This is a genomic window from Pleomorphomonas koreensis DSM 23070, from assembly GCF_000425185.1.
Taxonomy (GTDB): domain Bacteria; phylum Pseudomonadota; class Alphaproteobacteria; order Rhizobiales; family Pleomorphomonadaceae; genus Pleomorphomonas; species Pleomorphomonas koreensis.
Genome location: NZ_AULH01000018.1, coordinates 1 through 53,198, shown reverse-complemented (window position 1 = coordinate 53,198; position 53,198 = coordinate 1). Strand labels below are relative to the sequence as shown.

At 65.6% G+C, this 53,198-nt stretch carries 70 protein-coding genes (1 of these 70 running past the window's edge); 60 read left to right on the top strand and 10 right to left on the bottom strand.

The features are described 5' to 3' along the window. Nucleotides 1–165 carry the 5' end (the start) of an MFS transporter gene (locus H512_RS0115735; RefSeq protein WP_026784257.1) on the bottom strand. Its footprint begins 1,248 nt before the window's first position, so only the first 165 of its 1,413 coding nucleotides appear in the window; its start codon is at nt 163–165; the stop codon falls past the left edge of the window. Between the two features lie 135 nt (nt 166–300). Here H512_RS0115735 and H512_RS0115730 point away from each other — a divergent pair, with 135 nt between their 5' ends. After that, a complete protein-coding gene (locus H512_RS0115730; RefSeq protein WP_026784256.1) occupies nt 301–594 on the top strand; it encodes an FAD assembly factor SdhE in 294 nt (97 codons plus the stop codon). Between the two features lie 7 nt (nt 595–601). Here the strand turns inward: H512_RS0115730 and H512_RS0115725 are convergent, their stop codons facing one another. Continuing rightward, nucleotides 602–1,804, bottom strand: coding sequence for a GGDEF domain-containing protein (locus tag H512_RS0115725; RefSeq protein WP_026784255.1), 1,203 nt, complete (start codon nt 1,802–1,804; stop codon nt 602–604). Between the two features lie 301 nt (nt 1,805–2,105). Here H512_RS0115725 and mfd point away from each other — a divergent pair, with 301 nt between their 5' ends. Next, entirely contained in the window at nt 2,106–5,741 is a 3,636-nt protein-coding gene (gene mfd, locus H512_RS24380) for a transcription-repair coupling factor (RefSeq protein WP_084798534.1), read from the top strand. A 131-nt stretch (nt 5,742–5,872) separates the two neighbouring features. Beyond that, entirely contained in the window at nt 5,873–7,093 is a 1,221-nt protein-coding gene (locus H512_RS0115715) for a GGDEF domain-containing protein (RefSeq protein ID WP_026784254.1), read from the top strand. A gap of 9 nt (nt 7,094–7,102) precedes the next feature. On the opposite strand, the gene H512_RS0115710 is transcribed toward H512_RS0115715, so the two are convergent. The 7 genes from H512_RS0115710 to H512_RS25905 all read right to left on the bottom strand — a co-directional run bounded on the left by H512_RS0115710 (nt 7,103) and on the right by H512_RS25905 (nt 13,737). Continuing rightward, nucleotides 7,103–8,170, bottom strand: a complete 1,068-nt coding sequence (locus H512_RS0115710; RefSeq protein WP_026784253.1) for a hypothetical protein — start codon at nt 8,168–8,170, stop codon at nt 7,103–7,105. A 67-nt stretch (nt 8,171–8,237) separates the two neighbouring features. Then, the gene (locus H512_RS0115705) at nt 8,238–8,588 is read right to left on the bottom strand and encodes a metal-sulfur cluster assembly factor (protein ID WP_026784252.1); all 351 of its coding nucleotides are present in this window, start codon (nt 8,586–8,588) and stop codon (nt 8,238–8,240) included. Nucleotides 8,589–8,592: 4 nt separating this feature from the next. Further along, nucleotides 8,593–8,841 carry a DUF2249 domain-containing protein gene (locus tag H512_RS0115700; protein ID WP_053239944.1) on the bottom strand — a complete coding sequence of 83 codons (249 nt, stop codon included), beginning with the start codon at nt 8,839–8,841 and terminating at the stop codon, nt 8,593–8,595. Nucleotides 8,842–8,992: 151 nt separating this feature from the next. Next, nucleotides 8,993–10,144, bottom strand: a complete 1,152-nt coding sequence (gene fucO / locus H512_RS0115695) for a lactaldehyde reductase (protein ID WP_026784250.1) — start codon at nt 10,142–10,144, stop codon at nt 8,993–8,995. Nucleotides 10,145–10,440: 296 nt separating this feature from the next. Then, nucleotides 10,441–11,745 carry an MFS transporter gene (locus H512_RS0115690; RefSeq protein ID WP_026784249.1) on the bottom strand — a complete coding sequence of 435 codons (1,305 nt, stop codon included), beginning with the start codon at nt 11,743–11,745 and terminating at the stop codon, nt 10,441–10,443. A 772-nt stretch (nt 11,746–12,517) separates the two neighbouring features. Beyond that, entirely contained in the window at nt 12,518–12,955 is a 438-nt protein-coding gene (locus H512_RS0115680; RefSeq protein ID WP_245585428.1) for a YbjQ family protein, read from the bottom strand. Nucleotides 12,956–13,056: 101 nt separating this feature from the next. Continuing rightward, complete coding sequence (locus tag H512_RS25905) at nt 13,057–13,737, bottom strand: XRE family transcriptional regulator (protein WP_084798533.1); 681 nt, start codon at nt 13,735–13,737, stop codon at nt 13,057–13,059. Between the two features lie 264 nt (nt 13,738–14,001). Here H512_RS25905 and H512_RS27900 point away from each other — a divergent pair, with 264 nt between their 5' ends. Genes H512_RS27900 through H512_RS0115655 form a run of 5 tightly spaced genes read left to right on the top strand, consistent with a single transcriptional unit; the run spans nt 14,002 to nt 15,509 of the window. Continuing rightward, nucleotides 14,002–14,334 (top strand): helix-turn-helix domain-containing protein, encoded by a 333-nt coding sequence (locus tag H512_RS27900; RefSeq protein ID WP_084798532.1) that lies wholly within the window; start codon nt 14,002–14,004, stop codon nt 14,332–14,334. Next, nucleotides 14,334–14,504: a hypothetical protein gene (locus tag H512_RS27060; protein WP_156899523.1), complete on the top strand. Its 171-nt coding sequence runs from the start codon at nt 14,334–14,336 to the stop codon at nt 14,502–14,504. The genes H512_RS27900 and H512_RS27060 overlap by 1 nt, the downstream gene beginning before the upstream one ends. 2 nt (nt 14,505–14,506) lie before the next feature. Beyond that, nucleotides 14,507–14,746, top strand: coding sequence for a hypothetical protein (locus H512_RS0115665; RefSeq protein ID WP_026784247.1), 240 nt, complete (start codon nt 14,507–14,509; stop codon nt 14,744–14,746). A gap of 14 nt (nt 14,747–14,760) precedes the next feature. After that, nucleotides 14,761–15,135: a hypothetical protein gene (locus H512_RS0115660; RefSeq protein WP_026784246.1), complete on the top strand. Its 375-nt coding sequence runs from the start codon at nt 14,761–14,763 to the stop codon at nt 15,133–15,135. A 59-nt stretch (nt 15,136–15,194) separates the two neighbouring features. Beyond that, nucleotides 15,195–15,509, top strand: coding sequence for a hypothetical protein (locus H512_RS0115655; RefSeq protein WP_026784245.1), 315 nt, complete (start codon nt 15,195–15,197; stop codon nt 15,507–15,509). Here H512_RS0115655 and H512_RS27055 read toward each other — a convergent pair. After that, nucleotides 15,496–15,663: a hypothetical protein gene (locus H512_RS27055; RefSeq protein ID WP_156899522.1), complete on the bottom strand. Its 168-nt coding sequence runs from the start codon at nt 15,661–15,663 to the stop codon at nt 15,496–15,498. The genes H512_RS0115655 and H512_RS27055 overlap by 14 nt on opposite strands. A gap of 152 nt (nt 15,664–15,815) precedes the next feature. Here H512_RS27055 and H512_RS24370 point away from each other — a divergent pair, with 152 nt between their 5' ends. The 52 genes from H512_RS24370 to H512_RS24325 all read left to right on the top strand — a co-directional run. Beyond that, on the top strand, nt 15,816–16,301 hold the full coding sequence (locus tag H512_RS24370; RefSeq protein ID WP_053239942.1) for a transglutaminase-like cysteine peptidase: 486 nt from the start codon (nt 15,816–15,818) through the stop codon (nt 16,299–16,301). 79 nt (nt 16,302–16,380) lie between these two features. Next, nucleotides 16,381–17,250, top strand: coding sequence for a ParB N-terminal domain-containing protein (locus tag H512_RS0115640; RefSeq protein WP_026784244.1), 870 nt, complete (start codon nt 16,381–16,383; stop codon nt 17,248–17,250). A gap of 2 nt (nt 17,251–17,252) precedes the next feature. Then, nucleotides 17,253–17,714: a hypothetical protein gene (locus tag H512_RS0115635; protein WP_026784243.1), complete on the top strand. Its 462-nt coding sequence runs from the start codon at nt 17,253–17,255 to the stop codon at nt 17,712–17,714. Continuing rightward, nucleotides 17,711–19,918: a DDE-type integrase/transposase/recombinase gene (locus tag H512_RS24365; protein ID WP_053239941.1), complete on the top strand. Its 2,208-nt coding sequence runs from the start codon at nt 17,711–17,713 to the stop codon at nt 19,916–19,918. The genes H512_RS0115635 and H512_RS24365 overlap by 4 nt, the downstream gene beginning before the upstream one ends. Beyond that, complete coding sequence (locus H512_RS0115625; protein ID WP_026784242.1) at nt 19,915–20,667, top strand: AAA family ATPase; 753 nt, start codon at nt 19,915–19,917, stop codon at nt 20,665–20,667. Before H512_RS24365 ends, H512_RS0115625 begins: the two co-directional genes overlap by 4 nt. 1 nt (nt 20,668) lies before the next feature. Further along, complete coding sequence (locus tag H512_RS0115620; RefSeq protein WP_026784241.1) at nt 20,669–21,247, top strand: hypothetical protein; 579 nt, start codon at nt 20,669–20,671, stop codon at nt 21,245–21,247. An 80-nt stretch (nt 21,248–21,327) separates the two neighbouring features. Beyond that, the gene (locus H512_RS0115615; RefSeq protein ID WP_053239939.1) at nt 21,328–21,645 is read left to right on the top strand and encodes a helix-turn-helix domain-containing protein; all 318 of its coding nucleotides are present in this window, start codon (nt 21,328–21,330) and stop codon (nt 21,643–21,645) included. Continuing rightward, entirely contained in the window at nt 21,642–21,890 is a 249-nt protein-coding gene (locus H512_RS0115610) for a hypothetical protein (RefSeq protein WP_026784239.1), read from the top strand. The genes H512_RS0115615 and H512_RS0115610 overlap by 4 nt, the downstream gene beginning before the upstream one ends. After that, the gene (locus H512_RS0115605) at nt 21,887–22,600 is read left to right on the top strand and encodes a helix-turn-helix domain-containing protein (RefSeq protein ID WP_026784238.1); all 714 of its coding nucleotides are present in this window, start codon (nt 21,887–21,889) and stop codon (nt 22,598–22,600) included. The genes H512_RS0115610 and H512_RS0115605 overlap by 4 nt, the downstream gene beginning before the upstream one ends. After that, a complete protein-coding gene (locus tag H512_RS0115600; protein WP_026784237.1) occupies nt 22,593–23,219 on the top strand; it encodes a DUF3164 family protein in 627 nt (208 codons plus the stop codon). Before H512_RS0115605 ends, H512_RS0115600 begins: the two co-directional genes overlap by 8 nt. Next, nucleotides 23,203–23,358 (top strand): hypothetical protein, encoded by a 156-nt coding sequence (locus H512_RS27050; protein WP_156899521.1) that lies wholly within the window; start codon nt 23,203–23,205, stop codon nt 23,356–23,358. Before H512_RS0115600 ends, H512_RS27050 begins: the two co-directional genes overlap by 17 nt. Continuing rightward, the gene (locus tag H512_RS27045) at nt 23,355–23,591 is read left to right on the top strand and encodes a hypothetical protein (RefSeq protein WP_156899520.1); all 237 of its coding nucleotides are present in this window, start codon (nt 23,355–23,357) and stop codon (nt 23,589–23,591) included. Before H512_RS27050 ends, H512_RS27045 begins: the two co-directional genes overlap by 4 nt. After that, nucleotides 23,588–23,785, top strand: a complete 198-nt coding sequence (locus H512_RS0115590; RefSeq protein ID WP_026784236.1) for a hypothetical protein — start codon at nt 23,588–23,590, stop codon at nt 23,783–23,785. Before H512_RS27045 ends, H512_RS0115590 begins: the two co-directional genes overlap by 4 nt. Next, complete coding sequence (locus tag H512_RS0115585) at nt 23,778–23,975, top strand: hypothetical protein (RefSeq protein ID WP_026784235.1); 198 nt, start codon at nt 23,778–23,780, stop codon at nt 23,973–23,975. Before H512_RS0115590 ends, H512_RS0115585 begins: the two co-directional genes overlap by 8 nt. Beyond that, nucleotides 23,972–24,325: a hypothetical protein gene (locus H512_RS0115580; protein ID WP_026784234.1), complete on the top strand. Its 354-nt coding sequence runs from the start codon at nt 23,972–23,974 to the stop codon at nt 24,323–24,325. The genes H512_RS0115585 and H512_RS0115580 overlap by 4 nt, the downstream gene beginning before the upstream one ends. Then, nucleotides 24,322–24,753, top strand: a complete 432-nt coding sequence (locus H512_RS0115575; protein ID WP_084798531.1) for a phage protein GemA/Gp16 family protein — start codon at nt 24,322–24,324, stop codon at nt 24,751–24,753. Before H512_RS0115580 ends, H512_RS0115575 begins: the two co-directional genes overlap by 4 nt. Nucleotides 24,754–24,755: 2 nt before the next feature. After that, nucleotides 24,756–24,959, top strand: coding sequence for a hypothetical protein (locus H512_RS0115570; protein ID WP_026784232.1), 204 nt, complete (start codon nt 24,756–24,758; stop codon nt 24,957–24,959). A gap of 2 nt (nt 24,960–24,961) precedes the next feature. Then, the gene (locus H512_RS0115565) at nt 24,962–25,783 is read left to right on the top strand and encodes a DUF6551 family protein (protein ID WP_026784231.1); all 822 of its coding nucleotides are present in this window, start codon (nt 24,962–24,964) and stop codon (nt 25,781–25,783) included. Continuing rightward, a complete protein-coding gene (locus tag H512_RS0115560; protein WP_026784230.1) occupies nt 25,776–26,150 on the top strand; it encodes a helix-turn-helix domain-containing protein in 375 nt (124 codons plus the stop codon). Before H512_RS0115565 ends, H512_RS0115560 begins: the two co-directional genes overlap by 8 nt. Beyond that, entirely contained in the window at nt 26,143–26,451 is a 309-nt protein-coding gene (locus H512_RS0115555; protein WP_156899519.1) for a hypothetical protein, read from the top strand. Before H512_RS0115560 ends, H512_RS0115555 begins: the two co-directional genes overlap by 8 nt. Further along, nucleotides 26,448–27,161 carry a hypothetical protein gene (locus H512_RS24360; protein ID WP_053239938.1) on the top strand — a complete coding sequence of 238 codons (714 nt, stop codon included), beginning with the start codon at nt 26,448–26,450 and terminating at the stop codon, nt 27,159–27,161. The genes H512_RS0115555 and H512_RS24360 overlap by 4 nt, the downstream gene beginning before the upstream one ends. Beyond that, a complete protein-coding gene (locus H512_RS0115545; protein WP_026784228.1) occupies nt 27,154–27,384 on the top strand; it encodes a hypothetical protein in 231 nt (76 codons plus the stop codon). The genes H512_RS24360 and H512_RS0115545 overlap by 8 nt, the downstream gene beginning before the upstream one ends. After that, entirely contained in the window at nt 27,377–27,619 is a 243-nt protein-coding gene (locus tag H512_RS0115540) for a hypothetical protein (RefSeq protein WP_026784227.1), read from the top strand. The genes H512_RS0115545 and H512_RS0115540 overlap by 8 nt, the downstream gene beginning before the upstream one ends. Before the next feature lie 41 nt (nt 27,620–27,660). Continuing rightward, nucleotides 27,661–27,993 carry a helix-turn-helix domain-containing protein gene (locus H512_RS0115535; protein ID WP_053239937.1) on the top strand — a complete coding sequence of 111 codons (333 nt, stop codon included), beginning with the start codon at nt 27,661–27,663 and terminating at the stop codon, nt 27,991–27,993. A 123-nt stretch (nt 27,994–28,116) separates the two neighbouring features. Continuing rightward, the gene (locus H512_RS0115530; RefSeq protein WP_026784225.1) at nt 28,117–28,833 is read left to right on the top strand and encodes an NlpC/P60 family protein; all 717 of its coding nucleotides are present in this window, start codon (nt 28,117–28,119) and stop codon (nt 28,831–28,833) included. Nucleotide 28,834: 1 nt separating this feature from the next. Further along, nucleotides 28,835–29,107 (top strand): NAD(P)+ transhydrogenase beta chain, encoded by a 273-nt coding sequence (locus H512_RS24355; RefSeq protein WP_210162712.1) that lies wholly within the window; start codon nt 28,835–28,837, stop codon nt 29,105–29,107. After that, nucleotides 29,104–29,469 carry a hypothetical protein gene (locus H512_RS0115520; protein WP_026784224.1) on the top strand — a complete coding sequence of 122 codons (366 nt, stop codon included), beginning with the start codon at nt 29,104–29,106 and terminating at the stop codon, nt 29,467–29,469. The genes H512_RS24355 and H512_RS0115520 overlap by 4 nt, the downstream gene beginning before the upstream one ends. After that, entirely contained in the window at nt 29,399–29,680 is a 282-nt protein-coding gene (locus H512_RS27040) for a hypothetical protein (RefSeq protein ID WP_156899518.1), read from the top strand. The genes H512_RS0115520 and H512_RS27040 overlap by 71 nt, the downstream gene beginning before the upstream one ends. Then, nucleotides 29,677–29,895 carry a TraR/DksA C4-type zinc finger protein gene (locus tag H512_RS24350; protein WP_036792092.1) on the top strand — a complete coding sequence of 73 codons (219 nt, stop codon included), beginning with the start codon at nt 29,677–29,679 and terminating at the stop codon, nt 29,893–29,895. The genes H512_RS27040 and H512_RS24350 overlap by 4 nt, the downstream gene beginning before the upstream one ends. Next, complete coding sequence (locus H512_RS0115510; protein ID WP_026784223.1) at nt 29,892–30,239, top strand: DUF2730 family protein; 348 nt, start codon at nt 29,892–29,894, stop codon at nt 30,237–30,239. Before H512_RS24350 ends, H512_RS0115510 begins: the two co-directional genes overlap by 4 nt. Nucleotides 30,240–30,249: 10 nt before the next feature. Further along, nucleotides 30,250–30,555 (top strand): VpaChn25_0724 family phage protein, encoded by a 306-nt coding sequence (locus H512_RS0115505; RefSeq protein WP_036792091.1) that lies wholly within the window; start codon nt 30,250–30,252, stop codon nt 30,553–30,555. 3 nt (nt 30,556–30,558) lie between these two features. Further along, a complete protein-coding gene (locus H512_RS0115500) occupies nt 30,559–31,161 on the top strand; it encodes a phage protein Gp27 family protein (RefSeq protein ID WP_026784221.1) in 603 nt (200 codons plus the stop codon). Then, nucleotides 31,161–32,867: a hypothetical protein gene (locus H512_RS24345; RefSeq protein WP_053239936.1), complete on the top strand. Its 1,707-nt coding sequence runs from the start codon at nt 31,161–31,163 to the stop codon at nt 32,865–32,867. The genes H512_RS0115500 and H512_RS24345 overlap by 1 nt, the downstream gene beginning before the upstream one ends. Beyond that, nucleotides 32,867–34,432: a DUF935 domain-containing protein gene (locus tag H512_RS0115490; protein WP_026784220.1), complete on the top strand. Its 1,566-nt coding sequence runs from the start codon at nt 32,867–32,869 to the stop codon at nt 34,430–34,432. Before H512_RS24345 ends, H512_RS0115490 begins: the two co-directional genes overlap by 1 nt. A 1-nt stretch (nt 34,433) precedes the next feature. Further along, nucleotides 34,434–35,708 (top strand): phage head morphogenesis protein, encoded by a 1,275-nt coding sequence (locus H512_RS25900; protein ID WP_053239935.1) that lies wholly within the window; start codon nt 34,434–34,436, stop codon nt 35,706–35,708. Between the two features lie 224 nt (nt 35,709–35,932). After that, entirely contained in the window at nt 35,933–37,000 is a 1,068-nt protein-coding gene (locus H512_RS0115480; protein WP_026784219.1) for a phage protease, read from the top strand. Further along, nucleotides 37,000–37,776 carry a hypothetical protein gene (locus H512_RS27465; RefSeq protein WP_210162711.1) on the top strand — a complete coding sequence of 259 codons (777 nt, stop codon included), beginning with the start codon at nt 37,000–37,002 and terminating at the stop codon, nt 37,774–37,776. Before H512_RS0115480 ends, H512_RS27465 begins: the two co-directional genes overlap by 1 nt. A gap of 46 nt (nt 37,777–37,822) precedes the next feature. Next, entirely contained in the window at nt 37,823–38,716 is an 894-nt protein-coding gene (locus tag H512_RS0115470; RefSeq protein ID WP_026784218.1) for a Mu-like prophage major head subunit gpT family protein, read from the top strand. A 103-nt stretch (nt 38,717–38,819) separates the two neighbouring features. After that, the gene (locus H512_RS0115465; protein WP_026784217.1) at nt 38,820–39,296 is read left to right on the top strand and encodes an HI1506-related protein; all 477 of its coding nucleotides are present in this window, start codon (nt 38,820–38,822) and stop codon (nt 39,294–39,296) included. Further along, nucleotides 39,296–39,727, top strand: a complete 432-nt coding sequence (locus H512_RS0115460; protein ID WP_026784216.1) for a gp436 family protein — start codon at nt 39,296–39,298, stop codon at nt 39,725–39,727. The genes H512_RS0115465 and H512_RS0115460 overlap by 1 nt, the downstream gene beginning before the upstream one ends. Next, a complete protein-coding gene (locus H512_RS24330; RefSeq protein WP_053239934.1) occupies nt 39,727–40,302 on the top strand; it encodes a phage virion morphogenesis protein in 576 nt (191 codons plus the stop codon). Before H512_RS0115460 ends, H512_RS24330 begins: the two co-directional genes overlap by 1 nt. Next, a complete protein-coding gene (locus H512_RS0115450) occupies nt 40,299–40,718 on the top strand; it encodes a phage tail terminator protein (RefSeq protein ID WP_026784215.1) in 420 nt (139 codons plus the stop codon). Before H512_RS24330 ends, H512_RS0115450 begins: the two co-directional genes overlap by 4 nt. Then, nucleotides 40,718–40,888 (top strand): hypothetical protein, encoded by a 171-nt coding sequence (locus tag H512_RS27035; RefSeq protein WP_156899517.1) that lies wholly within the window; start codon nt 40,718–40,720, stop codon nt 40,886–40,888. The genes H512_RS0115450 and H512_RS27035 overlap by 1 nt, the downstream gene beginning before the upstream one ends. Before the next feature lies 1 nt (nt 40,889). Further along, nucleotides 40,890–41,816, top strand: coding sequence for a phage tail tube protein (locus tag H512_RS0115440; protein WP_026784214.1), 927 nt, complete (start codon nt 40,890–40,892; stop codon nt 41,814–41,816). Between the two features lie 33 nt (nt 41,817–41,849). Continuing rightward, entirely contained in the window at nt 41,850–42,263 is a 414-nt protein-coding gene (locus H512_RS0115435; protein WP_026784213.1) for a phage tail assembly chaperone, read from the top strand. 8 nt (nt 42,264–42,271) lie between these two features. Further along, a complete protein-coding gene (locus H512_RS0115430) occupies nt 42,272–42,625 on the top strand; it encodes a DUF1799 domain-containing protein (RefSeq protein WP_026784212.1) in 354 nt (117 codons plus the stop codon). After that, a complete protein-coding gene (locus tag H512_RS0115425) occupies nt 42,625–46,122 on the top strand; it encodes a phage tail length tape measure family protein (protein WP_026784211.1) in 3,498 nt (1,165 codons plus the stop codon). Before H512_RS0115430 ends, H512_RS0115425 begins: the two co-directional genes overlap by 1 nt. Beyond that, a complete protein-coding gene (locus tag H512_RS0115420) occupies nt 46,119–46,541 on the top strand; it encodes a hypothetical protein (RefSeq protein ID WP_026784210.1) in 423 nt (140 codons plus the stop codon). Before H512_RS0115425 ends, H512_RS0115420 begins: the two co-directional genes overlap by 4 nt. After that, a complete protein-coding gene (locus tag H512_RS0115415; RefSeq protein ID WP_026784209.1) occupies nt 46,538–47,053 on the top strand; it encodes a DUF1833 family protein in 516 nt (171 codons plus the stop codon). Before H512_RS0115420 ends, H512_RS0115415 begins: the two co-directional genes overlap by 4 nt. After that, nucleotides 47,050–47,490 carry a C40 family peptidase gene (locus H512_RS0115410; protein ID WP_026784208.1) on the top strand — a complete coding sequence of 147 codons (441 nt, stop codon included), beginning with the start codon at nt 47,050–47,052 and terminating at the stop codon, nt 47,488–47,490. Before H512_RS0115415 ends, H512_RS0115410 begins: the two co-directional genes overlap by 4 nt. Next, the gene (locus tag H512_RS0115405) at nt 47,487–50,849 is read left to right on the top strand and encodes a TipJ family phage tail tip protein (RefSeq protein ID WP_210162710.1); all 3,363 of its coding nucleotides are present in this window, start codon (nt 47,487–47,489) and stop codon (nt 50,847–50,849) included. Before H512_RS0115410 ends, H512_RS0115405 begins: the two co-directional genes overlap by 4 nt. A gap of 4 nt (nt 50,850–50,853) precedes the next feature. Further along, nucleotides 50,854–53,198: hypothetical protein (locus H512_RS24325; protein ID WP_210162709.1), on the top strand; the 2,345-nt coding region annotated here is incomplete at its 3' end.

The window sequence follows — 53,198 nt, the reverse complement described above, 5'->3', positions numbered from 1 at the left end:
AATGTAGGCTTCGCCATGCAGTTCGCCCACCGCCGTCGGCATGGCCGTCGATACGAGGAAGGCATTGAAGGCGAAGATGGCGGCGGCCAGCATCAGCGTCAGCGATGCGGCGAGCCGCTCGGGCTCGACAAGCTCCGACCAGCGGCCGGAAGAAGCGGAAGTCATGATCAAAACGCCGGAACGACAATCGAAAGGGCTGTCCCTATAGCAGCCTTCGGACACCGCCGATACTGGCGGCATCTTACTTTCCGGCCGGGGATCGGCTAACAGACGTCATCCGTTCTCTTGGAGGAAATGCCGATGTCCGGGCTGAGCCGCACCTCCGACGATCTGTCGCCGCGTCGCCGCAAGATCCTCTATCACGCCTGGCATCGCGGCACGCGCGAGCTGGATCTGCTGCTCGGCCGCTTCGCCGACCACGCCATCGGCACGCTGACCGAGGCCGAGCTTGACGAATTCGAAGCGCTGCTCGAAGTCGACGACCGCGAGTTGTTCGGCTGGATTCTCGGCAAGGCGCCGGTGCCCGACAGCGCGCCGAAGGGGGTGTTCGCCAAGGTGATGGCCTTCGCCACCGCCCACCCGGCGGCCGGCTGAGGCGGAATCAGAAGGAAGCGACCGCCGCGAGTTGCAGGGGCGGCAGGTGCCGGCGATGCATGACGACGCGGTCGCGGCCTTCGCGCTTGGCCGCGTAGAGCGCGGTATCGGCGGCGCTGTGCAGCGACTCATAGTCCGATCCGATATCCGCCACGCCGGCCACGCCGCCGCTGACCGTGACGCGCAGGGCGCCGCTGGGGGTGCGCAACCGAAAGGCGCCGGTAAGCCGGCGGACCCCCTCGGCGAGGTCGGACGCCGTGGCGGCGTCGGCATCGGGAAAGAACAGCGCGAATTCCTCGCCGCCGACACGGGCGGCGATGGCCTGTCCGGAGGCCACGTTGGCGAGGATGCCGGCGAATTCGACCAGCGCCCGGTCGCCCATCAGGTGGCCGTGGCTGTCGTTGATGCGCTTGAAGTGATCGAGGTCGAACAGCACCAGCGCGCCGCGGCCGGGGCAGGCCGCAAGGCGCGTCAGCACGTCGTTCATGAAGCGCCGGCGGTTGGCGAGCCCGGTCAGCCCGTCGGTCTCGGCCGCGACGCGGAACCGCCGCTCCGAACGCTGGCCGACCAGTGCCAGTTGCAACAGTCCGAAGAAGACGATGAAGGCCGTCGAGCCGATCAGCGTCAGCCCGATCGGCAGGCCGGTCGGCAGGGTGTCGAAGGCCGGATCGATGGGAAACAGCTGCAGATAGATGATGCGCGTCACCAGCAGCACTTCCTGGACGCCGATCACCGCCACCGTCAGGAGAAACGCCGGCAGCGGTTCCTTGCGGCTATGAGCGAAAAGATCGAAGGCGATGGCCAGGAGATAGGCGAACTGGACCGCCGACACCACCTGCACCCTGAGATTGATGTCGGAAAACAGCTGCGGCGCGCCGGCGAAGGCGAACCAGGCGATCGCGCCGAGCAGGGTGAACAGGCGGTCGCCCCGGCCGGACTTGCCGATGAAGCGGCGATAGCCGAGCCAGACGAGACCGAAGGCCAGGAGCAACAGCGCGTTGCCGACGACGATCGACAGGAAGGCCGGAATCTGGCCGCGCAGCCCCACCATCGTCATGGCCAGCGTGGCGACACCGTAGGCGGTGCCCCAGAGGAGAACGGCGGCCTCGTTCCGGCCGGCTCGCCAGATCAGCAGATGACTGGCCGACACGCAACCGCCGGCCACCGCAGCCGCGATCAACAGGGACGGAACATGCAGCAACACGCTCACGACGGCATCCTTTTAGGTCTCGGCCGACACGCTTTGCTCGCCTGACGGGTAGGCGGTGGCAATACGTTATAGGGGCGGGGCGAAAAGGAATGCTGAATGAAACGGGAAAACGCGATCCATGCTGAAGAATGGGTGAACGGGAAGGGAGGGCGGCCCCGCTCGCCTCGATCCGGTCAAGCCTTCGACAAGAAATAGCCAAGCTATTGTATTTGATTGCTTTTTTGTTTCCGTTCGGGGTTTTCTTTTGATCCCGGATGCTTTAGAAGATCACACTTCCTCCCGCGCCGGATCGCCCTTCGCCATGCCGTCATCCTGGTCCAGCCTGTTGTCCGACTTTTCCGCCCTGACCGTCGCCGCCGTCCCGGACGGCGCCGAGGCGCTGGCGCTGGCCGAACTGGTACGGTCGGAGAAGCGGAAAGGGCTCGACGCCGTCTATGTCGCGCGCGACGGCCAGCGCCTGCAGCAACTCCAGCGGGCGCTTGCCTTCTTCGCGCCGGAGATCGGCGTTCTCGACTTCCCCGGCTGGGACTGCCTGCCCTACGACCGGGTGTCGCCGACGCCGGCCGTCGTCGCCAAGCGCATGACGACGCTGTCGGAACTGGCGGCGCACGCCGGCGACGTCAGGCCCTTCGTGCTGCTGACCACCGTCAACGCGCTGGTGCAGCGCGTCGTGCCGCCGTCGATGGTGGCGGGGCAGGCGATGACGCTTGCCCCCGGCAACATCGCCGACATGGGTAAGCTGACCGCCTGGCTGGAGGACGCCGGCTTCTCGCGCTCGTCGACCGTGCGCGACACCGGCGAATACGCGGTGCGCGGCGGCATTCTCGACCTCTACGCGCCGGGCACGGAAGCCCCGGTGCGGCTCGACTTCTTCGGCGACCAGCTCGAATCGATCCGCACCTTCGATCCCGAGAGCCAGCGTTCCACCGGCCAGTTGAAACGCCTCGACCTGGTGCCGATGAGCGAGGTGCAGATCACCCCGGCGTCGATCAAGCGCTTCCGTCAGGGCTACGTCGCCGCCTTCGGCGCCGCCACCTCCGGCGATCCGATGTACGAGGCGGTGAGCGAAGGCCGCCGCTACGCCGGCATCGAGCACTGGCTGCCGCTGTTCCATGAGCATCTCGGCACGTTGTTCGACTACACCGGCGACGCGGCGGTGATGATCGATCCGCTGGTCGACGAGGCGATCAACGAACGCCTGTCCACCGTCGCCGACCACTACGAGGCCCGGCTCGACGCGCTGAAGACCGGCGGCGCCGGCGCGCCCTACAAGCCGATGCCGCCGACCACGCTCTATCTGGCCGAAAGCGAACTCCAGGGCCTCTTGGCCCGCCGCGCCGTCGCCCGCCTGACGCCGTTCAACCGGCCCGAGCAGTCGGGCGTGAAGGTGGTCGACTTCGGCGGCAAGACCGGCCGCTCCTTCGCCGCCGAGCGGGCGGCCGGCGACGTCAACATCTTCGACGCGCTGGTGACTTACATCGGCTCGCTGCGGGCGGAGAAGCGCAAGGTGATCCTCGCCTGCTGGTCGGAGGGCTCACGCGATCGCCTGGCGCAGGTGATCCGCGACCACGGCGCCCAGGCGACCGAACTGGCGCCGCACCTCGACGCGGCGCTGAAGGCGCGCGACGGCGTGCTGCCGCTGGCCATCCTCGGCATCGAGACCGGCTTCGAGGTGCCCGGCTTCGTGGTGATCGCCGAGCAGGATGTCTTGGGCGACCGGCTGGTGCGTGGCGCCAAATCGCGCAAGAAGGCCGAGAACTTCATCAAGGAGGCGACCAGCCTCGCCGAGGGCGACCTCGTCGTCCACGTCGACCACGGCATCGGCCGCTTCGTCGGCCTGAAGACCATCGAGGCGGCCGGCGCGCCGCACGACTGCCTGGAGATCGTCTACGCCGGCGGCGACAAGCTGTTCCTGCCGGTCGAGAACATCGAACTGCTGTCGCGCTACGGTTCCGACGACGCCGAGGCGCAGCTCGACCGGCTGGGCGGCGGCGCCTGGCAGGCGCGCAAGGCGCGGATGAAGAAGCGCATCCGCGAGATCGCCGACGAACTGATCAAGACGGCCGCTGCCCGCTTGCTGAAGACGGCGCCGGTGCTGTCGCCGCCCGAGGGCCTCTACGACGACTTCGCCGCCCGCTTCCCCTATGACGAGACCGAGGACCAGCTCAACTCCATCGAGGCAGTGGCCGGCGACCTGTCGTCCGGCCGGCCGATGGATCGCCTCGTCTGCGGCGACGTCGGCTTCGGCAAGACCGAGGTGGCGCTGCGGGCCGCCTTCCTCGCGGCGATGAGCGGCAAGCAGGTGGCGGTCGTGGTGCCGACGACGCTGCTCTCCCGCCAGCATTTCCGCACCTTCCAGGAGCGCTTCAAGGGGCTGCCGATCAAGGTGCGTCAGGCTTCGCGCCTCGTGCCGTCCAAGGATCTGGCGGCTACCCGCGCCGGCCTCGCCGACGGCACGGTGGACGTGGTGGTCGGCACGCACGCGCTGCTCGCCAAGGGCATCGAGTTCAAGGATCTCGGCCTGCTGATCATCGACGAGGAGCAGCATTTCGGCGTCAAGCACAAGGAGCGGCTCAAAGAGCTGAAATCCGACGTCCACGTGCTGACGCTCAGCGCCACGCCGATCCCGCGCACGCTGCAACTCGCCTTGACCGGCGTGCGCGAACTGTCGCTGATCGCCACGCCGCCGGTCGATCGCCTCGCCGTGCGCACCTTCGTCACGCCCTTCGACCCGCTGATCGTCCGCGAGGCGATCCTGCGCGAGAAATACCGGGGAGGGCAGGTGTTCTACGTCTGCCCGCGCGTCGCCGACCTCGCCGGCCAGCGCGAGTTCCTGGAAAAGCACGTGCCCGAGGTCAAGGTGGCGACCGCCCACGGCCAGATGGCGGCGACCGAGCTGGAAGACATCATGAACGCCTTCTACGAAGGCCAGTACGATGTCCTTCTCTCGACCACCATCGTCGAGAGCGGGCTCGACATCCCCACCGCCAACACGCTGATCATCCACCGCGCCGACATGTTCGGCCTCGCCCAGCTCTATCAGCTCAAGGGCCGCGTCGGCCGCTCCAAGACGCGCGCCTACGCCATCTTCACGACGCCGCCGGAGCACCGCGTCAACCCGGTGGCCGAGCGGCGGCTGAAGGTGCTGCAATCGCTCGACACGCTCGGCGCCGGCTTCCAACTGGCCAGCCACGATCTCGACCTCAGGGGCGCCGGCAACCTCCTCGGCGAGCAACAGTCCGGCCACATCCGCGAAGTCGGCTACGAACTCTACCAGCAGATGCTGGAAGAGGCGGTCGCCCAGCTCAAGGCCGGCAACCTCGACGAGATCGCCGACGACCAGTGGTCGCCGCAGATCACGCTCGGCACGCCGGTGATGATCCCCGATCACTACGTGCCGGACCTGCAACTGCGCCTCGGCCTCTACCGCCGCCTCGCCGAGCTGGAGGACGGCGGCGCTATCGACGCCTTCGGCGCCGAGCTGATCGACCGCTTCGGCCCGCTGCCCGAGGAGGTCGAGCACCTTCTCAAGACCATCACCATCAAGAGTCTGTGCCGCAAGGCCAACATCGAGAAGATCGATGCCGGCCCCAAGGGGCTGGTGCTGTCCTTCCGCGACGGCAAGTTCGACAACCCGGCGGCGCTGGTCCGCTACATCGGCGAGCAGGGCTCGCTCGCCAAGATCCGGCCCGACCAGAAGATCGTGCTGTCGCGCGACTGGCCGGAGGCCGAGCAGCGCCTCAAGGGCACGGCGGCGGTGCTGCTGAAGCTGGTCCGCATGGTCGAGGAGGCGAAGGCCGGCGCGCCGACGGCGCTCGCCCCGATCGAGCCGCAGAAGCTGAAGCTCAAGCCGACGCCACCTCCGCCGCCACCTCCGCCGAAGCCCAAGGGACGCTATCCCTCGCTGACGTCGCTGAAGGGAAAAGGCCGCCGTTGATTTACCATGCCGAAATGATGGAAATTCTTTGGCACGCCCCCTTAAAACTACATCTTTCCGTCACAATCTAGTATTGTCATGTCACTTTGGAGATGAGTGACCCCAACGTTCTCTGAGGCGTGGAGGTCGTCATGGACGATCTGCTCAGCGTTTCGACATTGCTGGTGGTTGGCGTGCTCGGCGGCGCGGTGGCCGGCGCTGCCCTCGGCTTCCTGTGGCTGACCGAGCGGCGCGGCCCGGCGCTCGGCGTCTGGGCCGCCTCGCTGTGGTTTGGCGCACTCGCCTGCGCCTTTTACATCCTGCGGCCGGTGGTGCCGGATTGGACCTCGCTGCTGTTCGGCAACGCCACGCTGGCCTTGGCCTATGGCCTGATCTGGCTGGGGTTCCAGCTGTTCGAGGGCGGGCGTCCGCCGGTCTGGAAGACCGCCTGGAAGACGGCGGCCGGCGCCGTCGCCTGGCTGCCGTTCGCCGCCGTGCCCTTCCTGCGCCACGAGCCGGCGCTGCACGCCGCGCTGGCGGCGCTGGTGATGTCGGGCTATTCGCTGGCCATCGCATGGCGGCTCATCCAGCGCCGCCGCATCGAGCCGCTGCCGGCCCGCCTGCCGACCGCCGCGCTGTTCGCCGCTCACGGCACGCTCTATGCGCTGCGCGTGCCGCTGCTGCTGTTCTTCCCCGACTTCGGCTTCGGCGTTGCCTTCGACCAGTCGCCGCTGTTCATTGCCGGCCTCCTGGAAGCGCTGCTGTTCACGCTGTTCGTCGTTGTAGCCATGCTGACGCTGATCGCCGAGCGCGACGCCCGCCACCATCGCAAGGCGGCCGATACCGACGCGCTGACCGGCCTGCCCAATCGGCATGCCTTCTTCCGGGCCATGGAGACGCTGTTGCAGGGCGGCGGCGGACGCGGCGTGCTGATGCTGTTCGACCTCGATCACTTCCGCTTCGTCAACGACCGCTTCGGCCGCGATGAGGGCGATCGGGCGCTGAGAGCCGTCGCCGAGGTCCTGCACCGCGAGGTGCGGCTACCGGATATCGTCGCCCGCATCGGCGACGAGGAGTTCGCGCTGTTCATGCCGTCGATCCGGCTGGATGTCGGCCTGTCGGTCGCCGAGTATCTCTGCCGCCGCACCGAGGGGCTGAATCTCACCGACGCCAGCGGCGAGCGCATTCCGCTGACCACCAGCGTCGGCGTCGCCGCGGTGGCCGATGCCGGCGCCGGCGTCGAGGCGCTGATGATGGCCGCCGACGTGGCGCTGGCCGAGGCCAAGCGCATCGGCCGCAACCGGACGCGCGCCTATCGCGCCACCTCCAGACTGCACGGCAAGATGCTCGACGACTGGCTGAGGACCGGCTGAGCCGCCGCGTCAGGCCGTCGTCGGTTTCGCCCGGAAGGCCATGGTGCCGAGCAGCAGCCCGACATAGCCGGCGATGGCGACGATGGTCAGCCAGGCCGGGATGTAGAGGAGGTCGGTCGCCTCGATGGCGTCGAAGGCGATCCTGAGGCCGATCGACAGTTGCAGCAGCGCCGCCGGCAGGTAGAGGATCGGCACGTAGCGCACCGGCGCGCCGCTGATGGCCGGCAGGATGATCGGCGCATGCGCGAACACCATCGACAGGATGAAGCCGATGGCGATGGCGTGAATGGCCGCGTCGTGGCCGTGGACGGTTTCGCCCGGCGGCAGCAGCCAGAGGCTGGCGGCGGCGACGATCAGCCAGAGATAGCCGCAGATCAGCAGCAGGGCGGAGAAGCGGGCGAAACCGTGGGTGCGGACGGTGCGCAGCGCGATATCCTCGCGCAGCAGCCACAGCGCGATGCCGGCGAGCGACAGCGACAGCAGCGCCGAGCCTTCCCACGGCTGCCCCAGCCACAGCGCCAAAGCGAACAGGGCGGCCAGCACGACGAGCAGCGCCCGCGCGGCCAGCGTCGGCCGCATCAGGCGAGACAGCTCGATCCGTTCGGCGACGACGGTGAGGATCAGGAAGCCGAGCCAGACGTAGCCCACCTCCGCAAGCGTCCGGCCGGCCATCCAGAACGCCGTGCCGAGCGGCCACAGCGCCGCGGCGACGGTCATCAGCAGCGTGAACAGCTTCGGCAGCTTGAAGGCGGCGAGGCCGGTCAGCAGCGTCAGTCCGAGACCGGCGACGAGGAACAGCGGCGCCGTCGCCTCGGCGCAGCCGGCGAGCAGCAGCACGGCGCCGGCTGCCGACACGGCGGGCACCAGCAGCGCGGCAAGGCGACCGTCGGCCACGGCGCGTTCAAGCGAGATCAGCGTGCCGAAGAAGCCCGAGGCCATGATCGCTCCGTGCATGTCGGCCATGTCGCCGACCGGTGCCACGACCCCGAGGCGGGCGAGGCCGCCGGTCAGGCCCGCGACGAGCGACGCCGCCGCCGCGATGGCCAGGGCAATGCGGAGGAGGGGCGTGAGCTTCATCATGGACTCCGCGGGGTGTTCCCCGATTGCGGCACGGACGGGCGGCCGGCTTCAGATCAGGCCGCTCTCAGCGTCCGAACAGGCCGGCGGCGAACTTCGACACCGCCGCCTCGAAGCGCGACGGCTGCCGCTCGAAGCGCGAGCGGACGGCCGGATCGGCCAGTTCCGGCGACCAGACCGCCGCCTTGTCGATGGCGACTTTCACCGTCCAGTCCTTGCCGACGGCGCTTTCGACGGCGGCGCGGGCGTTCTCGCTGATCAGGCCGCCGAGCGGGCAGGTGGGCGTGGTCATCATCAGCTCGACGTCGACCGTCCGATCACCGATGTCGAGACGGCGGACCAGGCCGAGCGATACGATGTCGATGCCCAGCTCTGGATCGTCGACGGTGGCGAGGGCGGCGAGAACTTGCGGTTCCATGGCATCATCTCCGGGTCAGTCGGATGCGCCAGATCTCCGGTCCTTCTTCGAGATACTCCCAGCCGAAGCCGACCAGGGTCCGTTCCTCGAAATGCTGGCGCAGCGGCACCGGATCGAAGCTGTTGACGATCTCCAGCGATTGCCCCGGCGCGAGCGCGTCGAAGCTCTCGATGATGGTGGCGCGGCGCAGCTCGCAGGGCAAGCGGCGCACGTCGAGTATGCTTGCGGGTTCGATGCTGGCAAGGGAGGACATCGGCGGGTCTCCTTCGTTTGATGGCAGGAGACTAGCCTCGGATGCGCCACCGCTCGTTGTCGTGCCGCAAATTGTTGAGCAATAGATCGATGAAAAGCCGGCGGCGCCCTGTCGGATGCCGCCGGCCGGTTGCGGAAATGCCCGCAGTCGATCAGAGGATCGAGCGGTAGAGCGCCTCGATGTCGGCGAGGTTGGCGTCGCGCGGGTTGCCGCCGGTGCAGACGTCGGCGAGCGCCGCCCTGGCCAGATCCGCTATGTCCTCGGGCTTGACGCCGACCTCGCTGAGCCGCTTGGGAATGCCGACGTCGTCGGAGAGCTTCTGCACCGCTGCGACGGCCGCCTTGCGCACCTCGCCGATCGGCAGGGAACCGGCGCCCTCATGGCCCAGCGCGACGGCAACGGCGCGATACTTCTCGCCGGTGAAGTCGGCGTTGTAGGCCATGATGGTCGGCAGGAGCACCGCGTTGGCGACGCCGTGCGGTGTGCCGTAGAAGGCGCCGAGCGGATGGGCCATGCCGTGGACGAGGCCGAGACCGACGTTGGAGAAGCCCATGCCGGCCACATACTGGCCGAGCGCCATGTCCTCGACGCCCTTGGGGTCGCCCTTGCAGGAGGCGCGCAGCGAGCGGCCGATGATCTCGATCGCCTTGATGTGCAGCGCGTCGGTCAGTTCCCAGGCGCCTTTGGTGATGTAGCCCTCGATGGCGTGGGTCAGCGCGTCCATGCCGGTGGCCGCCTTCAGCGCCACGGGCATGGTGGCCATCAGCTCGCTGTCGATGATGGCGACGACCGGGATATCGTGCGGATCGACGCAGACGAACTTGCGGCGGTTCTCCTCGTCGGTGATGACGTAGTTGATGGTCACCTCGGCGGCGGTGCCGGCCGTGGTGGCCAGCGCGATGATCGGCACCGACGGCTTTTTGGTCGGCGCCACGCCCTCGAGGCTGCGCACGTCGGCGTTGTCGGGATTGTTGGTGATGATGCCGATCGCCTTGGCGGTGTCCTGCGGCGAGCCGCCGCCGATGGCCACGAGATAGTCGGCCTTGGCCTTGGCGAAGGCGGCGACGCCTTCCTGCACCACGCCGATGGTCGGGTTGGGCATCACCTTGTCGAACAGCTCGTAGGGCAGGCCGGCGGCGTCCAGGAGGTCGGTGACCTTGGCGACCGTTCCGGCCTTGACCAGCACCGCGTCGGTGACCACCAGCGCCTTCCTGTAGCCGCGACGCTGCACCTCGCCCACCAGCTCGGCGCGGGCGCCGGCACCGAAATAGGACGTCTCGTTGAGAATCATGCGATGGGACATGGTCTGTTCCTCCAGAGGCCGGCTTTCCGGCGTTTCGGCGACCGGCAGGCGCGCCGTCCGTCGCCGCGCAACCGCCGTCGCGGCAACCGTCCCGACACGCGGAGCCGTCTGCGGCTGAGCCAAGTTGAAAGCTATTGGCTTGCCGGATCGCTCACAACTTCGCACGAACCCCTAGATTTTGATCGAAAATGATCGAATTTGAGAATTGCGTGGCGAACTGGAGAGTACTGTTCAGCAAAAAGGCGGCCACCGGAAGGCGGCCGCCGCTTCAGGGCATGCTTGGAATGCGTAGGGTGTCAGTCGAGCGCCCGTTGCCGGGTCTCGGCGTCGATCAGCGCGGCGGCCACTGCGGCGGCGATCAGCAGCACGGCGAACAGTGCCACCGCCGCACCGAAGCTCCTGGCGATCAGCAGCGACAGCAGCGACGGCGCCAGAAGGCCGCCGAGCCGGGCCATGGCGCCGGCGGCGCCCATGCCGCTCGCCCGCGCCGCCGTCGGATAAAGCTCCGGCGTGTAGGCATAGAGGGCGCCCCAGGTGCCGAGCAGGGCAAAGCTCATCAACAGGATGGCGGTCGCCACCAGCGTCGCCTCGCCGGCCACCACGAACAGCGCGCAGCCGGCCGCCGACAGGATGAGGAAGCCGATCAGCGTCGGCTTGCGGCCGATCCGCTCGACGCCCCAGGCGGCCAGCGCATAGCCGGGCAGCTGGGCCAGCGCCACGATCACCAGGAAGCCGTAGCCGCGCACGAAGCCGAAGCCCTCGCCGGCAAGGCGCGCCGGCATCCAGGTGAAGATGCCGTAGTAGCTGAGCGACACCAGGAACCAGACGGCGAGCATCAAGAGTGTCCGCCGCTTGAGCGCCGGCGACAACAGGCGCACGGCTTCCAAGGCGGGGCTTGCCGCGAGCGGCGCATCGAGCGGCGCCTTGCCGTTGGCGACGAGCATGCGGTCGACGACGGCGCGCGCCTCGTCGGTACGGCCCTTGCGCAACAGGTAGAGCGGCGATTCCGGCACCATCAGTCGCAGCCAGAAGCCAACCAGCGCCGGCACGGCGGTGGCGAAGAAGATGTAGCGCCAGGCGTCGCCGAGGCCGGCCGAGGCGGCGGCCCAGGCGGCCAGCGCCACCACGACGGTACCGACCGCCCAGAAGGCTTCCAGCATCACCAGCCAGCGGCCGCGCCGGTCGGAGGGCAGGAACTCGGCCATCATCGCATAGTCGACCGGCAGCGTGCCGCCGACGGCGGCGCCGGTCAGGAAGCGGGCGGCGAGCAGCAGCCCGAAGTTGGGCGCGAACACCGAGGCGAGGCCGAACACGCCGTCGCAGGCGACGGTGACCAGCAGCACGCGCCGCCGGCCTATGCGGTCGGCGATGCGGCCGAACAGCGCCGCGCCGATCATCATGCCGAGAAAGAACAGCGTGCCGGTCTGCAGGGCTTCCGGCACCGAGAGGCCGAAGCTCGCGGCGATCGACGGGGCCGTGAAGCCGACGGCCAGCACCTGCATGGCGTCGGCCGCCCAGACGAGTCCGAAGATGCCGAGCAGGCGTCGCTGGAACGGACCGGTTCCGGCGGTGTCGAGGGCGGTTTCGATGGCGACCGGCATCAGGCTATCTCCGATTGCGGAAAGGACGTACCTCCATAGAACAAAGTTGCAGAAAGACAATCGGCCGACGGCAACTGGAACGGTTCATTGTTTCATAAAAATGCCGAAACGCTCGGTCTTGGCGGCTTCAGGCAACTTTCGAAGCCAGAATAGCCCTGTCCGCGGCTGAAATTGCTCCGGCAACCGCCCCCGATTCGCCTGGCATCGAGGCCGCAAAAGAGGGTGGTGCCCCTCGCGAATATGCGGTGATGACTAATACTAAAGTCGTATGCTATGATCATGTACAACACGAACGACGTGCAAGGCGAGAAAGGATCATCAGCGAAATGTCGAGCGATGCCATCAAGTGCCCGTTCCTTCGGTGCCGTCACCCGATTCCGCGCGCCTGGAGCGAGGGCTGCGCCACGAGCTGCTTTCTGCTGCGCAAGGAGCGCCGGCGGTTCACCGTCCACCACACCTACGATCTCTAGAGGACGCCACGCCGCTTCGGCACGGCGCGTCGTCTGGTGAATACAAGCTGTCCCGAAGACATGCTACGAAAGATCGGCGCCTTTGCCGGGAGCCGAGGCCTTGACCGGCCTTCCGGCGAGGGGCGCCTGTAACCCGCAAGATCACTTGGCACTTTCCGGGAATATCCGGGAAAAGGTGGGAAGTGGCGGGAAGCGGTTGAAATAACGATGGAAAGGTGGGTTTTGGCGGGGTGCCTGCAGATGGGCGGCGCGCAAGATCAAATGGCACCTGACGTCCACGTGGTGGGCGCCAGGCGTTGCGGTTAGTCGGCCAGGGAAACGGCGGTGCCGGTGGCTGAGACGAACAGAATGCCGCCGCCGGTGCCGGTTGCCACCGAGGCCTCACTGTAGGCTATTCGAACGGCGATGACAGCGTCGGCGCCGAGGCGGAAAGCCTCGCGCCTCAGCTCGACGAGGCATTGCGTCCGCGCGTCGCGCAAGGCGTTTTGAACCGTGTTTGAACGCCCCCCGAAGGTATCGCGCCAGGCGTTGGCTATATCTTTGAAAATATTCATACCAGTCGCAACCTCGGCGCCGACGATGTCGATTATTTTGCCGATCTCCCGCCCGGGTACGTCGAAGGCCGTTGTGAGTATGATCTCCGAGGCCGCCTTATCAACCGAAGCAATAGGAACATCGGTCGTTCGATCCTGGCTCAGCATCTGTCGATCGCGATCAATTGCTTCGTCGTCGAGCTGCATGGCGTCTATGTTGTTGCAATATATACACAAACCGCCCTGCATAACCTCAATCTGACGTGTCTGACCGCATTTAGGACAAACAGGCATTTCTACCTCACACTCTAGATACTGCGACCGAACCAGCGCACCTGGCCGACGATCTTCAGGTCAGCAGCCTGCGATGCCGGAATGACTTCAGGCGGGTAAATCGGATTATCGGACATGATTTGCAACGAGCCGTCGATCCTTGGGGCTATTCGCTTGAGCATCAGGCGATCATCCGCCCGAATGAGGTAAATCCCTTGCTCCTCGACATCGTCGACGGCGGAGTCGATCAGAAGACCGTCGCCGGCTACCAAAGTTGGTGCCATGGCGTCGCCTTTGACGACGAAAAATCGCGCGAAGATAGGCGAAACGCCTATACGGGTTAACCACTCACGACGGAAAGCCGCGATTTGCACGAGCTCTTCTTGCTCCGGTGAACCATCCGCGATGGCTGGGAGCACACCATCGATCCGCGTAATCGCGACGTAGTTCCCCTGTTCCGCCATGTTGACGACATAACCGCCGCCGTCGTCGCCTTCATGGAAGCCTATCGTGTCGCCGTTGACGAGCCAATCCAGGGAGACATTGGCGGCCCGCGCAATCTGGGCAGCGATCTCGAGAGACGGCAGCGTGCCCTTGCCCTTTGTGTAGCTGCGCAATGTCGAATCGCTAATCCCCGAGCGTCTCGCGAAATCAGCGATACTTCCGTCGCGAGTTATCGCGGTCCTGATGCGATCAAAAATGGCATTGGTCGACATAACTGTAACCCCAAGTGACACTTAGGGCGCGAAAGCGACATCGCCGGATTGATGCGAAGTATCATGTACTTACGCAATTAATCGCGAACTCGCACCCAATTCGTAACTGTTACCTCGCGAAAATCGTGAACTTTCGCTTGCTCGGATCGCGAAGTTGCGCGATAACTGCACTTAACGGGTGCCTATTCGTGCTACCAAACGTCCTAGGCGCCCACGGAAAAAGCGGACGGAAATTCCGACCGCTTCAGATGTTGAGGAGCAGCCATGACACGGGTTTGGACCCCGCACCAAATCAAGGCCGCGTTGGCCGACAGGGGCTATACCCTGGCCGCTGTCGACAAGCTTGGTGACCAGGAAGGCCCGTTCTACGAAGGGGCGGCGAGAAAGGCGATCCGTGGACTGCACTTTCGGGCAGCCGCCGTTATCGCTGGTCTTCTCGAGCAACCCTTCGCCGAGATCTTCCCCGGCATGTACCTTTCAGCCCGTGCCAACCGACCGGCTATCGATCGTTCAGCACTGAGTGATCCATCGCACAAATCGTCCGGTGAATCGAGGCAAACGCGTACAAGCGCTGTTGACAGAGTGAGGGCTGCGTAATGGCCCCACTGTCAGAAATCCGTATCCCCCATGACATGCTGCGCCGGCGCCTCGTCGACGTGGTGCCTTTCTGCCTTCGCGACGTGTGCGGCCTCCTCGCCACGGCGCTGCTCGGCGCCGGCATGGCAAGCTGGGCGATCGCGCTCACCAGCCAAAGCCTGGGAGGTTGACGATGGTCAATCCCCGAGGCCTCGAGGACATGGCGACCCGCTACCAGCGCGACGCGTATCTGGCGGCTGCCGAGGCAATGGACCTCCGCATCGCACTCGCCCGAATGGGGCGCCAGCCGAACGAGGACGACATCCTGATGTCGCGCCGGTACGACGCGGTTGCCAAAGCTGCCGCCGACCGCGCGCAAGCCGCCCTGCAGTTCCTTCTTTTCCAGCAGCCCGCCTTCGAGCGGGCGGCGTAGGCATGGAGACGACGATGCCCCAGAAAACCGAGAGGAGGACGATCACACCGGCAGAGTTCGCGGCGTATGCCCGCGAGAACAATGTCGATGTGATCTACCCCAGCGCGTACGACCCGCAACTGAAGGGGCGAGCCGAGCGCCAGACGATGAATGCGGAAAATCCGCTGCTACCCATCGTGAAAGAGTACGCGCGGGTGCTCGAATACCTCATCCGTGTGGACCGCATCAACGGCGACAGCGAGGGCGCGAACCTCAAGAGCTTCACCCTCGCCACCGTCAATGCCGCCATCGCCGACGCTGAAGGCAAAACCGTCCACAAGACGCATGCGCCGGCTTTGCTCGCCGGCCGTCGATATCGCCTCCAACGAGGCGAGAACGTCAGGCGCTGACCGCGCTGCAGACGGTTCCTGCCGGCGAACGTCTTCGCTAGCACCTACAGGAGAAGAAAATGTCGCTTTCCATGGAAGCAATCCGGGCCAGCAGGTCACTCAGTGCTTACGCCAAAACGATCGACGGCTATGTCGCCGACATCAACGACGCGCTGCAGGAAGCCATCCGCATCGAGTTGATGTGCCGCACCGGCCACCCGGAAGAGCAGGATGGTGAAGACATCAGGGCGCAAGCCGATGCCGGCCGCTATTGCCTGAAGCTTCTCGGCGCGGATGCCACGGCGATGCCGGATGACACCGCCGCGGTACTCTACTTTCAAATCACGACAATGATGCCGGAGGCTTTGGCCGCGGCCATCGTCACCTCAGAATAGGATTTTTGGGAACGAGGGCTTCGGCCGTCCTCTTGGCCGAAGCCGCCGCCCTTCGCGTACCGGAGGATGCCGTTTTCAGGGTGGCAACCTCCTTCTCCAGAGAGGCTACGCGGGCCTCCAGCTTCTCAAGTTTCTCAGTGCTCGTATCGCTCATTCCATTCTCCTCCAAACGAGAGTTGAGCAGCTCGATTGTAGGAGGGTCGCGTCACCTGCGGAAGTGGTGAGTTGCCGGGGCTCCGGCAGCATTCCTCCCAAGCCTGGCCGCCGGACCATCTCCGGTCTGGCGGCCCTTTTCAGGAGACAAACATGAGCGCTTCCTTGGCCCTGATCGCCGGTTTGACGGCGGCCATGTATACCGTCGCGCCGACCGGTTGGTACCGGCTCTGCAGCGATGATCCGGCGCAGTGTCGCCCTGTCACCGGCACGATGCCCGACCTGGGCGAAGTCGACGCCGTGAACCGCCTCATCAACGATCGCATGCGGCCCCAGGCCGAGGCCAATGGCGCCGACGTGTGGAAGGTGGGCGGCCTGAAGGGCGACTGCGAGGATTACGCGCTCGCCAAGCGCGATCTGCTTCTCCGCTACGGCGTCGGGTCGGCTTATGCGCGGATGGCGGTGGGGATGACGGCGGCAGGCGACAGCCACGCCGTTCTGATCGTGACCACGACAGCCGGGCTGTACGTGCTCGACAATCTCCAACAGCGCGTCGTGCCGCTCGCCCGTTCGACCATGCAGATCACGGCCATCCAGTCGCCCTTCGATCCTCGTCTCTGGATCAAGGACGCCCGCTGACGCTCTGGATTCCGACCTTGGCGTCTGCCACGGCCGGTCCCCCGAACGCCAGTTCGAAGCGTGTTTGAAGAGGGTGGAAATGCAAGTTCAAGCCATCAGGATCGCCGATATCGACCGCAGCAAGCGGCTCCGCGCGATCAATCCGGACTGGGCACAGGCGCTGGCCGACGAGGCGCGCGAAGCCGGGGGGGCGCAGTGGTCGCCGATCGAAGTGGTGGCCTTGGACAAGGGCTATCGGCTGATATCGGGCGGACATCGGACAGAGGCGGCCATGTTGGCCGGCCTCGTCGAGATCGAAGCCAAGGTTTTCGACCGAACCGAGTTCGCGGACGAGGCGGAAATCCGTCTGCGCGAGGTGCGCGAGAACCTCCTGCGCTACGAGCTGACGGCGCTCGATCGAGCCATCCACCTGGTGGCCTGGAAAGAAATCTATGAGGCGGCGAATGCCGTCGATCGGCGCGGCGGCGACCGGCGAAGCAAGACCAAATCCGCAGACGAAACCAATTCCGCAGATTTGCGGAATAGGTCGTTCGCCGAGCGTTTCAGCCTCGCCGCCAGCAAGGTTCTTGGTGTTTCCGAGGATTCGATCGGCCGCAGCCTGAAGATTGCCAAGGGCATTTCAGAGGCAGTGCGGCTCAAGATCTCCGCCCATCCGATCGCCGACAACGCCAGCGAGCTGCTCAAGCTCAGCGGTGAGACTGCCCAACGGCAAGAGAAGATCGTCGGCCTGTTGATGTCCGACCCGCCCAACGCGGCCAACGTCGACGAGGCGATCGCCATCATTGATCGCGTGCCGGCGCCCAAGCAGCTCGAGCTTTGGGAAAAGACCAGCGCCAGCCTGCTGAGAATGAGCGACACCCAACTCGACCGCGTGTTCGACGCCATGGCGCCGAAGATCATGGCCTGGATGGCGCGCCAGACTGACAAGCCGGGCAAGAAGGCCGCCTGACCATGCCGAAGCGCCGGCCCGCTCCGGGCACCCCGGATCTGTTCAGCGATTACAAGCCGGCGCCCGTCGTCGAGCGGTACGCCGAGGATTCGGTGCGCGCCTTCGATCTGGCCGGTCGACTGTCGAAAGCCGTGGCCCAAACCCTCGAAGACTGCGGCATGACACGCTCCCAGGTCGCCACGGCGATGAAAGACCTCCTGCAGGACGAGACGATGAGCAAGAACATGCTCGATGCCTACGCCAGCCAGGCCAAGGAGCACGTGATCAGCGCGCTCCGGCTGGCGGCCCTGGTGGCGGTGACCGGCGATCCACGGCCGCTCAACATGCTGCTCGAGACGGCGAAGCTGGTGGTGGTGCCTGCCAAGTATGAGCCACTGATCCGGCGCGAGGTCGCCAAGGATCGGCAGGCCGCCCTGCAGCGCGAGATCGATGCGGCGGACGCCGCCTGGAGGGCCGGGAAATGACCGCTCAACCGCGCCCACTCGCCCAGGAATGGTTCTCCGCCAGCGAACTGGCGAACATGCAGCTTCGCGATCTTCCAAGCACCCGCAAAGGCGTGATCGAGTATGCCGAACGGAACGGCTGGAATGACGATCCGTTCCGCTGCAGACGGCGCGCCGGTCGTGGTGGCGGGATGGAATACCATCTTGGGCTGATCCCGACCCTCGCTTGGGCCGATTACCACCGGCGCACCATGTCGGTCGGTTCGGTGGAACCCGTGCGGCCACGCCAGGAGTTGCCGATACCGGAGACGGATCGGGCCAGGACCGCCCAGGCGGCGCGCATGGCGATCCTGACGGCCTGCGAGCTTTACGCGGCCGGCATCAACCTGACGAAAAAGGGCGGCTATCGCTCATTCGAGTTCGCCTACAACTGCGGTCAGGTTCGTGTCGAAGATTGGGTGCGCGAAGAGGTGCCCAAGGTCAGTGCCCGAACGCTGTTTCGGTGGCTGGCGGATGCCCGCGAGGGCAAGGCGCTCGGCGTCGATCGCGGCCTCGCCCGCAAGGGCAAGGGCATTCTCGAAACGGCCAATGACGGGCGCGCCAAGGCCTTCATCCTGGGGCTGATCGCCCACCAGCCGGGCATCAAGGCCGAGCGCATCCAGACGCTGCTCTCCGACGAGCTGGGCGGGTCGCTGATCGCCGCCGACGGCACGGTGCGCGCCATCCCGCCAGTGCGGACCATTCAGAACCAGGTCAAGGTCTGGCGCACGACGGAAGCCGTGGCGCTTGCAAAGCTATCCGATCCCGATCGCTACCGGTCGACCATGGCACCAAGCGGTGTCGGCACTCTCCGGCACATCACCGCGCCGAACCAATTGTGGATGATCGACTCGTCGCCGCTCGACGCATTCGATACCGAGGTTTCCAGGCCGACCGTCTACGTCTGTATCGACGTCGGTCCGCGCCGCATGGTCATCTACGTGTCGACGACGCCGCGCGCTGCGGCCGTGGCGATGCTGTTGCGCAAGGCCTTGCTCGCCTGGGGCGTTCCCAAGGAGATCAAGACCGACAACGGCAGCGACTTCGCGGCCGAGGATACCAAACGGCTGGCCGCCGCGCTGGAGATCGAGCTCAAGTATTCCGACGCCTACAGCCCCGAGCAGAAGGGCCATGTGGAGCGCGCCATCGGCACCATGCAGGGAAGCTTTGCCGAGCTGCTCCCCGGTTACGCCGGCCACAACGTCGCCGAACGGAAGCGCCTGGAGGATCGGAAGAACTTCGCCCAGCGTCTGGGCATTGAAACGGCCGAGTTGTTCGGCGCTCGCTATACGATCGCCGACATTCAGAAGGCGGCCGACCGCTGGATAGAGGTGGTCTACGAGCAGACGCCGCATGCCGGACTGAAGGGCATGACGCCGGCCGAAGCCGCCCGCCAGTCCGGCGTAGTCATCCGGACGGTCGACGAGCGCGCCCTCGACGTGCTGCTGATGCCGGTCGCCTCCGGCGGCTATCGCAAGGTCACCAAGTTCGGCGTCCAGATCGGCGAGTTCTACTTCCAGACCATCAAGGCCTTCCCCGGCGACCGCGTGTTCGTGCGCCTCGATCCCAACGACCTCGGCGTCGTCTACCTGTTCGACGAGTCGACGGGCGCCTTCGTCGAGCTGGCGGTCTGCCCCGAGCTTCGCGGCATCGACCCGGCAGAATACACCCGGATGGTCAAGCAACAGCGCGCCGCGCTCTTGAAGGACAGGACCGATCCGATCCGCACCGAGGTGCGCCAGCTGACCTCCGGCGCCCCGATGATCGAGCGCTATCTCAACGAAAAGGAGCGCCAGCTCCGCGCCAAGGGCAGCGCCGATATCGTCCATCTGCCGACACGCACGGTGGAACACGTGACGCCGGAAATCGCCGCCGCGCTGACCGCCGCGACCGGCGAGGCGCCGGCGATGCCCGCCGACGAACCGCTCGCCGCGCTCCCGGAGCCGGCCGAGGTCATCGCCTTCACGCCGCGCCCGGTACCGGCCGGCACGCGCCCCGCCTTCAAGACCGACCAGGACATGGCGGCCTGGCTGCTCGCCAACCCTGGCGCCGTCACCGATCGCGATCGGAGCCTGATGGGCGAACGCATCCGGTCCTGGACTTTCCGCGAGCTTTGTTCCGTCGCCGGCGTCGACGTGGAGGCGCTCTCCACACTCATCAAGTCCAAGCAAGAGGCCCAATCGTGAAAAATACATTCGTGCGGCTGTCGAACGTGGCCGCCTTCATGACCGGATACGAAGTCGTCGAGCGGCGCGGTGCAGCCGAGAACTGTTTCGTCATCGTCGACGGCAAGCCCGGATACGGCAAGACCAGCACCGCCCAATGGTTCGCCATCTCCAATCAGTTGCCGTTCGTTCGCGCCAAGCGCGAATGGCGGCCGAGCTGGATGCTGCGCCAGCTGCTCGAAACCGTGCAGACGGCGCCGGCGCATTCCTACGAGAAGATCTTCCAGCAGACGATCGAGGCCATGGGCAAGCGCTCGGCCATCGCTGCGGCGGAGGAGAAGCCGTTCGCCATCATCGTCGATGAGGCCGACCACGTCGTGACCTCGTCCGCCCTGATGGAGACGCTGCGCGACATTTCCGACCTGGTGGAGGTGCCCATCCTGCTGATCGGCATGGGCCGCATCTCAGCCGGCGTGAAGCGATTTCCGCAGATCGCCAGCCGCGTCGAATCCCACGTCGAGTTCAAGCCGCTGACCTTGGCCGATACGCGCCTTCTGGTCGAACAGCGCGGCGAAGTTGCCGTCGATGCCGACCTGCTGCAGCTGCTGCACGACAAGGCAGAGGGCTACGCCCGCGAAGTGCTGACCGGCCTTGCCTCGATCGAGCGCGCGGGCAAGCGGCTCGACCATCCAGTGACGATCGCCGACATGGCCGGCCAGCAGCTGCTCGTGCAGCGCTCGACCAGCCACGCCTTCATCGTGCGAGGCTGAGATGGCCGAAAAGTCCCCACGCCAGATGCCGGTGGTGGAGGCGCTGAAAGGCGGCGCCTGCCTGACGACGGCCGCGCTGGCGGAACTGACGGGCCTCGAAGGCCGCGATATCGCCAAGGCCTGCTGCGCCCTTGTGTCGCGCGGCTGGATCGTGCGGCGCGAGCGCGGCTGCTTCGAGTTGTCGGAGGCCGGCCGAAAGGCCGACGCCGCCGGCGAGATCATCACCAGCGGACCGACCGGACCGCTGACGCAGGCGGAGCCGCGCCGGCCGCGCCGCCAGACGGTGCGTGACAGGATGTGGACGACCATGCGGACCCTCAACAAGGTCCGGATCGCCGACCTGGAGACGCTGGCCGGCGCCACGCGCGACAACGCGCAGCGCTATGTCGGCGCCCTGGAAAAGACCGGCTTTCTTGCGCGCCTCAGGGCCGAGGCCGGCAGCGCCCCGACGTCAAACGGCGTCTGCCGCTGGCTACTCGTCCGCAATAGCGGCCCGGCGGCGCCGGTCTACAAGGCCCGCGCTGGCGAGATTTACGATCGCAACACCGGCATCAGCTACCCGATCGGAGATCAATCATGAACCGCGGCCCCATTCCAGGCCGGTCGAAGACGGATTTTGTGGCCGCGCTTCGCGCTCGCGTCGCAGAACCGGAAGACTGGATGCTTGTGCTTGCCGAGGAGGCAAAGCGCGTCGGCCTCAATGCCTTGGCGCAGCGGATCGGGGTATCGGCCTCCACGCTCTCCCAGGTGCTGTCTGGCACCTACAACGCCAAGGTCGACCGGGTTCGCGAGGCGGTGCGTGGCGCCCTGATGGGCGTCACGGTGACCTGTCCCGCGCTGCATCAGGCTATCGGCCGCGAGGCCTGCATCAAGCACCAGCGGACGCCGCTCTCAACCGCCTCGCCATCGTCGGTGCGTCTCTATCACGCCTGCCGCAATGGCTGCCCGAACGCCACGACCGAAGGAGACCAGCCGTGATCGAGCACAAACTATCCGACTGCCTGCGCCAGGTGCGCGACCAGTTTGCGCCCTACAGCGAAACGGGCGTGGCGTTCACGCCTGATGGTGTCCGGCACCTCGTTTCGCTGCTCACTGTCTACGCGACGGCCGCCGAGCGCCTGGAAGGGGTGACCCTGCGCAAATCGGTGGGCGAGATCATCACCCTTCGCGCCGACGAGTACACGCGCACGGTACCGGTCGAGATCGTCGGAGGGGTGTCATGACCGCCCGGCTATCCGTCATGACCGTTGTCAAGACCGTGTCGGAAGTGACCGGCGTATCCACCGGCGACATTCTCGGCCGCCGCCGCGCGCCGGTCTACGCCAATGCGCGCAAGATCGCTTACTACCTCGCTCGCAAGCACTGCCCGGAGCAGAGCTTTCCGGTCATCGGCCGGATCATGGGCGGGCGGGACCATTCGACCGTCATGTGGGGCGAGGCCAGGATTCGCGCCGCGCTTGAGAAGGGAACCAAGATCCCCGAGCTGGTCCAGGCCGACCTGGCATTGATGGCTGCCAGGGATTCGTTGTCGCTGCTGGAGATGGACGACGCGCCCGACCACGACCCACTGGAGATCGCCGGCCGGGCCAAGACCAAGCGTGGCGCGTCGATGCTGACCATCGACGAGATCCAGGCGCTCGCGACATTCGCCGTCTACACGGTGGCCTTCGACCAACTGACGCACGATCCCGACATCGACGCCGCCGGCCTGCCGGTCAACGTCGGTCAGGCAATCCTCCGCGTCGTCGCCGCCAACCGGGCCGCGCAGGCCGCGCGGTTCGGCCAGGGCGAGGCTTCGACGTTCGCCGCCCTCAACTCCGCCGTCGCCAACCTCGAAGCCGCTTACCGGGCCGAAGTGGAGGACGGGGCACGAGTTCAATCCGCCTTCAAATACGTTTCCAACGCCCCTCGAAAGGAGGCCAACCATGCTTGATATTCCCACCGGATACCGCCGGAACGCGGCCGGCAACCTGGTCGCCGAGGTCAACATCAAGCCCGAGCACAAGCTCGAAGATGAGTTGGTGACCCGGCTGGCGGCCCGCGCCGCCGAACTGAGCCTGGAACTGGCGAAATTCCGGGCGCAGGCCCTGTCGGAGATCTACGCCTATCGTGACCTGATCGCCGCCGAGTACGGCGCCAAGAGCAGCGCCGGCGGCAACATGACACTGACGGCCTTCGACGGCTCATTGCAGGTGCAGGTAGCCGTCGCCAAGTCGATCACGTTCGGGCCGGAGCTGCAGGCCGCTAAGGCGCTGATCGACCAGTGCGTGACGCGGTGGAGCGAGGGCGCCAACGACAATCTGCGCACGCTCGTGTTCGACGCCTTCCAAACCGACCGGCAGGGCAAAATCAGCACCGACAAGGTGCTCGGCCTGCGCCGCCTCGCCATCCAGGATGAGGACTGGACCAAGGCGATGGAGGCGATCTCCAACGCCGTCCGTGTGACCGGAAGCAAGACCTACGTGCGCTTCTATCGGCGGAACGGCGACGCGCTGGACCCGATCTCGCTCGACCTCGCCAACGTGGGAGGCTCCGATGCAGCTACCTCCTGACGTCGAGCCCATCGACCGGCCGCTTCGCGGCGACGGCGCCGGCATCATCCTCGCCCTGTTTGCCGCGCTCAGCGGCGGTTTCGTCATCGGCTTCATCGCCTTCGGGCTCGGAGTCATGGTCGGCAAGGGGGCGCTATGAGCACCTGCGAAACCTGCGCTTTCTGGCAGCGCGAAGATCCGCTGCAGAGCAAGCGGAAAGAAGCCAGCCGCGCCGTGTTTGGCGAATGTCGACGCCACGCGCCACGCCTCAAGTTCGAACGCTACGACGGTGGCGACCGGGAGTCGGCCTGGCCGCCGACTGGCCAAGGCGACTGGTGCGGAGAGTTTCGACCCACCGATATGAAGCTGCCGCTCGAAGGACCGGGCTCATGAGCTTCGCCTCTCGTTCACTCCCACCCGAATCCGAGGATCCGCCGCCCTCGCGGCGGGACCTCCTCCAGATGGAGCGCGAGGCACTTATCCCGCTGGTCCGTCCACGCATGCGCACCGAACGACAGCTGCGCATCCGCCGACGGATTGCCCTGCTCACCGAGCAGCTGATGCAAGAGGAGACTGGCAATGGCTGACACGGCAACCTGCAACATCGACGCCCATTTCTACGAAGATGACACGTACGTGAGCGCGTATTTCCGCTTTGAACGAACGGAGGATGCCGAGCGCTTTTTCGAAGTCTTCTGCAAAGCGGTCGAAGAAGGCATGATCCGCGTAGGATCGGTCGAATTTCCGCCCGTTAACGTCATTCGCGAGGTGGAATGATGGGCGCGCCAAAGATCACGCTCGGTTATGAGAGCCGCACCGCCGCCATTGCCGCTCTACGTGCGAACGGCCTATCGACGGCCGTGATCGCCGACCGTATCGGCATCGAGCCGAAGACAGTTACTGCTCTCGAGGCTTCTGCGGCGCGCGCAAGGCGTCCGTCTCACGCGCAAAGCACCGTCCCGACGCTTGGCCGTCCCGTTCTCGTGCCTTTCCAGGATTATGCGGCGCTGCGGTCCCATGCTGCGCGCCGCGCCGTCACCGTCGATCGGCTCATCCGCGACATTATCGAAGTTGTCGCCCGTGATGACATGGTCAACGCCGTGCTCGACGACGGAGCCGCGTCATGACTGCGCTCGCGACCTCCCAGCAGATCCGCGCCCTTCAGACTGCTAGGCGTGCCGCTGGCATCAGCGACGATGCCTGGCATGATCGGCTCTCAGCCCGCCATAGCGTGACCAGCACCAAGTTGCTCACCGCCGAGCAGGCCGATGCCGAGCTGATTGAGATCAATGGCGGATCGTCCCGCGCCTTCAAGAAGTCGGACAAGCCCTATGTCCGCAAGGTCTACGCGCTGTGGACCGATGCCGGCCGGCGCGGCGCCATCAAAGACAGATCGAAGAACGCGCTGCGCGCCTTCATTGGCCGCCAGCTGCAAGCCTCGGCCGGTGAAGATCCGGCCAAGGTAGCACGTGACCCGGAGTTCCTGACGCCCGCCGAAGCCAACAAGGTGAGCGAAGGGCTGAAGGCGATGATCAATCGGACGAAGGGAGCCTGACCATGCAGACCGACGACAAGATCATGATCGCCCTGAAGGCCGCCGCCGGCGTGCTGGAGGCCATCCGTCCGTATTGCCTTCTGGAGCTTTCCACCAAGTACACGGTGTCGCACGAGGGCCGCCGCATCGGCACCTTCACGATCGACGAAGCGCTCGACCTCTCCGACGCGGCGTTGGGCGTGCAAAGCGACGAGAAGGGAGCCTGACCATGCCGCTCCGCCAAATCAAAGCGATAACGCTACCCGATCTCACACCGGCCGCAATTTCTGATCCGTTGCCGGAGATCAGGTGGGTTCACCCGAACACTCTCTGGATCGATGAGAAGTACCAGCGGAACCTGTCCGAGCGGAGCATCACGCTCATTCGTCGGATCGTGGCGGAGTGGGATTGGGCGGCATTCACCCCCCCCAAGGCGGCGGAGGTGGACGGCCGGCTGCACGTAACCGATGGCCAGCATACGGCAATCGCGGCCGCGTCTCACCCTACCATCGAGCTAATTCCGGTTCTGGTCGCATCCGCTGCAGAAGAACAGCACCGGGCAATGGATTTCGTGCGCCACAACCGAGACCGCGTGCAGGTAACACCCACCCAGTTGCACCTTGCCATGGTGGCGGCTGGCGATCCGGACGCGGTGACGGTGGCTCAAGTATGTGACCGGGCCGGCGTCACCATCCTCAAGGCGGTTCCAGCCAATGGAGCCTTCAAGGAAGGCCAGACCATGGCCGTGGCCGCCCTGCGCAAGCTGGTGAGTCATCGCTATGCGATCGGCGCCCGCAAGGTGCTCGATGTCTGCGTAGCCGCCAAGCTCGTTCCGATCAGCGCCGAAGCCATCAAAGCCGTCGAGTTGATCCTCTACGGCGAGGAATATGTCGGACACGTGGAAAGCGACGCGCTGGTGGCTGCTATCCGCAGAATGGGACCGGAAGCCGAGAAGGAGGCGGTCGTTTTCGCGGCTGCACACAAGGTTCAGCGTTGGAAGGCCCTGGCCATCGTCTGGTTCCGCAACACCAGGAAAAAGCGCAATGGATGACGATTTCGCCGACATGCTGCGGGAGGAAAACGATCGGCTACGTGAGCAGATCGCGTTCCTAGAGCGCGCGCTGGGACTGGAGTTTATGCCGCCCGTCGAGTGGCGGCTGACACCATCGGAAGCACGAGTGTTTGGGGCACTCTGTACCCGGGAGTTGATGACCCGCGACGTGGCAATGGCCGTCCTCTATCGCGACCTCGCGAAGGAGGAGGCGTACGAAAAGATCGTCGATGTTTACATCTGCAAAATGCGCAAAAAGCTCAGACCGTTCGGCATCGAGATCCTAAACCGGTGGGGAGTCGGCTACGAGCTGACGCCAGAAAGCCGGGCAATCATCGCAGAACGCTTGGAGGCCCACCATGGCTGACTTCCGCGCACCCAAGCCCACCGTGTCGCTCCAAACTCGGCGAGGTCATGTGAACTTCATGGCCAACATGCTGACACGCGTGAACAACGACCGGGTCGCGCGCCGCCTGATGAAGGCCGAGGAAGCGACGCTGATGGAGACCTATTCGGCGGCAGTGATCGGCACCTTCAACTGGTTGATGGACAACGAGGCTGATATCGCCGCGTTCATCGCTTTGCCGGAGGAAGATCGCAAGGCCATCCTGGCGGCGCCGGCGGCAGCAGCGGAAGCGGCCAAGAGGGCGGCGGAGACGGCAGTATGATCAATCGCGCCGTCGTCAACTCCCGCCTTCCGAGCTCCGGTGATTTGGAGTTTTGGCCGACGCCGCCTTGGGCGACCAGGGCGCTTTGCGCGTTCCTTAAACAGCGCGGGTTGGCCCACTCCTCCTGCTGGGAGCCATGCTGTGGCGAAGGGCATATGGTCCACGCCTTGAACGACTATTTCCAGCACGTCACCGGTTCCGATGTGTTCGATTACGGCAAGGGCTTTCCGGTGGTGGATGCACTCGATCCCGCCGTGGAGGTGCCGGCGGTCGATTGGGTTATCACCAACCCGGCCTTCACTTTGGCCGAGCAGCTCGCGAAGAAGGTACTCGACGCTCCCACTCGTCCGAGCTTAGCCCTACTCAACCGATCGAACTGGTCGGAGGGCGGCACTCGATACTACGAGATTTTCGAGAAGCGCCGGCCGACGTGGACAATCCAGTTTTCCGAGCGCGTTCCCATGATCCAAGGTGCGTGGGACCCGGAGGCCAGCAGCGCCACGGCCTATGCTTGGTTCGTGTGGGTAGCCCCCCCATTTGACCAGACCATCCACGAGTGGTTTCCGCCCACGCAGGAGACGCAGTTCACGCGCCTCAGCGATCGAGCCTTCGCCATGCCCGGCGAAGCCGCCCGCCGGCGCGCCGCCAAGGCTGCGGAGGGAGCGGAATCGAGACCCGCAGATCTTTTCGAGGAGAGAGCAGATGGCTGAGGTTGAGCGACTGAAGGCGCCGTGGATCGTGGCGGAACATCCCGAGAGCTTTGTCGTCGAGGACGCTTCGGGCCAGCACCTGGCCTACGTCTACTTCGAAGACGAGCCCGGCCGGAGACGTGCGACGAAACGTATTTCGAAGGAGATGGCCCGGCGATTGGCCAATCGAATTGCTCGCATTCCCGACCTCGACACGAACAAGGAGGAAGGCAGCAATGGGTAAGCGTCGGCCAAAATCCTATCGCGTCAACCTGACCTGGGAGGCGATGCAGGGCATAGCCCAGCAACTGATCGCCGGCGACGGCCTGATGGAAGCGGCAATCGGCACCGGTGAACTCTGCCGCTCGTCGTCTCTTCATCGCACCAAGACGACTGGCCGTTACACGGCCCACCTTGTCTATCGCCAAGGCGATCAGTCGACGGCCATTACCATCCGAAACATCGAGGTCGCGCCGTGACTGGTGATCGCATCCGGCCTCCAGCTCACGCGGAGCCCTGGGTGGATGTCCTGGGCGAGCAAGGGGCGGTCGACGTGTTCCTTGCCCTCGGTGGTTCGGAAGTCGAAATTTCCTATACGCCACACTCTTCGCGGCTTGTTGAGGTTGTCGGTGTCGACAAGGCAGCGGCGCTCGGCCGGCGTTTTGGCAGAGGCCAAACCAAGGTGCCACTCGCGAAGGCTTATGTTTCACAGGTGTTGTGGCAACAGGGCGTCAACCAGCAGGAAATTGCCCGCCGTCTGCATGTCGATGTAGCCACCGTCGCAAGGCACCTCAAAGCGACGCCTGGCGGCAGACGAAGAAAGCCTGACGACAGGCAGATCGAGCTTTTCTAACCCACCGTCACCGCCTCTCAAGCACGTACCCCTCACCCCCGTGGGTGCATGGAACTCGTGGATTGAGGGAAATTTGATCCCGATGAAAGCGCCATTCGCGGCGGATTTCAAGAGGGATCGAAAATGCCTGCCCAGACCTTCGACGCGTGGCTGATCGAGCGCCTGACGGCGCATGGCGTCTACAAGGGCGCCGCCGACGACAGCCACGGTCGCGGCGTGATCGCGGCGCTGAAGGCATTCCAGGTAAAGCGGCACCTGGCCGTCACCGGCAAGGCCGACACGGCCACGGTGCTGGCGCTGCGCACCATTGACAGCGATCCGGTAACGCCGCCGTCGGAGCCGGTGTGGCTGCGCGAGGCCCGGCGGTTCATGGGGCTCAAGGAGATCGCCGGCGCCGCGTCGAACCCGACGATTATCGGCTGGGCTAAGGCACTCGGCGGCTGGATCGCCGGATACTTCAACAACGACGATATTCCCTGGTGTGGCCTGTTCATGGCCCACATCATGGGCGAGACGCTGCCCGACGAGCTGCTGCCCGCCAACCCGCTTTCGGCCAAGGCCTGGGCGACGTTCGGCCGGCGGCTCAACGTGCCGAGCATCGGCTGCGTGCTGGTGTTCAGCCGCGAGGGCGGCGGGCACGTGGGCCTCTATGTCGGCGAGACGATGACGGCCTATCGCGTGCTGGGCGGCAACCAGAGCAACTCGGTTTCGCTGACGTGGATCGACAAGGAGCGCCTGGTCGAAGGCGGCATGCGCTGGCCGTCGACCGTGACGCCGCCGCTGGCCATCCGCGTCATGCTGCAGCCCGACGGCTCGCCCCTCTCTCAGAACGAGGCCTGACATGCAGCGCCCGGCGTACTCGACCACCAAGCGCGCGATCTGGCTGAACTGTTTCCTGGCCTGGGCCGTGATCGTGCTGCTGGCCTTCGGCGCCGTCTGGGGCTCCGACCAGGCCGTCGCCTTCGCGCAGATCGCCCTGCCATCCATGGTGCTGCTGATCGGCGGCACGCTAGGCATCCATCGCCACTACGGCTCCAAGGATTTCGCGGCCAGCCATGAGCGCGGCGAACCGCCCCCTTACCAGGCAAGAGACCAGCCGGGAGGTGGGGCATGATTGCGTGGGCGACCGGCAAAGCCATGCCGTATCTCATCGCAGCCGCCGTGGCGCTCGCGGCGGCGGCCCTTTTCACCCTCGGCATCGCCAAGCTCAACGGCATGATCGAGACGGCGCGCCAGGAGGCCAAGACGGCCCGCGACGCCTACTGGCAAGGCCAGATCTCCGAAGCCAATGCCAAGGTGTCGGCCGCCGCAGCCTCATTGGCTCGGATGGCGATGCAGAAGGACGCGGAACTGGCCGAAGCCGATCGCAAGTTCAGAGACCAACAAGCAGAAACGGAGGCCCAGAATGCGGCTCTACCTGGCGCTGACGATTGCGGCCTTAGCCGCGATCGCGTCCGCCTGCTCAACCGTCCCTGAGCTTCCCAAGGTGGAGGCCAAGGCGACCGTGACGGTGACCGCGCCGGCGCAGTCGCGCATCCCGTGCGAGGCGACGCCCTTGCCGGATCGCGACATAAGCCAAGCCGAGGCAACAGATTTCTGGTCTCGCGATCGGGGCATCATCCGCACCTGCGATAGGCGAAGGTCGGCAGCGATCGGCGCGATCGACGCGGCAGGAGGTGTCCCTTGAACGCCGAGGAAAAACTGCGCCTGGCCGAGGAACGTGTGGAAGCCGATCGCCAAAGGCGGATCGACGCCGCCATTGCGGCCGTGGCTGCGCCGGGCACCGACAGCTGCATCGACTGCGGCGACGCCATCCCCGAGGAGCGCCGCATCGCCGCGCCCTGGGCAAAGCGCTGCATCGAATGCCAGGAGTTCTACGAGGCGGAGAGGCTATCGAAATGACGCCAGCGGAAATCTCACAGTACGCGGCGCTCGCGCTCGCTTTCATTGCCTTGGCAGGCCACCTCAAGAACTGGCTGTCGTCGGGCGAGAAGGACCTCGAAAAGACGGTCGCGTCGCTCGCCGTCGACACCGAGGCGACGGAAAAAAAGGTGATCGAGCATGACCGGCGCATCCAGACGCTGGAGGGCGAGGTCAAGCATCTGCCCAACAAGGATGCCGTCCATAATCTGCAGCTCGACCTCACAGAGTTGAAGGGGCACGTCGCCACCATGGCGAAGTCGGCCGAGGCCACGGAACGGACGACGCGCCGGGTCGAGGAATTCCTGCTCAATCGGGCGAACTGAGGAACCGACCATGGAAGACTACAAGCGCTGGGTGGATGAAAACATCCGCCTGATCATCCTGAAGGATCTGGCCGACCCGAAGCTTGAAGGGTCGACCAATACGTTCCTGCTCCAGAAGCGCCTGGAGTGCTTCAACTATCGCAAATCACGCGACTACATCCGCAATCAGCTGCTTTGGCTGGAGCGCGAGGTCGGCGCGGTGCAGACGCGCGACGAAGGCACCGAGACCAGCGCGATCATCACCCGCGCCGGCCGCGACCACGTCGAGCGCCGCTGCTACCTGACGGGCGTGCAGCACCCCGGCGATCCGGAGTAAGCCATGGCCCCGCACACGCGCCCGCGTCCGTCGTCGATCGACCTCCTGCCCGAGGAGTGCGAAGGCATTGTCGCTTGGGCGGCCCAGGAGCTGGCCAACACGCCGCGCAGCCAGACCGAGATTTACGCGGAGTTCGTGCTGAAGCTGCAGCAGCTGCAGGCCGAGCATCGCGGCGAGCTGGAGTTCGCCATTCCGGCGTTTTCGTCGTTCAATCGACACGCGCTACGCCTCGCCAAGCTGATGGCCCGCCAGCGCCGGGCGCAGCAGATCGCCGACGCGGTGAACAAGGACACCGCCGGAGAAAGCGCCGATAGCCTGACCCAGGCGGCGACGCGGATGATCAAGGTGTTGATCGTCGAAATGGCGGAAAACGCCAACGACAAGAATTTCACGCCGAAGGAGGCCCTCGCGGCCGCCGGCGCGTTGCGGCAGTTGGTCCAGGCCGAGGGCTTCTCCACAGTGCGGCGGCAGAAGCTTGCCAGAGAGCTGAGCGACAAGCTCGAAAAGGCAGGAGCCGCGATCGAGAAGTCCGGCGGAAAGACCGGCATGTCCAAGGACATCGTCAAGCGCTTCAGGGCTGAACTCGGCATCGACAAGGAGATGTGATGAGCGCGCTTCCCGATGGCGAGGATTTCAAGGTCGGCCGGGCTATCACCGAGGAGGAGTGGGTCGAGCTGCGGCGGCAATCGCTTTACGGCCTGCCGCCCGAGCTGGCGATGCTGCCCGTCATGGACGTGCTGCTTCCCTACCAGAAGCAGTCGATCAAGACGCGCCTCAAGTACTCCGTTACCTTCATCGAAAAATCGCGACGCACCGGGCTCACCTGGGCGTTCGCGCTTGACGCCGCCCTCGTCGCCGGGGCCGAAGCCAAGGCCGGCGGCATGGACGTCTGGTACATCGGCTACAACCTCGAAATGGCGCGGGAGTTCATCGACGTCGTCGGCATGTGGGCAAAGCTCGTTGCCGAGGTGGCGATCGAGGCCGGCGAATGGCTGTTCGAGGATTACGATCCGGCGACCAAGGAAACCCGCCAGATCAAGGCCTTTCGCATCCGGTTTGCATCCGGGTTTGAAGTGGTCGCGCTCCCGTCGTCGCCGCGCTCGCTGCGCGGCAAGGCCGGCTATGTCATCATCGACGAGGCGGCCTTCCACGACGATCTCGAAGAGCTGATGAAGGCGGCGATCGCGCTGACCATCTGGGGCGGAATGGTCGTCGTCATCTCCACTCACGACGGCCAGGCCAACCCGTTCAACCGCAAGATCGAGGACATCCGTGCCGGCCGGTTACCCTACGGCCTGGTCCGCATCGACTTCGACGACGCGCTCGAGGGTGGCCTCTATCAGCGCATCTGTCAGCGCAAGGGCGAAGAGTGGACCGTCGAAAAGGAGGCCGAATGGCGCGCCGGCGTCATCGGCGACTATGACGAGGCGGCCGACGAAGAGCTGTTCTGCATTCCGTCGGAAGGCTCCGGCTCGTGGATCCTGCCTGGTGTTATCTCCAACTGCATGCGGCAGGACGTTCCGGTCATCCGTTGGGAGATGCCGACCGAGTTTGCCGCTCGGCCCGAGGAATATCGCCGAGCTGCGGCCATCGAGTTCCTCGAGCGCGAAGTCGCGCCGCTGATGGATCGGCTCAACCCGAAACTGCGCACTGCCTATGGCATGGACTTCGCCCGCGTCGCCGATCTCAGCGTATTCTGGCCTGTGCAGATCGAGGACACGCTGTTCAAGCGCACCCCGTTCGTTTTGGAGATGCGCAATATCCCCTTCGACCAGCAGGAACAGGTGATGTTCTGGCTCTGTCGGCGCCTGCCGCGCCTGGTCAAGGGAGCCATGGACGCCGGCGGCAACGGTGCTTCACTGGCGGAGAAGACGGCCCAAAAGTTCGGCCTTAGCCGGATCGAGCAGATCAAATTCAGCGTCGACTGGTATCGGATCAACATGCCGCCGCTCAAGCGGACCCTGGAAGCGGTCGGCATGTCGTTGCCACGGCATGCGGACATCCAAGGCGACTTTGGCACCGTCAAGATGGTCGACGGTGTGGCGCGCGTTTCGGCGATCAGGACCACCGAACGTGGCGAAGGGGCGGTCAGCGCCAAGAAGCGGAAGCGCCATGGCGACGCGGCGATTGCGGCGGCGCTGGCACACTATGCGTCAGAGCGGCCGTGGCAGGAATTTTCCTACCAGCGCACCGAGACCAAGCAATCGAAGTTCGACGAGCAGCGGGACAGTGCCAGCCTCGACGATACGGCCGATTCACGTTCCGGCCGCCAGCGCCTTTCCCGCTATCGCCGTTCGAAAGGAACATTCTGATGCCGCTGCTCGATCAGTACGGCCGCCCGATCGACACGGCGGCACTCAAGAAGGAACAGGGCGGACCTACGGTCGCCAGCGTGCGCCGGCCTCGCGCCTATGACCAGGCAGCCGGTTTGACGCCAGGTCGTCTCGGTCGCCTGACAAAGCAGGCGGTGCTCGGCGATCCGGAAGGCTATCTGGCGCTGGCCGAGGACATGGAAGAGCGCGATCTTCACTACGCGGGCGTATTGTCGATCCGCAAGCGCCAGGTGGCGAGCCTGGAAACGACCGTCGTGCCGGGCAGCGAGGACGCGCCGGGTCTCAAGCATGCCGACTTCATTCGTCAATTGGTCGAGCGGGATGAGTTCGAGACCGAGCAGATCGATATGCTGGACGCGCTGGGCAAGGGGTTCTCCGGGACGGAAATCATCTATGACACGTCTGAAGGGCAATGGACTGTCGACGCGCTGAAATGGCGCGACCCTACCTGGTTCACGTTCGACCTGGTCGACGGCGAGACGCCCTATTTGCGCGACAGTGCGATGAACTTGCCTCTGCAGCCTTACAAATGGATCTTTCACACCGCAAAGGTGAAGTCCGGCCTACCGATCCGGGGCGGCATCGCCCGCGCCGTGGCCTGGACCTACCTGTTCAAGGCGTTCACGGCGAAGGACTGGGCGATCTTCTGCGAGGCATACGGCCAGCCGCTGCGGCTCGGCAAGTATGGCGAGGGCACGTCGGACGCGGACAAGGACATCCTGCTCGAGGCCGTGACCAACATCGGCACCGACTATTCGGCCATCGTGCCCGAGTCGATGCTGATCGAGTTCATCAAGGCCGATGTGCAGGGCAGCCACGAGCTTTACGAGAAGCGAGCCGATTGGCTCGATCGCCAGGTGAGCAAGCTGGTGCTTGGCCAGACTGGCACCACCGACGCGATCGCCGGCGGCTACGCCGTTGGCAAGGTTCACGACGGCGTGCGTGACGACATCGAGCGATCGGATGCCAAGCAGCTGGCGGCTACGCTCAACCGCGACCTGGTGCGCCCGCTGATCGACCTCAACTTCGGGCCGCAGAAGCGCTACCCGAAAATCCACATCGGTCGGCCGGACGAGGTCGACGTCGACAAGCTGACCGCCAACATCGCCAGGATGGTGCCGCTCGGCCTTCGGGTTGGAGTCTCGACGCTTTATGGCAAGCTCGGCATCACCGAGCCGAAGCCGGAGGAGGAAATTCTGCGGGTAGCGTCGCCGCCGCCGACCACGGATAACAACACAGAGCAACCGCCGGTACCGCCGGCCGCCAAGGCGTCGGCGCAGCGGGCCAGCGCGCCACCCACCGACGCGATCGACGACGCGGTGACCGCGAGCGTCGATGACGGCTGGGAGGAAATGGTGTCGCCGATGATCGACGGCCTGGAGGCGAAGATCGCCGCCGCCGGATCGCCCGAGGAGGCGCGGCAGATCCTGGCCGATCATTTCCGTGGCATGGGTACCGAAGCGATGACCGAGCTGCTGGCGCGGCTGATGTTCGCCGCGCGCCTCGCCGGAGAAGCCGATCAGCGCCTGAGCGACGAGGCCTGACATGGCGGTCGTGCTCAAGCCCCTGACGCCGGCCGAGGCGATCGCCGCCTATCGCCGGCGGGGGCAGAACCCGGTCGAGAGCTTTTCCTGGCAGGACCTGTTCGAGAAGGACCATGCCAACGCCTTCAGCGTCGCCAAGTCGGCCGGCTTCGACATTCTCACCGACATCGACAAGGCGATGACGGCCGCGCTGGCCGAGGGAAAGACGCTGGACGAGTTCTCGCGGACGCTGCGGCCGGTGCTGACCGACAAGGGGTGGTGGGGCCGCAAACTGGCCGTCGACCCGCTGACCGGCGAGGAGCGCGTCGTCCAGCTCGGCAGCCTGAAGCGGCTTAAAACAATCTTCGAAACCAATTTGAGGGTGTCCTACGCCGCCTGCCATTGGTCCTCTTTCGAGCGCAACAAGGCCAGCCGGCCATTCCTGCGCTATGTCGCCATCCTGGATGAGCGGACCCGGCCGGCGCACCGCGCCCGGCACAACCTGGTGCTGCCCGTCGACCATCCCTACTGGGATACCTGGGCGCCGCCGTGCGGCTGGGGGTGCCGCTGCACGCTGCAGAGCCTCAGCCAGCGCGACGTCGATCGTCTGAAGCGCGAAGGCGAGATCCTGAAGTTCGAGCCGCCGCAGGACACTTTCCGCGACTATGTCAACACGCGCACCGGCGAAGTGACCCGAGTGCCGGACGGCATCGACCCCGGTTGGGCCTACAACCCCGGCAAGGCGGCAATCGAGGCCATGCTGCGCCGGGCGGAAAAGCTGGTGACCGCGCCGCCCAGACTGGCGGCAGCCCATGCCGATGCCACCGACGCCGAGGCATTCCGGACCTGGTTCCAATCCGCCGATCGGCGTCGGCCTGGCGTGGTGGTCGCCGGCGCCGTGTCGGACACAGTGCTCGACGACCTCGGCCGGCGCGGCAAGGCGCCGGCCAGCGCTGCCGTGATCATCACCCGCCAGACGGCGACAAGCATGGCGAAAGCGTCGGCAGCCGAGGCCGATCCGCAGGCAGTCGCCGAGCTGCTGTCCGGCCTGCCGTCGCTTCTGACCCGCCCGACGGCCGTCATGCTCGATCGCCGGGACGGGTCGCTGGTCTACGTGCTGGCGTCAAGCCGGCTCGGCACCGGCCGGCTGCTGGCGGTCCGGGTGGTCTACGCCCGCAAGGCCGTGAAGGGCGGCCAGCCGATCCAGGCATTCTCGGTGCGCTCCTACCAGCTGGTCGATCGCGTTTCGCTGCTCGATCTTTCGACGTTCGCACCCATCGAGGGCGCGGTACCATGACCGCCGGAGCCACATTGGCGAAATTCGCCTCAGGACGGCATTGCAAGGTTCGGGGGTAGCGGTGTAGCCTCCAGACGCAGGACGAGGCTCCACGGACGAATTTTCCCGTTTGAAACTCGTTTTAATCCAGAAGCGATGAGCGATCGCCCCGGCTGACGCAGCCGGTGACCCCTCACGCATGTGCGTGGGTGTTTCGGCCGTGCCCGATTTGGGATGGTCGGCCCATGCTGAACATCGCCTCAACCCGCTCCAAGCTGCTCGCGTCCGCTTTCGTCGTCGAACTCGGCGACAGCGCGCAGCCGTGGGTGCAGATGATGCCGGCCGGAACCTTTACCGGTCGCGACGGTCGCGGTCCGTTCATCGCCGGCAACAAGGCACGCATCGAGAGGATCGCCGAGGCGACCCGCCGCTACCACGGCGCCACCGAGATGGTCATCGACTACGAACACCAGACGCTGAAGGCGGCCGAAAGCGGCAAGCCGGCACCGGCTGCCGGCTGGGTGAAGGAGATCGAGGCGCGCGACGACGGGCTCTATGGCCGCGTCGAATGGACGGCCAACGCCGCCGCCGCGATCGCCGCCAAGGAGTACCGCTATCTGTCGCCGGTGCTGTTCCACACGGCCGACGGCCACGTGCTGGGCCTGAACATGGCCAGCCTGACCAACGTTCCCAACCTGCAGATGGCCGAGGTGTCGGCCCACGCGGCGGAAATCTTTCAACCCGCAGAGGATCAAGATCCCATGCTTGCGAAGCTGAAGAAGCTCCTCGGTCTGCCCGAGGACGCCACCGACGACGCCGTCTTCACGGCCGCCCATTCTCTCGCGACCGGCGTGTCGGCGATGGCTGTTCTGGTCGGCAAGCCCGAGGGCACGCCGATCGGCGACATCACCGCCGCGATGACGTCGGCCATGGCGGCTGCAAAGCCGACGGAGCCCGACCCGACGAAGTTCGTGCCGGTCGCCCAGGTGTCCGCCCTGCAGGCCGACCTCAACACGCTGAAGGCCAACATCGCCAAGTCGGCTGCCGAGACTGACGTCGACGAGGCCATCAAGGCCGGCAAGATCGTGCCGGCGCTGCGCGACTGGGCAATCTCGCTGCACACCGCCGACACCAGCGCCTTCAAGGCGTTCGTGTCCAATGCGCCGGTGCTGACCTCGGCACAGGTGAGGGGCAACAAGCCCACCGGTGGCGAGCCCGACCTCAGCGACAGCGACGTCACCGCCATGCGGGCGCTCGGCCTCAGCAAGGAAGAGTTCCTGAAGGCCAAGGCCAGCGAGAAGGAGCAAGGCTGATGACCGCCCTCACCAAGGATCGCAACACGCCGCGCGCCGCCGGCGAAATCAAGAGCATGCTGCTCGCCGCCTCAGCGCTGATCTTTGCCGGCGGCATCGTCATGCGCAACGCATCGGGCTACGCGGTGAAGGGCCAGGCGGCCCTCGGCCTGCGCGCCGCCGGCGTCGCCATGGCCCGCGTCGACAACTCCGACGGCGACGCCGGCGACCTTCGCGTCAACGTTCGCGAGGGGTGCTACCGGTTCGCCAACTCGGCCTCCACCGACGAGATCACGATCGCCGACATCGGCAATCTCGCCTACGTCGTCGATGACCAAACGGTCGCCAAGACCTCGGGCGGTTTCACCCGTTCGCTGGCCGGCTTCATCCGGGACGTCGATGACCAGGGCGTCCTGGTCGAGTTCTGCGAGGACGATATCGGCGCCGTCATCAAGAACGGCAAGGTCTACGTCACCACCCGCGTCGCTACCCTGGTCGGGACCAACGTCTACCGGGTTGTTGCCCCGGTGGCCGGCCGCATCACCAAGATCTGGTCGGTGATCGAAGGTGCCCTGACGACGGGCGACGCCACGCTGACGGCCAAGATCGGCGCGACGGCTGTGACCGACGGCGTCATCACCATCACGCAGGCAGGCTCGGCCGCCGGCGACGTCGACAGCGCCACGCCCTCGGCCGCCAACGTGGTCGCCGCCGGCGACGGCCTGTCCGTCACCGTGGGCGGCACCAACGCCACGGCCTCGGCCGCCGTCGTCACCTTCGAGATCTCCATCATCTGACGGCGCCGCCGGCGCCGCCTCACCCAACCACGCCCAGGGGATTCCCATGGAAGTCAATGCCGCCAATCTCAACAGCCTGCGCGTCGGCTATTCGGCCGCCTACCAGCGTGGTCTCGGCCAGGCCCCGTCGCAGTATCCGCGCGTCTCAACCATCGTGCCTGCCAGCCAGAAGGAACAGAAGTACGGCTGGCTCGGCAAGATCGCGAAGGTTAGGGAATGGATCGGGCCCCGCCTCGTCCGCTCAATGGAACAGCACGACTACTCCATCAAGGAGAAGAAGTGGGAACTGACCCAGGCCGTCGATCGTGACGACATCGAGACCGACAACCTTGGCATCTACGGGCCGATGTTCGAGGAAATGGGCATGTCGACCCAGTCGCTTCCCGACGAGCTGGTGTTTGGCCTGCTGAAGGATGGCTTCTCGACCGTCTGTTATGACGGGCAGAACTTCTTCGACACCGATCACCCGGTACTGGACAAGGACGGTAACGAGACCTCGGTGGCCAACACAGATGGAGGTTCCAGCACGCCCTGGTTCCTGCTTTGCACCAATCGGCCACTCAAGCCGATCATCCTGCAGCGGCGCAAGGACTTCCAGTTCGTCGCCAAGGACAATCCGGACGACGACAACGTCTTCAACAACAACGAATTCGTCTACGGCGCCGACGCCCGTATGAACGTCGGCTTCGGCTTCTGGCAGTTTGCCTGGGGTTCCAAGCAGACGTTGGACGCCACGCACTACGAGACCGCGCGTGGTGCCATCAGCGGCATGAAGGGCGACCATGGGCGGCCTCTCGGCCTGATGCCCAACCTTCTCGTTGTTCCGCCCAGCCTGGAAGGCGCCGGCCGCGCCCTGCTGCAGTCCCAACTGGTCAACGGCGGCGAAAGCAACAAGTGGGCCGGCACCGCCGAGCTGCTGGTTGTTCCCTGGCTCGCCTGACGACGGGTGGGCCCCGTCGTCACTTCCTCCGTCCCGGCCCTGTGCCGGGGCGGAGTTTCCCAAGCCGGCGTCAGCGCCGGCCCGGCAAACTCCGAGAGGCACCATGGCCAAGAGCGTCACCACTTCCACCGCCAAGCGGGCGGCCTCAAAGAAGGCGCCTGCCGTCATCACCGAAATTCCAGGGGGGCTCCCGTCGGCGACAGCCACAGCCCCGCAGCACGCAGAGCCGGAGCCCAAGCCCGTTGAGGGGGGCGCGGCGTCGTCGAGCACGGAGGCTTCGATCGCCGCCGCGCAGGCGACGGGAACCGGCGAGGCCGTCGGCCAGGTCGTGACGGGCGACCTGCCGGCGACCGACGCAACGAACCAGGCGACCGGAGCCGAGGCGGCGCGCAAGCGGGTCTCCGAGGCGTTCGACGAATTCGGAACCAGGACGATCCGGATCACGTCCAGGATCGAGGGTTTCCGTCGGGCGGGCATGCGGCACAGCAAGACACCCACCGACCATTCCTTCTATGCCTTCACCGCCGAGCAGCTCGATCAGCTCGACGACGAGCCCAACCTCAAGGTTGAGTATCTCTGATGGCCTACGCCACGCTCCAGGATCTGATCGACCGCTTCGGCCGCACCGAGCTGGTGCAGCTGACCGACCGGACGAACAAGCCGGCGTCGACAATCGACGAGAGCGTGGTCGCGCGTGCCCTGACGGATGCCGAGGCGTCGATCAACGGCTATGTCGCCCGGCGCTACCAGCTGCCGCTTTCCAACGTGCCGGAGGCGCTTACCAAGAAGGCCTGCGATATCGCCCGCTACTACCTGCACGGCAAGGCGGCCGACAAGGATAGCCAGGTCTATCTCGCCCACAAGGAAGCCATCGACTGGCTGAAGAGCGTGGCGGGCGGCCTGGTCGTCATCGAGGCCGAGGGTATCGCTCCGGCCGCCGCCGGCGGCGGCGTGATCCGCGCCAATCCTTCCGGCCGGGTGTTCACCCGCCAGAGCCTGAGGGACATGTGATGGCCGGCGCCAGCATCATCGTCGACGACGCCGTCGTCCTGGAAGCGATCGACGATTACGCCAACAGGTCGGACAACCGCCGGCCGCTGATGGGGTCGATCGGCGCCTATCTGGTCACTGCGTCCCAACGGCGCATCGAGCGCGAGACGGGGCCCGGCGGCGTCAAGTGGGGCCGCCTCAGCCCCCGCACGGCCAACCAGCGGGTGAACGGCCGCGCACGCGGCTATGACCACATGCTGCGGGTGAGCGGCCGGCTCTATGGCTCGCTCACGTCGGCGTCGGACAACGACAGCGCCGAGGCCGGCACCAACGTGATCTACGCCGGGCCGCATCAGTTCGGCGCCGATATCGTCCAGCATGCCCGCAGCCAGCGCATCTACCGCTTCTACGACAAGAAGTCCGACCGGATCGACTACCGGTTCCGCTCGCGCTCGCGCAGCAACTTCGAGAGCTGGGTGACGATCGGCGAGCACAAGGTGACCGTGCCGGCCAGGCCGTTCCTCGGCTTCGACGACGCCGATCGAGACGAGGTCATCCAGATTGTCGCCGACTACTACACCGAGGGTGCGCCATGATCGCCGAGATCCGCCAACGCCTCCTCGTGACCGGTACGCCCTTCGCCCTGGTGGAGGGCGCTGTCGCCCTGGCGCAACTCACGGACAGGCCGCCGCAGCTGCCCGCCTCCTACGTGTTCATGGTGCGGGAGGCCTCCGAGCCGAATGACCGCATGAACGGCCCGGTGCTGCAGCGCACAGCCGCCGATATTGCCGTGGTCATTGTCTTCGAGCAGCTCGCCGAACCGTTGGGAGAACCTGCCGCCGACGAACTCGAAACCATGCTCGCCTGGGAGCGCGGCCGCCTTATCGGCTTCGGCGGCACGACCTTCGAGCCGCTCGAGCACGTTTCCGGCGAGCTGGTCCAGGCCAAGGGCGGCGCGGTCTGGTGGCAGGACACCTACGGCACCGCCTACTACCAGGAGGAACAGTCCTGATGAACCGCATTCCCGGCGGCGGCTCCTACAGCCGCGACCCGAAGACCGGCGCGCTGACGCGCCGCACCGAACCCGCCACCGAGGTGGAAATCATCGTTCCGTCCGAGGCGAAGGTCACGGTCAATGTGACACCCGCCGCTGCCACCAAGCCCGCCAAGAGGAGCAACTGACATGGCCAAGAAGTGGCGAAACAGGGCGATCCTCGCCAAGATCGAGACCACCGCCGGCACCGATGCCACCCCGACGGGGTCGGCCAATGCCATGCAGATGACCAACGTCAGCCTGGAGCCGCTGCTCGGAAACGATCTGAGCCGCGACCTTGTGCTGCCCTACCTCGGCCATCAGGGCATCATCCTGGATGGCAACTATGCCCGCCTGACCGGCGAGGTGGAGATCGCCGGCGCCGGCGCCGCCGGCACCGCGCCCGCCTATGGCCCGCTGCTTCGGGCCTGCGGTCTCGCCGAGGTGGTGACTGAGGACGTCGACGTCGTCTACTCGCCCGTCAGCTCCGGCCAGGAGACGGCGACGATCTACATGAACAACGACGGCGTGAACCAGGCACTGGTCTATGCGCGCGGCACCGTAACGATGGACGTCAAGCCCGGCGCCATCCCTCGGTTCCGTTTCGTCATGACCGGCCTGCTGGGCACCATCGCCGACGCCGCTTTGCCGACCGTTGATCTAGCCACCTTCATCAAGCCGGTGCCGGTCAACAAGGCCAACACGACCTTCTCGCTGCACGGTGCCAGTCGCATCGCCGAGGGCATTACCTTCGACCTCGGCAACCAGGTGGAGACGCGCTTCCTGATCGGCGCCGAGACGGTGGAGATTGTCGACCGGCAGATGACCGGTTCGGTCATCCTGGAAATGGTGGCCTTGGCCACGAAGAACTGGCTGGCGACGGCCCTGGCGCACACCACCGGCCCGCTGGCGATGGCCCACGGCGTGACGGCCGGCAACATTGTCGAGTTTGGCGCAGGCAAGGTGCAAATCGGCCGGCCGACCATCGGCGAAACGCAGCGCATCCTCAACAACACGCTGCCGCTGATGGTCTTGCCGGACACCGGCAACGACGAGTTCACCATCACCGTCAAGTGACGCCTGCGGGCGGTTTCGAAGGGCGTTCCAACCATGTTCAAAGTCGTTTCCAACCTGACGTTCTGGTGGCCGGTGAAGGTGCTGGAGCCCGATCCGGACCGGCCGGGCAAGCTCCAGGAACAGGAGTTCGAAGCCGAGTTTCGGCTGATCGATCGCGCCGAGACCAAGGCGTCGGCGGAAGCGAGGCGCCAAATCATGGCGCGGGTGTCTCCCGACCTCGACGAAGCAACGCTGAAGGCGGTCGCCGACGAGTTGGAAGCACACGACAAGGCGGCGGTACGGCGGGTGCTGGTCGGCTGGCGCAACGTGGTCGACGACAAGGGCAACCCGATTGCCTTCGACGAGAAGACATTCGCCGCGCTCTACGACATGGACCGCGTGCGCGCGGCGTTCAACCGGGCCTATGGCGAGGCGATCGCCGAGGACAAGGCCCGCCTGGGAAACTGACGGAGGCGGTGGAGGCCTGGGCCGCCGCCTACCTGGGACAGACGCCAAGGGACAAGCCGACCACCGTCGACGACGACCTGGCCGGCCAGTTCAAGAAGATGGGCGTCACGATCACGGCGACGCCCGCCGACGAAGCGACGATCGAGATCCATCCGGCCAACGAGCCAGCCATCGCGGCCTGGCTGGAGTGCGAGACGAGCTGGCGGACGGCGGCGACGATGGCCGGACTGATCTACATCGGCCTCGACTACGTGGCCTGCCGGCTGGTGCTGGATGACCTCGGGTCGCCCAAGGGCACGTTCGCGGATCTCAGACACATGGAACGGGCGGCGCTGCCGCTGCTCAATAAACGGGACGAGTGATGGCCAACCAATTCCGGGTCTCCATAGGCGTCGATCTCGATGCCGCCCGCGCCAAGGCCGGCGCCGGCGAGACCCGGCAGGCCATCCAGTCGATCGGCGAGTCGGCGACGCAGGCGACGCCGAAGGTGCAAAGCCTGGATGCTGCCCTCGGCGGCCTGCACGACGGCGCTGCCCAGGCCAAGACATGGCAAGGCATCCTCGCCTCGGAAGGCATGGCGCTCGACAATCTGCGCGCCAAATACAACCCGCTATTCGCCACCATCCAGCAGTACAAGGCGGCGCAGACCGAGATCCGCACGGCGCACGCCATGGGCGCCCTGTCGGCTGATGAAATGACTGCGGCACTGGCCCGGCAGCGGCAACAGGCGCTGTCGACGATCGCAGCGATCAAGGGGCTGGGAACGGCGCAGGCACAAAACGGGGCCGCTAGCGCAACACGGCGAAATTACGGCTGGCAGCAGCTCGGGTTGCAGGGCAACGACGTTTTGACCATGGCGATGTTGGGCGCGCCGGCGGGTCAAATAGCCGCCAGCCAAGGGCCGCAGATCTTCCAGACGATGCAGATGTGGGATGGTGGCGTGTCTGGCGCCATGTCCGACATTTCGTCGACGGTGACTGGCCTGATCACGCGGTTTCCACTCCTGACGGCCGCCGCAGCTGCCGCCGGTCTAGCCATGACCGGGATCTATGTCATCACGCGACGCGAAGGGCCAAGCACCGAGGAAGCACTCGCCCGGCATGAAGAACTGGTCAAGCGCATCAAGGATGCCTACGGCGATGCCGCCGCCAGTGTGGGCAAGCTAAGAACAGAAGAAAAGAGCATCCTGGCCTTTCAAGCCGGACAGAATGCCACCGACCTAAAAACCAATCTGAGCGCCGAGCTTGAGCGCGAACGCAACGCGTTGAGAGCAAGGTTCATTGACCAGAGCGGGATGACCTTTGGGGCCGCGCTTCCCATCGAAGCCCCACTGAGAAGCTTCATCGAGTCCAGCGACGAGAGCGGCAAATCGCTGGAGGAGTTGCGCAAGAAGCTCACCGATATCGGAGCTAACACCGCTGACAACGACCTGAAGAAGTTGATCGACTCGATCATCGAGACGACTGCCGAAACGGACACGCTGCGCGCTACGGTCGAAACGGCGCTTCGCGACCTTCCGAAGCTGTCGGCCGAGTATCAGAAATTCGTGCGCAACCAGGCGCTGGCTTCCAACGGATTTCGCCAGCTCGGCGATTTCATTCCGGACCAACGCACCAACGCTCAGAAGATCGAGGACATCTACGGCTCGTCGATCGGCTCCGCTCAGACGCTTGGCGAAGTCGAGACGCTCAACCGCCGGCGGGCCGAGGCACTTGCCGAAGTGCAGCGGCAGCTCGATCTTACCCGCCAATCCGACGATCTCGGCACCCAAGCCATCCTGGCCCGCACGGCCGCCGAGCGGGCGTCGATCGCCGCAGCCCAGGCCCGGGTTGAAGCCCTGCGCCAGGGCGGTCGATCCGAGGCGGAAATCGCCGAGGCCGAACGCGCAGCGCGTGCCAACGTGTTCGCCCAGGAGTCCGCGTCATCCCGCAGCACGCTGGAGCAGGCTCAACGCTCAGCCGCCGGCGTCGGGTTGACTGGCCTGCCGGCGACGATCGCGCAGATCAACGCTCGCTATGACCTGGAGATCCAGAAGGCGGAGGGCGCGAAAGAGGCGATCGACAACCTGCGCAAGGCGCGCGAGCTGGAGATCCAGACGGCGACCAGGTCGGCGGCGATCCAACCGTTGCAGGATACCGCGCAGTCGGCGTCGGAGCTGGAGCGGGCCGTGGCCCTGCAGCGGGCGACGTTCGGCAAATCGGCCGGGGATGCGGCAAATCTCACCGAGCAGATGCGGCTTTACAACGAGTATGCCCGCGCCGGCATCCAGATCACGCCGGAACTGAGCCGGGCGATCGCCGAGGCCGGAGCCCGCTATGGCGCCGCGGCCGGCGAAATGGACAAGGTCACCAAGGCGCAACAGGACGCAATCGGCCGCATAGACGGCCTTCGGTCGGCCACGAATTCGATGCTCGGCTCGCTGTTGGAGGGCGACTGGGACAGCATCGGCAAGACCGCGACAAACTGGGCGTCCGGCATCATCACCGACCAGCTGACGCAGGGGCTGCTCGGCCGCCAGGGCGAAGCCGGCGGCGGGCTGTTCGGAGATCTCGCGTCGAGCCTGCTCGGCGGCACGGCGCGCGGCGCCTCGGCCGCCAACCCGGTGTTCGTGACCTTCGGTGGTGCCGGCGCCGGCGGCCTGTTCGGCAACCTCACCGCCGCCAACAGCAACGGCCTCGGCGTGGTGGGCGGCACCAGCATGCTGTCGCGGTACCGCGAGGCGATCGCGTCGATCGAGAGCAGCGGCCGCTATGGCGCGCTGGGCCCGGTGACCGCGAGCGGCGATCGGGCCTATGGCCGATACGGCGTGATGGGTTCCAACGTCGGCCCCTGGACGCAACAGGCGCTCGGCTATTCCATGACGCCGAACCAGTTCCTCGGCTCATCGACTGCCCAGGACGCGGTGTTCAACAAGATCTTTGGCGGCCTGCTGTCGAAGTTCGGCAACGCCGACGACGCGGCCAGTGCCTGGTTTACCGGTCGGCCGCTGGCACAGGGCGCCAACGCCACGGATATTCTTGGCACCACGGGCAGCGCTTACGTCGACAAGTTCAACGCCGCCCTGGGCACGGCGACCACTGGCCTCGAGTCGTTTGCCAGCACCACAAGGGGCGCCAGTACGGGGAGCATCGGGGCAGCCTCCGGTTATCCGGCCAGCCTGACGGCGACGCCGGCACAGGCAGCCATGATGCCGGCCGGCGTCTCGCCTTACGGCACCGGGTGGGCGGAGCAACAGGTGAGCGGGCTTTCCGCCTCGTTCTCGGTGCTCAACCAGGGCGTTTCCAGCATCGTCGACCAGTTCGTGCCGGGCCTCGGCTCGGTGCTGGGACAGCTACTCAACGGCATCGCCAGTGCCGGCGGCTCGTCGGGCGGCGGCGGCGGATTTTTCTCGTGGATCGGGTCGCTGTTCACCGGCGGCAGCGGTTGGGGTGCGGACAACTCGGCAGCTTTCATGCCCTATGCCTATGGCGGCATCCCACCAGGGCGAGGCCTGCACAGCTATGCCAACCAAGTGGTTTCGACGCCCACCGTGTTCGCCTTTGCCAAGGGCGCAGGCGTCATGGGGGAGGCTGGCGAGAAGGAGGGGATTTTTCCGCTGACGCGTGACGCGGCGGGCCGGCTGGGCGTGCGCGCTTCGTGGGCGGGCCAGGGCGGACAGGATTCGGGGACGAGCGTCCAGATCAACAACTACTCCGGCGCCAGGGTGGAGCACGAGACGACGCGCGACAGTCGCGGTCGGCGCCAGGAGAAGTTCGTCATCAGTGACGCGGTGGGCGACGCGGTTGCGACGCCGGGCGGCGGCGCTGACAGGGCGATGCGCCAGAAGTATGGCGTACGGTCGCGGGGGATACCGCGATGACCGTTCCCACCTGGCCGGCCAGCCTGCCAAAGCCGGAGCGCGACAGCTGGTCGCGCTCGCCGCTCGAGGCACGCATCAAGCGGCAGACGGAGTCCGGCCCTCCCGGCTATCGCCGCCGTTTCTCGTCGGTCGCAAAGTCGGTTTCCCTGTCGATCGTCGTCAGCCGCGCCGGCAAGGCAGTGTTCGATCAGTTCTATGAGGAGACGACGGCTTTCGGCGGGACGCCGTTCTACATGCCCGACCCGACGACCGATGGCTGGGCGCTGCTCGACGGCGCCGGCAATCCGATGCTGACCGAAAGCGGGGAGCCGATCCTCATGTCGGCGCAGTGGCTCTGCCTGTTCGCCGACGATCTTCCGAAGGAGACGATCCAGGGCGTCGAGTTCCGAATGGCCTTCAGCGTGCTGGTGATGCCATGAGGCGCGTCTCGCTCAACGCCCGGCTGATGCAGGACGCCGTGTCGTCCGACCAGGTCTACGTCGTCCTAGTCCACATCACCCATCCGGATCTTGACGAACCGGTGCTGCTGTCCACCGACAACACCGAGCGTCTCTCCGATGAGCCACTGATGTATGGCACGCGGTCGACCTGGATGGACGCCACCGAGCCCTATCTGTTCGTTCTGGCCTCGACGCTGGTGCCAAGCGACCTCGACGACGCGCCGACCTCGGCGACGCTGATCCTCGAAAACGTCGACAACGACATCGCCAAACTTCTCCGCAGTTTCACGACGCCGGCGACCATGGCCGTGGCCGTCGTGCTGGCCAGCTCGCCGTCGCTGATCGAAGCCGAATGGACCGGCCTGGAGATGAAGACGGCCGACGGCGACGCCGCCGAGGTGCGCCTCGAAATCAGCCGCGCTGACATCGAGGAGGAACGCTCGCCCGGCCACCGCATGACCAAGGATTTCTTTCCGGGGCTGTTCGCATGATCGTCAAGAGCTGGACCAACGCCTACGTCGGCACCCCGTTCGACCGCTTCGGCGCCAGCCATGCGGGCTGCAACTGCTGGGGCCTAGTCGTGCTGATCTACGCCGAGCAGCTCGGCATCACGCTGCCGGACTATGCTGGCGCCTATGCCTCGCCCGAGGAGCAGGCCGAGGTGGCCGCGCTGGTGGCGGCCGAGCGCGCCGACCCTGCATGGACCCGTGTGTTCGACGCAAGACCGCTCGACGTGCTGCTGTTCCGCCGAGGCCATCTCGATACTCATGTCGGCCTCTACGTCGATCGCGGCCTGATGCTGCACGTGACGGCCGACGACTGCGCCAAGCTCGAGCGCTTCGAGACAGGCACCTGGGGCCATCGCCTGACAGGCATCTACCGCCACGTCAAAGCCGCTTCGAACGGTGTTTCAGGGGGTGTGGAATGAACGCACCCACGACCATTCCTGTGCTCGCAGCACCGCTGTTCGATCCAGGCGCGGGCCGCGTGGATCTCGACCTGCCGGCCGGACTGACGGTGGCCCAGATCGTGGCGCTGGCGCTGCCGGAGGCGACGGAGCGCGATCTGGAGCACATGCGCGTGACCCTGGTGACGCCGCAGGGCATGGCCGTCATCGAGCAGCAGGCCTGGTCGGTGGTGAGGCCGAAGCCGGGGGTGCGCGTGGTCATCCGCATCGTGCCGGGCAAGCAAATCCTGAAGGCCGTGCTGATGATCGTGGTGTCGATCGCCGCGATCGCCCTCGGTCAGCTCTGGGCCCCGGCGCTCGCCGGCACCTGGGGCCTGGGTGCTGCGGCCTGGGCCGGCATCATCGGCGCCGGCATCACCGTCGTTGGCTCGCTGCTGATCAACGCCTTGATCCCACCCGCCAAGCCGAAGACGCGCGACACTACCCGCAACGAGACCTACACCATCAGCGGCTGGCAGAACCGCTTCGACCCTGACGGCGTCATTCCAGAGATCGTCGGCACGCTGCGCTATGCGCCGCCCTTTGCGGCCCGGTCCTACTCGGAGATCGTCGGCGACGTGCAGTACATCCGCGCCGTGTTCTGCGTGGGCTACGGCGGCGACTATGGCCTCACCATCGATGCCCTCAGGATCGGCGAGACGGCGATCGAGGAGTATGACGAGGTCGAAATAGAGACCCGCGAGGGGCTTGCCACCGACCAGCCGCTGACACTCTATCCGCGCCAGGTGGTGGAGGAGTCGGTGGGCGCCGAGCTGGTACGCCCGCTGCCGCGCGACGACGCCGGCAACGTGATTTCCGGCGCCTCGATCGAGACGCCCGTCGTGCGCACCACCGGCGCCGACGCCTCGGGCTGCAGCGTGATCATCGGCTTTCCGGGCGGCCTCGGCACCGTGGACGACAACGGCAACACGCGGTCGATGACGGTGAGCGTCCGCATCCGCCAGCGCCGGCGGCTCACCGCAACCACCACCACCGACTGGGCCGAGGTGGTGACGCTGAACCTTTCCGCCGCCAAGCTCGAAGGCATCTATCGCCAGTACAGCTGGGAGTTTGGCGCGCGCGGCCGCTACGAGATCGAGCTGACGCGCCTCACCAACGAGCAGACCTCGACGCGGACGCAAGCGCGCTCGAGCTGGCTGGCCATTCAGACACAGCGGCCTGAGTACCCGCTGGCGTTCCCCTGGCCGCTGGCGCTGGTGGCGCTGCGCGTTAAGGCCACCTACCAGCTCAACGGCAGCCTCGACAACTTCAACGCCCTGATCTCCCGCCGCTGCCTTGACTGGGACGCCGAGACCGAGACTTGGGTGGCGCGGGAGACGCAAAACCCGGCTTCGATCTACCGTTACACGCTCCAATCGCCGAGCAACCCGCGCCCAGTGACCGACGTGGAGATCGACCTCGACACGCTGGCCGACTGGCACACGTTCTGTGCCACCAAGGGCCTCAAGTACGACGCGTCGCACGACGATGATCTGACGCTGCGCGAGCGCCTGGCGGAGATCGCCGTTGCCGGGCGCGCCTCACCCCGCCACGACGGCAAGCGCTGGTCGGTCGTGATCGACCGGCCGCAGACGCTGGTGATCGATCACATCAACCCTCGCAACAGCTGGGACTTCAGATGGTCTCGTACCTATTTCAAGCCGCCGCACGGCTTCAGGGTGAAGTTCCAGGACGCGACCAACGACTACAAGCAGGCGGAACGGCTGGTGCCGTGGCCCGGTCATTCTGGCCCCATCACGCTCTCCGAGCAGCTGGAACTGCCCGGCAAGACCGACCCCGACGAGATCTGGGTCGAGTCCCGTCGTCGTATGTACGAGGCGCTCTATCGGCCGGACACCTTCACCTGCATGCAGGATGGACCGGCACGCGTCGCCACGCGCGGCGACCTGGTTGCCGCGTCCTACGACGTGCTCGAGCGCACGCAAGTCGCCGCAAGGGTGGTGGCCGTCTCGGGCGATCGCCTGGTCGTGCTCGATGACGTCGTCACCATGGTCGACGGGCGAAACTACGGCATCCGGTTCCGCGTGTTCGCCGACGAGGACGACACGATCGGCATCAGCGTGCTGCGGCCGGTGCTGACCATTGTCGGCGAGCAGCGGTCGGTGCTGCTGGAGGGCGCGGGGGATCTGCCCATCGAGGGCGATATCGTCCACTTCGGCGAGCTGCTCACCGAGTCTCTTCCGCTGATCATCACTCGCGTCGAAGCGGGCGAGGAGATGTCGAGCGCGCTGCGCGCCCAGGCCGCCGCGCCGATCATCGACGAGCTGACCGACGAAGAGGTTCCACCCGCCTGGTCGGGCCGCGCCGGCTCCGAGGTGGGCGACAACATCGGCCAGCCGCCGGCGCCGAAGATCTCGTCGATCAAGACGGGCGTGTCCGGTACCGGCGTTGCCGGCCGGATCAGCGTTCTCGTCTCGCCGGGCTCCGGCGCAATCGAAAGCCAGACCTTCAAGCTGGAGCATCGGCTGAACGGGGCGACGACGTGGACCATCGTTTCGTTCCCGGCTGTCGATGGTGGCGTCGATCTCGACGTCTACGCTACCGGCGACCCCGTGCAGTTGCGAGCTTACGCCGTTTCGCCCGCCGGCGTCGCCGGCCCCAACACCACTGTGGTGATGATCACGGTGGGCGGCAGCGACAAGCCGGCGCCGACCGACCTCGACGACGTGATGATCTCGATCGCCCCACTGCTCGGCGGCGCCGTCGTCATGTTTTCTTCGACCGGCGATATCAACACCGTTTCCGTCCGGATCTACCGGTCGACGTCATCGACGCTCGATCGCGACACTGACCTCGTCGCCACGATCGGCACGACGCCCTCGCAGAGCTACTCTCAGCCGATCGGTGACAGCACGCGGGAGACCATGATTGCGGGCGGCAGCTTTGCGAGCGGCGCCGCCTGGACCTACGGCGCCGACTGGGACGTCGCCGCCGGCGTCGCCACCCATACGCCGGGCGATGCCGGCGACATCGCCCAAGCTCTGGCCATGGTGGCCGGCAAGACCTACCGCGTGCAGTTCACCGTCAGCGGCCGGACGGCCGGCAGCGTGCAGCCCATGCTCCAGGGCGGCACGTCCGTGCCGGGCGCTGCCCGCAGCGCCAACGGGCTGTTCTCGGATCGTCTGGTCGCCTTGTCCGGCAACGACACCTTTGCCCTCATGGCGGATGCGGATTTCGACGGCTCGATCGACGACGTGGTCGTGTTTGTCGAAACGGCTACCTGCCTTGAAATCGGCACCCATCACTTCTGGCTCGAACCCTTCAACTCGGACGGCCTGGCTGGCCCGACGTCCGGTCCCTTCAACGTGAGCATCAGGTGACATCATGGATACCGGCGTTCCCTCTCCGAACCTTCCCCGTGCCACCACCTCGGAAAGCCTGCTGGTCAACAGTCCGGCCGGAACCTCTCGACAGACGGTGCAGGACCTGGCCCTGCAGCTGGTGTCGAGCGAACCGATGCGTCTCGCCACGATGATCGGCAGTCTATATCGCACAGAGGCTGACCTTCCGGCCACAACTGCGCAGGTGACACCGTGGGTATGGGCCGACCCCGATCCTGAGAAAATCGGCATCTATGACGTGGTAGACGGGCTTTGGGCGAAGGCACTGCCGCTGCCCTATAGCATTATTCCGGCTGAGGTGGACGATGGTGACGCCGTCAACGCGCGGCGCCTGACCACCAGGCTGCCGCTTTACAGCGGAGTGGCAGTGATCATTCCGGTGGTGGGCGACAATACTGCTAGCCCGGTGACGGCTTCGTTCGATGGCGGGGAAACCAGCCGAACGATCAAAACAGCGTCCGGCGGGGATGTTCCTGAGGGTAGCCTGACCGCTGGCATGAAGCTGATTGGCATGGTCCAGGATACGACGATCCACTTGGTCAGCGATGCCAGCTATGATGCTGTCATGCAGGAGCGTCTGGCGGCGACAACTCAGGCCAAATCGGATGCGCTAACGGCAAGAGCGGTTGCGCAAATTGCCGCTGGCAATGCAGGCCAGTCGGCTACAGACGCCGCTACATACGCAGGCGCGGCGGCTACTACCCTCGCCACCGTCATCGCGTCTGCTGAAGCCGGCGGTCAGGCGCGCATCTTCGATACGAAAGCTGCGGCAACGGCGGCCATCTCCACGATCGCCGACCAGGAGGTCGTTGAAGTCCTCATTGACGAGACTTCCGGCGGGGGGCGAACCCGCTATCGTAAGCAAAGCGGATCGCTGGTTTTCAAGCTACGTCTCGATGAGACCTGGGACAAACTCATCGAGAAAATCGCAGAAACTGGTGAAGACATCATCGGGCAGGCTTTGGCTGAGCTCCCGGCTATCGCTACCAATCGCTATACGGGACGTAGCCTGAAAGACCGCTTCTCTGATGTGGTTAGCATTATGGACTGCGGAGCGGTGCCGGGCGACGATGACGCACACGCGGTGGCCAACGACTTGGCGTTCACAAAGGCAATCTCTAAGCTGTCGCATGGCAGTGTGCTGATCATTCCCGATTTGGGAATGCCGTTCGTCATCGGTCATATGGTAAGCGTGAACATCGGTTATGTTCGCATCGCTTGTTTCGGAAAATTGAAGGCCTCGGCCTCGTTCACCGATCCCTATATGTGGTCGAATGACACTTCAGCCGACCGCTCAGAGAGCACATGGTACTGTGCCCCTATCCTCGTAGATATGCTCAACTTGGACTGCGCCTATAAGACACGGGGGCTTTACCAATATAAGCTCGATCATCAAACGCTTGACAGCGCTCGAGTTGAAAGGGCGTTCGGAAACGCAATTTATATCGACCGAATGCGAGAGAGTACGATCTACTCTCCAACGATAATCGAAGCCAAGGCACGGCAGCGCTTTTCCAATCCCGCCCAATGGCTGGCGGGTACCACATATGCCGTTGGAGATCGCGTCAGAGCTGTGAACGCTGCCTGGGACAGCGCTACAGCATACCCCCAAGGAGACATCGTCGAGTATGGTGGCGGGCGGTATATATCTCGAAAAGCGTCGACCAACCAAGCGCCTGGGAGCGATTTTGCCAGTTGGCAACCAATCCCATTCGAGGACTACGAGTGCGTTATCTCTGGGACCGGGAAGAATCCCTTTACTTACAACACCAACAGCTCGATCTCCGGCAACAGATACTGGAAAAAGGTCTATCAAGATGAGGCGGCGTTGGAGATCGTCGACAGCGTTCAGGACAATGCGGACCGATCGAACGGCAACCATATCTACACGCCGGTGATACGGGACTGCGCAAACATGTGCTTGATGCGGGTCGACAGCAACAAGTCCGGTCCTGCATTCGGCCCGCTTTCGGTCCATGGCGGCCACATACATGACATTGTACAGGGAGCCTCCTCGTATCCAGCGGATCTAGCCGGCGCTGAAACAACACCGATGCGCCGAGTTCTCGAGATCGGTTATGCTTTTGCCGTGGCGTTCTATGGGACACAATTGCGAGCGAGCGACGCTAACTCTTCGATCGTTGTATTGATCGGAGATGGCGGTGCAACGAAATTCGCGAGCTTCGTTTCCTTCTTGGAAGGGTCGATCTCCTCGGGGGGGTCGGGCGCCGTTGGTATTCTCATAATGCCCTCGGTAACGAACCAGAGCATAAAGTCGACGAGCAGAATGTTGGTGGGTAACGGTGGGACAGACGCCCTTCCGATTCT

What these genes read in the sequence shown, in the direction of transcription:
- H512_RS24370 (WP_053239942.1), top strand. Translation starts at nt 15,816, where the DNA reads ATGAGCGCTTCCTTGGCCCTGATCGCCGGTTTGACGGCGGCCATGTAT.
- H512_RS0115405 (WP_210162710.1), top strand. Translation starts at nt 47,487, where the DNA reads ATGAACGCACCCACGACCATTCCTGTGCTCGCAGCACCGCTGTTCGAT.
- H512_RS0115505 (WP_036792091.1), top strand. Translation starts at nt 30,250, where the DNA reads ATGGAAGACTACAAGCGCTGGGTGGATGAAAACATCCGCCTGATCATC.
- H512_RS0115660 (WP_026784246.1), top strand. Translation starts at nt 14,761, where the DNA reads ATGCCCCAGAAAACCGAGAGGAGGACGATCACACCGGCAGAGTTCGCG.
- H512_RS25905 (WP_084798533.1), bottom strand. Translation starts at nt 13,737, where the DNA reads ATGTCGACCAATGCCATTTTTGATCGCATCAGGACCGCGATAACTCGC.
- H512_RS27055 (WP_156899522.1), bottom strand. Translation starts at nt 15,663, where the DNA reads ATGAGCGATACGAGCACTGAGAAACTTGAGAAGCTGGAGGCCCGCGTA.
- H512_RS0115435 (WP_026784213.1), top strand. Translation starts at nt 41,850, where the DNA reads ATGTTCAAAGTCGTTTCCAACCTGACGTTCTGGTGGCCGGTGAAGGTG.
- H512_RS27900 (WP_084798532.1), top strand. Translation starts at nt 14,002, where the DNA reads ATGACACGGGTTTGGACCCCGCACCAAATCAAGGCCGCGTTGGCCGAC.
- H512_RS0115705 (WP_026784252.1), bottom strand. Translation starts at nt 8,588, where the DNA reads ATGGAACCGCAAGTTCTCGCCGCCCTCGCCACCGTCGACGATCCAGAG.
- H512_RS0115730 (WP_026784256.1), top strand. Translation starts at nt 301, where the DNA reads ATGTCCGGGCTGAGCCGCACCTCCGACGATCTGTCGCCGCGTCGCCGC.
- H512_RS0115615 (WP_053239939.1), top strand. Translation starts at nt 21,328, where the DNA reads ATGCTTGTGCTTGCCGAGGAGGCAAAGCGCGTCGGCCTCAATGCCTTG.
- H512_RS27060 (WP_156899523.1), top strand. Translation starts at nt 14,334, where the DNA reads ATGGCCCCACTGTCAGAAATCCGTATCCCCCATGACATGCTGCGCCGG.
- H512_RS0115470 (WP_026784218.1), top strand. Translation starts at nt 37,823, where the DNA reads ATGGAAGTCAATGCCGCCAATCTCAACAGCCTGCGCGTCGGCTATTCG.
- H512_RS0115440 (WP_026784214.1), top strand. Translation starts at nt 40,890, where the DNA reads ATGGCCAAGAAGTGGCGAAACAGGGCGATCCTCGCCAAGATCGAGACC.
- H512_RS0115465 (WP_026784217.1), top strand. Translation starts at nt 38,820, where the DNA reads ATGGCCAAGAGCGTCACCACTTCCACCGCCAAGCGGGCGGCCTCAAAG.
- H512_RS27035 (WP_156899517.1), top strand. Translation starts at nt 40,718, where the DNA reads ATGAACCGCATTCCCGGCGGCGGCTCCTACAGCCGCGACCCGAAGACC.
- H512_RS0115690 (WP_026784249.1), bottom strand. Translation starts at nt 11,745, where the DNA reads ATGCCGGTCGCCATCGAAACCGCCCTCGACACCGCCGGAACCGGTCCG.
- H512_RS0115640 (WP_026784244.1), top strand. Translation starts at nt 16,381, where the DNA reads ATGCAAGTTCAAGCCATCAGGATCGCCGATATCGACCGCAGCAAGCGG.
- H512_RS0115715 (WP_026784254.1), top strand. Translation starts at nt 5,873, where the DNA reads ATGGACGATCTGCTCAGCGTTTCGACATTGCTGGTGGTTGGCGTGCTC.
- H512_RS25900 (WP_053239935.1), top strand. Translation starts at nt 34,434, where the DNA reads ATGGCGGTCGTGCTCAAGCCCCTGACGCCGGCCGAGGCGATCGCCGCC.
- H512_RS24360 (WP_053239938.1), top strand. Translation starts at nt 26,448, where the DNA reads ATGATCAATCGCGCCGTCGTCAACTCCCGCCTTCCGAGCTCCGGTGAT.
- H512_RS0115620 (WP_026784241.1), top strand. Translation starts at nt 20,669, where the DNA reads ATGGCCGAAAAGTCCCCACGCCAGATGCCGGTGGTGGAGGCGCTGAAA.
- H512_RS0115590 (WP_026784236.1), top strand. Translation starts at nt 23,588, where the DNA reads ATGAGCTTCGCCTCTCGTTCACTCCCACCCGAATCCGAGGATCCGCCG.
- H512_RS0115560 (WP_026784230.1), top strand. Translation starts at nt 25,776, where the DNA reads ATGGATGACGATTTCGCCGACATGCTGCGGGAGGAAAACGATCGGCTA.
- H512_RS0115410 (WP_026784208.1), top strand. Translation starts at nt 47,050, where the DNA reads ATGATCGTCAAGAGCTGGACCAACGCCTACGTCGGCACCCCGTTCGAC.
- H512_RS27040 (WP_156899518.1), top strand. Translation starts at nt 29,399, where the DNA reads ATGCGGCTCTACCTGGCGCTGACGATTGCGGCCTTAGCCGCGATCGCG.
- H512_RS0115565 (WP_026784231.1), top strand. Translation starts at nt 24,962, where the DNA reads ATGCCGCTCCGCCAAATCAAAGCGATAACGCTACCCGATCTCACACCG.
- H512_RS27050 (WP_156899521.1), top strand. Translation starts at nt 23,203, where the DNA reads ATGCAGCTACCTCCTGACGTCGAGCCCATCGACCGGCCGCTTCGCGGC.
- H512_RS0115680 (WP_245585428.1), bottom strand. Translation starts at nt 12,955, where the DNA reads ATGCAGCTCGACGACGAAGCAATTGATCGCGATCGACAGATGCTGAGC.
- H512_RS0115545 (WP_026784228.1), top strand. Translation starts at nt 27,154, where the DNA reads ATGGCTGAGGTTGAGCGACTGAAGGCGCCGTGGATCGTGGCGGAACAT.
- H512_RS0115580 (WP_026784234.1), top strand. Translation starts at nt 23,972, where the DNA reads ATGATGGGCGCGCCAAAGATCACGCTCGGTTATGAGAGCCGCACCGCC.
- mfd (WP_084798534.1), top strand. Translation starts at nt 2,106, where the DNA reads ATGCCGTCATCCTGGTCCAGCCTGTTGTCCGACTTTTCCGCCCTGACC.
- H512_RS0115600 (WP_026784237.1), top strand. Translation starts at nt 22,593, where the DNA reads ATGCTTGATATTCCCACCGGATACCGCCGGAACGCGGCCGGCAACCTG.
- H512_RS0115665 (WP_026784247.1), top strand. Translation starts at nt 14,507, where the DNA reads ATGGTCAATCCCCGAGGCCTCGAGGACATGGCGACCCGCTACCAGCGC.
- H512_RS0115700 (WP_053239944.1), bottom strand. Translation starts at nt 8,841, where the DNA reads ATGTCCTCCCTTGCCAGCATCGAACCCGCAAGCATACTCGACGTGCGC.
- H512_RS27045 (WP_156899520.1), top strand. Translation starts at nt 23,355, where the DNA reads ATGAGCACCTGCGAAACCTGCGCTTTCTGGCAGCGCGAAGATCCGCTG.
- H512_RS0115480 (WP_026784219.1), top strand. Translation starts at nt 35,933, where the DNA reads ATGCTGAACATCGCCTCAACCCGCTCCAAGCTGCTCGCGTCCGCTTTC.
- H512_RS0115420 (WP_026784210.1), top strand. Translation starts at nt 46,119, where the DNA reads ATGACCGTTCCCACCTGGCCGGCCAGCCTGCCAAAGCCGGAGCGCGAC.
- H512_RS0115500 (WP_026784221.1), top strand. Translation starts at nt 30,559, where the DNA reads ATGGCCCCGCACACGCGCCCGCGTCCGTCGTCGATCGACCTCCTGCCC.
- H512_RS24330 (WP_053239934.1), top strand. Translation starts at nt 39,727, where the DNA reads ATGGCCGGCGCCAGCATCATCGTCGACGACGCCGTCGTCCTGGAAGCG.
- fucO (WP_026784250.1), bottom strand. Translation starts at nt 10,144, where the DNA reads ATGTCCCATCGCATGATTCTCAACGAGACGTCCTATTTCGGTGCCGGC.
- H512_RS0115710 (WP_026784253.1), bottom strand. Translation starts at nt 8,170, where the DNA reads ATGAAGCTCACGCCCCTCCTCCGCATTGCCCTGGCCATCGCGGCGGCG.
- H512_RS0115655 (WP_026784245.1), top strand. Translation starts at nt 15,195, where the DNA reads ATGTCGCTTTCCATGGAAGCAATCCGGGCCAGCAGGTCACTCAGTGCT.
- H512_RS24355 (WP_210162712.1), top strand. Translation starts at nt 28,835, where the DNA reads ATGCAGCGCCCGGCGTACTCGACCACCAAGCGCGCGATCTGGCTGAAC.
- H512_RS24365 (WP_053239941.1), top strand. Translation starts at nt 17,711, where the DNA reads ATGACCGCTCAACCGCGCCCACTCGCCCAGGAATGGTTCTCCGCCAGC.
- H512_RS0115450 (WP_026784215.1), top strand. Translation starts at nt 40,299, where the DNA reads ATGATCGCCGAGATCCGCCAACGCCTCCTCGTGACCGGTACGCCCTTC.
- H512_RS0115540 (WP_026784227.1), top strand. Translation starts at nt 27,377, where the DNA reads ATGGGTAAGCGTCGGCCAAAATCCTATCGCGTCAACCTGACCTGGGAG.
- H512_RS0115555 (WP_156899519.1), top strand. Translation starts at nt 26,143, where the DNA reads ATGGCTGACTTCCGCGCACCCAAGCCCACCGTGTCGCTCCAAACTCGG.
- H512_RS0115530 (WP_026784225.1), top strand. Translation starts at nt 28,117, where the DNA reads ATGCCTGCCCAGACCTTCGACGCGTGGCTGATCGAGCGCCTGACGGCG.
- H512_RS24345 (WP_053239936.1), top strand. Translation starts at nt 31,161, where the DNA reads ATGAGCGCGCTTCCCGATGGCGAGGATTTCAAGGTCGGCCGGGCTATC.
- H512_RS0115570 (WP_026784232.1), top strand. Translation starts at nt 24,756, where the DNA reads ATGCAGACCGACGACAAGATCATGATCGCCCTGAAGGCCGCCGCCGGC.
- H512_RS0115575 (WP_084798531.1), top strand. Translation starts at nt 24,322, where the DNA reads ATGACTGCGCTCGCGACCTCCCAGCAGATCCGCGCCCTTCAGACTGCT.
- H512_RS0115605 (WP_026784238.1), top strand. Translation starts at nt 21,887, where the DNA reads ATGACCGCCCGGCTATCCGTCATGACCGTTGTCAAGACCGTGTCGGAA.
- H512_RS0115425 (WP_026784211.1), top strand. Translation starts at nt 42,625, where the DNA reads ATGGCCAACCAATTCCGGGTCTCCATAGGCGTCGATCTCGATGCCGCC.
- H512_RS27465 (WP_210162711.1), top strand. Translation starts at nt 37,000, where the DNA reads ATGACCGCCCTCACCAAGGATCGCAACACGCCGCGCGCCGCCGGCGAA.
- H512_RS0115460 (WP_026784216.1), top strand. Translation starts at nt 39,296, where the DNA reads ATGGCCTACGCCACGCTCCAGGATCTGATCGACCGCTTCGGCCGCACC.
- H512_RS0115510 (WP_026784223.1), top strand. Translation starts at nt 29,892, where the DNA reads ATGACGCCAGCGGAAATCTCACAGTACGCGGCGCTCGCGCTCGCTTTC.
- H512_RS0115520 (WP_026784224.1), top strand. Translation starts at nt 29,104, where the DNA reads ATGATTGCGTGGGCGACCGGCAAAGCCATGCCGTATCTCATCGCAGCC.
- H512_RS0115490 (WP_026784220.1), top strand. Translation starts at nt 32,867, where the DNA reads ATGCCGCTGCTCGATCAGTACGGCCGCCCGATCGACACGGCGGCACTC.
- H512_RS0115415 (WP_026784209.1), top strand. Translation starts at nt 46,538, where the DNA reads ATGAGGCGCGTCTCGCTCAACGCCCGGCTGATGCAGGACGCCGTGTCG.
- H512_RS0115635 (WP_026784243.1), top strand. Translation starts at nt 17,253, where the DNA reads ATGCCGAAGCGCCGGCCCGCTCCGGGCACCCCGGATCTGTTCAGCGAT.
- H512_RS0115585 (WP_026784235.1), top strand. Translation starts at nt 23,778, where the DNA reads ATGGCTGACACGGCAACCTGCAACATCGACGCCCATTTCTACGAAGAT.